This window comes from Pseudoclavibacter sp. VKM Ac-2867, assembly GCF_015351275.1.
In the GTDB taxonomy this organism is placed as follows: domain Bacteria; phylum Actinomycetota; class Actinomycetes; order Actinomycetales; family Microbacteriaceae; genus Pseudoclavibacter.
This window is the reverse complement of record NZ_JADKSL010000025.1, coordinates 1-44,261: the sequence shown is the minus strand read 5'-3', so window position 1 is coordinate 44,261 and position 44,261 is coordinate 1. Positions and strand designations below refer to the sequence as shown.

Sequence of the window (44,261 nt, the reverse complement as noted above, 5' to 3'; positions counted from 1 at the left end):
CCGGCGAGCAGTGCTCGCCGGGGCCGCTTCATGCGCCGGCCGGCCTCAAGCCGCCGTGCCGCGCCGAGCTCCTCGCGGGCGCGGCGCCAATCTCGGCGAGTGCGGGCAGAGTTGTGGCGAAGCGCGGTTGGGGCAAGCGGCAACGGCACCTGGCCACAACCCTGCGCCCGTCCGCGGGCCCGCGCCCGCGCCCGCGGCTCTCGCGAGCGACGCGACCGCAAAGTTGTGGCCAGGTGAGGTCGGGAAGCGGAGCGACAGCATCCCGCCACAACTCCGTCGGGCAATCGAGGGGGCACGCGAGGCGAGCGGCCCAGCAGACGGTCGGGAGCTGAGTTGTGGTTGCTGCGAGCGAGGTTTCACGACCACAACACCGCTTTGGGCGAGCGGATGATGGATCGGGAAGCCGCGGCGACCCGAACAGACTCGGATCAAGGCCGAGGGCTCGTCGGACGAGGAGCGAGATCGACCAGTTCAGACCGGAGATTGGAAAACTCCCGTCGAGCGCCTGCTGGAACTGATCTCGTTCACCACGGCGTTGCGACGACCGATTGGATCAGCCCATGGCTCGGCGGAGCCGCTTCAAGTGCATCTGCCCGCTGTCGCGAGCATGCTGGGTTGACCTCTCGGCCAACCGCGATCTAGGAGATCAGCGGGTCGATGCCAACCGCGACGAAGACGAGCGTCAGGTAGGTGATCGAGAGGTGGAAGACCTTCATGGGCTTCCCGCCCTTGCCGGTGATCGTGCGGTAGTAGAGCACGTGAGCCTCATAGAGGAACCAGCCACCCGAAAGCAGCGCAACCGAGGTGTAGAGCCACCCCATGCCCGCGACCGGCACAAGCAGGAGCGAGCAGATGACAGTCGCCCACGCGTAGAGGACGGTCTGCAGTGAGACCGAGAGCTCGCCCTCCGTGACGGACAGCATCGGCACGCTCGCCTTGGCGTAGTCGTCCCGGTACTTCACCGAGAGCGGCCAGTAGTGAGCCGGAGTCCACAGGAAGATGATCGCGAACAGCACGAACGGCGCCCAGCTGAGCGAGTTGGTGACACCGGCCCAGCCGATGAGGACGGGCATGCAACCGGCCACGCCACCCCAGATGATGTTCTGCTCCGTGCGGCGCTTGAGCACGATCGTGTAGAAGACGACGTAGAGCAGGATCGCGCCGAGCGAGAGTGCCGCAGTCAGCGGGTTCGCGACGAGCCACAGCACGACGATCGACAGGATGCCGAGGGCGAACGAGAAGACGAGAGCCTCTCGGTCCGAGAGCTCGCCCGTGACGAGCGGACGCTTCGCGGTGCGCTTCATCAGGCGGTCGATGTCGCGGTCGATGTAGCAGTTGAAGGCGCTCGCGCTGCCTGCAGACATCGCTCCGCCGAGGACCACACCGAGGACAAGCCACAGGTTCGGGACGCCACCGTGCGCCAGGAACATCGTCGGGACCGTCGTGATGAGGAGCAGCTCGATGATTCGAGGTTTCGTCAGCGCCACGTAGGCCCGTACCTTGCGCCCGAAAGGCTTCCGCTCCGGGGGTGCCACGGCCACTAGTTCATCGACAGACAAAGCCACCAATTCCTCTTCGCTCGAAATCTGCTGGCAATTCTATCTGCTCTTGCCCAGAAGCCGTCCCGTTTCCTGGGTGCGGCCAGCCTCACACCCGGCTGAAAGCGCTGTGAGGCTCGTCGCACGGAGAAACATGTCCGGGAACTGAACGACGTTCCTCCCGCGCGGACCCGTCGTGGCGATAAGCTGTGAGGCGGCCCTTTCCCAACGACGACGGGACGCAGTGTGACGAATTTTGAGTGGTCCGAGCTCGATCGACGTGCAGTCGACACAGCAAGGATCTTGGCGGCAGACGCAGTTGAGAAGGCGAAGGGTGGACACCCCGGCACGGCGATGAGCCTTGCTCCCCTCGCGACGCTGCTCTACCAGCACGTGATGCGGGTCGACCCGAAGGACCCGCACTGGATCGGTCGAGACCGCTTCATCCTGTCCGCAGGGCACTCCTCGCTGACGCAGTACTGCCAGCTCTACCTGGGCGGCTTCGGTCTCGAACTCGACGACCTCAAGCAGCTTCGCCAGTTCGGCTCGAAGACGCCGGGGCACCCCGAGTTCGGGCACACCGACCACGTCGAGATGACGACCGGCCCACTCGGCCAGGGACTCGCGTCCGCCGTCGGGTTCGCCTACGCGCAGCGCTTCGAGCGCGGCCTGTTCGACCCCGAGACCGCGGTCGGCGAGAGCCCGTTCGATCACCGCGTCTACGTCATCGCCAGCGACGGCGACCTGCAGGAAGGTGTCACCAGCGAGGCATCCTCGCTTGCCGGACACCAGGAGCTCGGCAACCTCATCGTGTTCTACGACGCGAACCAGATCTCCATCGAGGACGACACCGACATCGCCTTCACCGAGGATGTCGCGAAGCGCTACGAGGCCTACGGCTGGCACGTGCAGACGGTCGACTGGACCGCCGGAGAGCAGTACCACGAGGACCTCGCGGCCCTCCACGACGCGACGATCGCAGCGCAGGCCGAGACGGGCCGCCCCTCGATCATCGTGCTCCGGACCATCATCGGCTGGCCGAGCCCGACCAAGCAGAACACGGGCGGCATCCACGGCTCCGCGCTCGGGGAGACCGAGCTCGAGGCAGTCAAGAGCCTCGTCGGGTTCGACCCCAAGCAGAGCTTCGAGGTCGCCGACGACGTGCTTGCCTACACCCGCGGACTCGCCGACCGCGTCGCGCCCGTTCGCGCGGAGTGGCAGCAGAGCTTCGACGCCTGGAAGAGCGCCAACCCGGAGCGCGCGGAGCTCCTCGAGCGCCTCGAGGCCGATGAGCTGCCAGAGGGCATCGCGGACGCGCTCCCCGACTTTGCGGGCGTCGCCAAGGTCTCGACCCGCAAGGCCTCCGGTGAGGCGATCAACGCGCTTGCGGCACACCTGCCGGAGCTGTGGGGTGGCTCCGCCGACCTCGCCGGCTCGAACAACACGACCATCAGCAAGGCCGCGTCGTTCATTCCGGAGAAGTTCTCGACATCCAGCTGGACGGGCAACCCGTATGGCCGAGTGCTGCACTTCGGCATCCGCGAGCACGCCATGGGCGCGATCCTCAACGGGATCACCCTCCACGGCAAGACGCGCGCCTTCGGCGGCACCTTCCTCATGTTCAGCGACTACATGCGCCCCTCGGTGCGTCTCGCCGCGCTCATGAACATCCCGTCGATCTTCGTCTGGACGCATGACTCGATCGCCCTCGGCGGCGACGGGCCGACGCACCAGCCTGTCGAGTCGCTGACAGCGCTCCGCGCGATCCCGAACCTCGCGGTCGTTCGCCCAGCAGACGGCCCGGAGACGGCTGCCGCCTGGCTCGAGGTCGTGAGCCGTCGAGGCGGCCCGACCGGACTCATCCTCTCGCGTCAGGACCTCCCCGTCATCGCACGCGGTTCCGGCGACGCCAACGAGCAGGAGTTCGGCTCGGCTGCTGGCACGAAGCGCGGCGCCTACGTGCTCGCGGAAGCCGCCGGCGGAGCGCCTGAGGTCATCGTGCTCGCAACCGGTTCCGAGGTGCAGTACGCACTCGAGGCGCGCGAGACCCTGCAGGCGCAGGGACACCCGACGCGAGTCGTGTCCGTCCCGAGCTTCGAGTGGTTCGCTGAGCAGGACGACGCCTACCGGGAGCACGTGCTGCCGTCGGCCGTCGAGGCTCGCGTGAGCATCGAAGCCGGCCTCGCACTCCCGTGGCTCCAGTTCGTCGGACCCAAGGGCCGCAGCGTCTCCATCGAGACGTTCGGCGCATCCGCTGACCAGCCTGAGCTCTACAAGGCCTACGGCATCACGTCGGACGCCGTCGTCGACGCAGCGCTCGAGTCGCTCGCGCGCTAGCCGTCCGCGGGCGGCACACCGCTCGCCCATGCAGCGGTACCCAGCACTTCTTCACCAGCAACGCGAAGGAACATCAGCAATGACTTCAACACCAACAGCAGCACTCGCCGAAGCCGGCGTCAGCATCTGGCTCGACGACCTCTCCCGCTCCAGCCTCGAGTCGGGCGCCCTCGAGCGCCTCATCGCCGAGCGGGGCATCGTCGGCGTGACCACCAACCCGACGATCTTCGCCGGGGCGCTCAGCAAGGGCGAGGCATACGACGCACAGGTCGCCGAGCTCCAGGCCCGTGGGGCCAGCGTCGACGAGGCGATCTTCGACATCACGACCGACGACGTGCGCTCGGCCTGCGACCTGTTCCTGCCGATCTACGAGGCGAGCAACGGACTCGACGGGCGCGTCTCGATCGAGGTCTCCCCCGAGCTCGCTCGCGACACCGACGCGACCATCGAAGAGGCCAAGCGACTCTGGGCCACGGTCGACCGCAAGAACGCCATGATCAAGATCCCGGCCACTGTCGAGGGCCTGCCCGCGATCACCGAGGTCATCGCCTCCGGCATCAGCGTCAACGTCACTCTCATCTTCAGCCTGAGCCGGTACCGCGAGGTCGTCAACGCGTACCTCTCCGGTCTCGAGCAGGCGCGTGAACGTGGACACGAGCTGTCGACGATCCGCTCCGTCGCCTCCTTCTTCGTGTCGCGTGTCGACGCCGAGATCGACAAGCGTCTCGTGGCGATCGGCACCGACGACGCGATCGCGCTCAAGAGCCTCGCGGCTCTCGCGAACGCACGCCTCGCCTACGCCGCCTTCGAGGAGGAATTCTCGAGCGAGCGCGCGAAGCTCCTGCTCGAGGAAGGTGCGCACAAGCAGCGTCCGCTCTGGGCCTCTACCGGTGTGAAGGACCCGGCGCTGCCCGACACCCTCTACGTCACGGAGCTCGTCGCGGCCGACACCGTCAACACCATGCCGGAGAAGACCCTCGAGGCTGTCGCCGACCACGGCGTCATCACCGGTGACACCGTCGCCGGTACCGCGCACGCCGCGAACACGACGCTGGACGCCCTCGAGTCGATCGGCGTCAGCTACGTCGAGGTGACCGAGCAGCTCGAGACCGAGGGTGTCGACAAGTTCATCGTCTCCTGGCAGGAGCTCAAGGCCACCGTCGACTCGCAGCTCCAGGCTGCAGCGGCGAAGGCGTAGGTCCGGGCCATGGGCATCAAGGTCAGCACCTCGGGCGCGGCCTCCGCTGCCGCCTCCGAGAAGGTCGGCGCCCTCGTGAGCGATCGCTTCGCCTCTCGCCTGTTCGCGCAGGACGCGACCCTGTGGGGAGCTGCTGCCGAGGCCGAATCCGCGATTCGACTCGGCTGGACTCGCGCGCACGAGGTCTCGCGCGACCTCGTGGACGGCATCCTGGCTCTCAAGGCCGAGTTCGCGGAGGCCGGCGTGACGCGGTTCGTGCTCTGCGGAATGGGCGGATCGTCGCTCGCTCCCGAGGTCATCACGCGCACCGCCGGCGTCGAGCTCGTGGTCCTCGATTCGACCGACCCGGCTCAGGTCCGGGCCGCCGTTGAGGAGAGCCTCGAGAAGACGGCCATCATCGTCTCCTCGAAATCAGGCTCGACGGTCGAGACCGACTCGCAGCGCCGGACGTTCGCCCACGCCTTCGAGGCGGCGGGCATCAACCCGGCCAGCCGCATCGTGATCGTCACCGACCCGGGCTCGCCCATGGAAGCCGCCTCGCTCGAGGCCGGCTACCGGGTGTTCCTGGCCGACCCTCACGTCGGCGGCCGCTTCTCGGCGCTCACCGCGTTCGGCCTGGTCCCCTCCGGGCTCGCGGGAGTCGACATCGCCGGTCTCCTGGACGACGCGGGCGTCGCAGCGACCGTCGTCTCGGTCGACGACGAGAGCAACCCCGCGCTCGTCCTCGGCGCGGCGATCGCCGCCAAGCGATTCCTCGGCGTCCTCGACGACGGCACGTCGATCGTCGGCTTCGGCGACTGGGTCGAGCAGCTCATCGCCGAGTCGACCGGGAAAGACGATCTCGGGATCCTCCCCGTGGTCCTCACCTCCAGTGCGCCAGAAGTTGCCACGCGCCCCGCTGACCTGCAGCTGGTTCGGGTTGTCGACGACGCGGAGGCGACCCCGGCGGACGGCGACGACATCGCCGTCTCCGGCACCCTCGGCGGTCAGTTCGTCCTGTGGGAGACGGCAGTCGCCGTCGCGGGAGCCGTCATCGGGATCAACCCGTACGACCAGCCCGATGTCGAATCGGCCAAGGTCGCAGCACGCGGTCTGCTCGAGGCGACACCGGAGCCGACTCCGGCGGCCTTCGCGGTCGACGGCATCGAGGTGCGCGGCACCCAGTCAGTCGTCGAGGGGCAGAGCACGCTGAGCGGCGCTATCGACGCCCTCGTGGAGCTCATCCCGTCGGACGGCTACCTGTCAGTGCAGGCCTATGTCGACCGGAACCAGTTCGGTGCACTCGAGGCGCTCCGCGACGAGCTCGCGCAGCGTTCAGGCCGCCCCGTGACGTTCGGCTGGGGCCCTCGCTTCCTCCACTCCACCGGCCAGTTCCACAAGGGCGGCCCGAAGGTCGGGGCCTTCCTCCAGATCACCTCGGCTGAGCCGCAGGACCTGGAGATCCCAGAGCGCCCCTTCACCTTCGGGACGCTCATCTCCGCGCAGGCCGCAGGCGACGCCTCGGTGCTCGAGTCGCATTCGCAGCCAGTCCTGCGGATCGACCTCGGCCAAGGCGGACACGGGCTCGACGCGCTCCTCGGAGCCATCTCGCGCTGATCGATCATCGGGGCGGGGATGCGAGACCCCTCGCATCCCCGCCCCGTCTCCGGGTCTCCCCGGAGAACAGAACACTCGTGCCTACACAAAAAAGGAGGCGACGCTGTGACGCCAGTCGACATCAGCGCTGACAACAACCCCCTCAGGTCCATCGATGACGGGCGACTCCGCCGCATCGCAGGACCCTCGAGCCTCGTCATCTTCGGAGTAACGGGCGACCTGTCCCGCAAGAAGCTCCTGCCAGCGGTCTACGACCTGGCCAACCGCGGACTCCTCTCCCCCTCGTTCGGTCTCGTCGGCTTCGCACGCCGGCCCTGGTCGGACGACGAGTTCCGTGCGTTCGTCAAGGAGAACGTCGAGCAGCACGCGAGGACCCCGTTCAACGAGGAGGTCTGGACGCAGCTCGCGAAGGGCATGCGCTTCGTCTCGGGCGAGTTCGACAACGACGAGTCCTTCGACTCGCTGAAGTCGGTGCTCGACGAGCTCGACGAGGACCAGGGCACGCGAGGCAACCACGCGTTCTACCTGTCGATCCCGCCGCGATCCTTCCCCGAGGTCACGACCCAGCTGCGACGCTCGGGACTCGCGGATGAGCGAGAGGACTCCTGGCGCCGAGTCATCATCGAGAAGCCGTTCGGCCACGATCTCGCGTCGGCCCGTGAGCTGAACAGCATCGTCGAGTCCGTCTTCTCGAGCGATGCCATCTTCCGCATCGACCACTACCTCGGCAAGGAGACGGTACAGAACATCCTCGCGCTGCGCTTCGCGAACTCGATGTTCGAGCCGCTCTGGAACGCCAACACGGTCGATCACGTGCAGATCACCATGGCGGAGGACATCGGCGTGTCCGGTCGCGCCGGCTACTACGACGGAGTGGGCGCCGCACGCGACGTCATCCAGAACCACCTCCTGCAGCTGCTCGCGCTCACCGCGATGGAGGAGCCGCTCTCCTTCAACGCCAAGGACCTCCGCCAGGAGAAGGAGAAGGCGCTCGCAGCAGTCCGACTCCCCCGCGACCTGTCGCTCGCCTCCGCCCGAGGCCAGTACGGCTCCGGATGGCAGGGCGGCGAGTTCGTGCGAGGCTTCCTCGAGGAAGACGGCATGAACCCGCAGTCGACCACGGAGACCTACGCCGCGCTCCGGGTGGAACTCGACTCCCGCCGCTGGGCTGGGGTGCCGTTCTACCTGCGGACGGGCAAGCGCCTGGGCCGCCGCGTGACGGAGATCGCCGTCACCTTCAAGCAGGGACCGCTGTACCTGTTCGAGGAGGCGCAGCGAACTTCGCTCGGGCCGAATGCCCTCGTGATCCGCGTGCAGCCTGACGAAGGTGTCACCATCCGCTTCGGCTCGAAGATCCCAGGGTCCGGCATGCACGTCCGCGACGTGACCATGGACTTCGGGTACGGCCACGCGTTCACCGAATCAAGCCCGGAAGCCTACGAGCGACTCATCCTCGACGTGCTGCTCGGCGACCCGCCCCTCTTCCCACGCCACGAGGAGGTCGAGCTCTCCTGGAAGATCCTCGACCCCGTCGAGGAGTACTGGGCGACGCAGGGACAACCCGAACTCTACAAACCCGGCAGCTGGGGTCCGGCCTCGGCCACAGCCCTCCTCGCCCGCGATGGCCGCACCTGGAGGCGCCCGTGATCATCGAACTCGGCAACACCACGACCTCAGCCGTCTCGAAGCGGCTCGTGTCGATGCGAGAAGAAGGCGGAGCGGTCGCGCTCGGGCGCGTGCTCACGCTCGTCATCTCGACCGGCGAACGGCGAGGCGAGGCTGCGATCGCCGCAGCCAACTCCGCCTCAGGCGAGCACCCAATGCGCGTCATCGTGATCCACGTCGTCGACCGCAACGCGAAGACCTCCAACATGGACGCGGAGATCCGAGTCGGCGGAGACGCCGGGGCCAGTGAAGTCATCGTGCTGCACGTCTCCGGACCCGCAGCGGACGACCCCGAGACCTTGGTGCAGGCGCTGCTCCTGCCGGACGCCCCGGTGGTCGCCTGGTGGCCCGACTCCGCGCTCGGCGCCCCGAGCGCCTCGTCGCTCGGTCGCATCGCCCAGCTGCGCATCGTCGACTCCGGCAGCGCCAGCAACGGCGGTGAGACCGTCACGAAGCTCGCAGAGGGCTTCTGCGACGGTGACAGCGACCTCGCGTGGACTCGGCTCACCAGCTGGCGCGCGCAGATCGCCGCGGTGCTCGACCAGCCCCCGTACGAGCCCATCCAGGAAGTCGAGGTCATCGGGCGCCCCTCGCACACGTCGACCCTCCTGATGGCGGCCTGGCTGCAGCTGGCACTGCAGGTTCCGGTCCGGCTCGCTCAGGCGACCGAGCGAGAGCTCGGCCGAGCTCAGCTCCGCGCGATCAAGCTCACCCGCCCGAGCGGCGTGGTCACGTTCGAGCGCGTCAGCGACTCCGCGGTTGTGCTCACGCAGCCGGGTCAGCCGGAGCAGAAGATCCCGATGCCCGTGAGGGACCTGCCGGATGTCCTCGCAGAGGAGCTCCGTTCGCTCGGTCCCGACCGCGTCTTCGGCGAGGTGCTTGCCGAGGCCGCCGAGACGGAAGCCCGGGAACTCGCGGTCGCTGAGACCGCTTCCACGACGGACGAGTCGGCGGAGAACGACGGAGCGCAGGCATGACACAGGCTGCTCGAAGCAGGCACGTGGAGCCCTCCGTCTCGGCGGTTGCCGAGCACACAGCGCAGCGCTTCGCGCGGCTGCTGGGTTCCACGACGGCGGAGCTCCACATCGCCGTGAGTGGCGGCTCCGTGGCCACGAAAGTGCTCCCCGCCTTCGTCGCCGCGGTGGAGAGCGCAGGCCTCGACTGGTCGCGCGTGCACGTCTGGTTCGCCGACGAGCGATTCGTTCCGACGGGACACGACGAGCGGAACGTCGTCGCGGTCGCCGAGGCTCTCAAGGGCGCGGCCGGCTTCGAGCAGGCACGCCTGCACGCGACGCTCGCGAGCGACAGCGGAGAGTCCCTCGAGGATGCCGCTGCAGCCTACGAGGCTGAGCTGCGTGCACTCGTCCCGCCGGCCGACGGGGTTCCCGGCGGCATCCCGTCGCTCGACCTCGTGCTGCTCGGCGCTGGCGGAGACGGACACACCGCGTCGCTCTTCCCCGGCACGGAGGGGCTCGAGGAGACCTCGGCGCTTGTCGACAGCATCCGTGACTCGCCGAAGCCGCCTGCGGAGCGAGTGACGCTGACCCTCCCGGCCATCCGCGAGTCCGCCCGTGTCTGGGCAGTGGTCACCGGTGCCGAGAAGGCCGACGCCGTTCGCCTCGCCGCCACCGAGGGAGTTACCGCGAAGGAATCACCACTCGGCGCCGCGACCGGTCGCCTCGAGACGCTGCTGCTGCTTGACGCCGCCGCCGCCGAAGCGCTCGGCTAGGAGCCAGCTCGGCACGAACAACGGCCCCGGTCGAGAGGAGACTCTCGGACGGGGCCGTTGTTCGTTGCTCAGTCTTGTGAAGCTGAGGTGTTCAGGACTTCGAAGTCGTCTTGCCGCGACGCTCGCGCAGCTTCGACAGCGCCTCCTCAAGGAGCCGTTCCGCTTCCTCCGCCGTACGTCGTTCCTTGACGTATGCGAGGTGCGTCTTGTACGGCGCGACCTTGACGGCGGCTGGCGGGTTCTCCCGGTCACGTCCGGCGGGAAGGCCGGAGATCGGGCAGTCGATGAGATCAGGGATGTCGTCCTCCGCGATTTCCGCGGAGTAATGCCTGACGGTCTCGTTGCCGTGCGCGTCCCAGTACGAGATGGACACGCGGGCAGCGTGCACCCCGTGATCTGTCTCCCCCATGGGACCGGCACCGACACGCGATCCCCTGATCGCAGATCCCCCCTGGGCCACTAGCTCACCACAACCGTTTGAATGCGGGTGATGATGCCCATAGCGACGATAGCGAGCAGCCAGATGACCGCGAGGGTCACCGTGATGCGATTCAGGTTCTTCTCCGCGACGCCGGAGGCACCCAGATTGGAGCCCATGCCGCCACCGAACATGTCGGAGAGTCCGCCGCCTCGTCCGCGGTGCAACAGAATGAACAGGATCAGCAGGACGCTGGTGATGGCCAGCACGACCTGCAGGATGACGAGGAGAATATCCACGGAATCCCTCTCAGATGAACGGACTCGGACGTGGCCTGAGTGAACAGGCCACGTCCGAGTATAGATGGTTCGCGTTTGCGACTAGGAACCGACGTGCTGACGGAACCGCGCGATGGCGCTGAACTCGTCGACCTTGAGGCTCGCGCCGCCGATGAGTGCGCCGTCGACGTCAGGTTCGCGCATGAAGCCGGCGATGTTGTCTGACTTGACCGAGCCGCCGTAGAGGATGCGCGTAGCTGCCGCCACGGACTCGCCCAGGAGCTCTTCGAGCGCGACGCGAAGTGCGTTCGCGACGGTCTGTGCCTGCTCGGGCGTTGCCGCCTGGCCGGAGCCGATCGCCCAGACCGGCTCGTAGGCGACGACGAGGTCAGGTGTTCCCTCGACGCCCTCCAAGGCTGCCTTGAGCTGAGCCACTGGGACGGCACTCGCGCCGAACTTCTCGAGGTCCTCAGACGTCTCGCCAACGCACAGCACTGGCACGAGTCCGTGCTTGATCGCCGCCTTGACCTTGCTGCCGACGACCTCATCGGTCTCCGCGTGCAGTGTGCGTCGCTCGGAGTGCCCGATGATGACGTACTTGCAGGCGAGAGCGCTCAGGAAAGCTCCCGAGATCTCGCCCGTGTAGGCACCGGAGTCGTGCGCCGAGACATCCTGGGCGCCGTAGCTGAGCGACAGCTTGTCGGCGTCCACGAGCGTCTGGACGCTTCGGAGGTCGGTGTAAGGCGGGAAGACAGCGACCTCGACGTCGTCGAAGTCGTGCTTCGCGTCCTTGAGCGCCCAAGCGAGCTTCTGCGTGAAGGCGATGGCCTGGAGGTGGTCCAGGTTCATCTTCCAGTTGCCCGCCATGAGCGGGGTGCGAGTCGTTACCATCCGAGAACCTGCAATCCGGGCAGCTGCTTGCCTTCGAGGAACTCGAGGCTCGCACCGCCACCAGTAGAGATGTGGCCAAAATCGTCATCAGCGAAGCCGAGCGTGCGCACGGCTGCCGCAGAGTCACCGCCGCCCACGACCGAGAGGCCGTCGACCTTGGTGAGTGCCTCAGCGACGGTGCGAGTGCCTTCCGCGAATGCGGGGAACTCGAACACGCCCATGGGGCCGTTCCAGAACACGGTGCTCGACTCGCGGATAGCCGCGGCGAAGGCCTTGGCCGTCTCCGGGCCGATGTCGAGCCCGATTCCGTCCGCTCCGAACGCGCTGCCTTCGATGCCGTCGGCTGGGACGACCTCGTGCTCGGCGTCTGCCGAGAACGAGGCGGCGACGACGATGTCCGTCGGGAGAACGATCGAGACGCCACGCTCCTGCGCGTCCGCCAAGTACTGGCGGACGGTGTCGAGCTGGTCCACCTCGAGCAGGGAGGCGCCGACCTTGTGCCCCTGAGCTGCGAGGAACGTGAAGAGCATTCCCCCGCCGATGAGGATCGAGTCGACCCTCGGCAGAAGGTGCTCGATGACGCCGAGCTTGTCGGAGACCTTCGAGCCGCCGAGCACAACCGCGTAGGGGCGCTCGACCGCGGAAGTGAGTCGCTCGAGGACCTCGAGCTCGTTCGCCACAAGAAGGCCTGCGGCGCTCGGCACGATCTGTGGGATGTCGTAGACGGAAGCCTGCTTGCGGTGCACGACCCCGAACCCATCGGAGACGAACGCGTCCGCGAAGTTCGCGAGCTGCTCTGCGAAGGCGCGGCGCTCAGCGTCGTCCTTGCTCGTCTCCCCCGGGTTGAAGCGCAGGTTCTCGAGCACGACGAGCTGGCCGTTCTCGAGCGCGGCAACACGGCGTTCTGCGTCCTCACCGACGGTGTCGGCTGCAAGCGGGGCATCGATCTCGAGCAGCTCGCCGAGCCTGGCAGCTGCCGGCGCGAGCGAGTACTGCGGTTCTGGTGCCCCCTTGGGCCGACCAAGGTGCGAGATCACGATGACCTGCGCACCCTGGTCGAGGAGGAGGCGGAGCGTACCGAGGGAGGCGCGAATCCGACCATCGTCGGTGATCACGCCCTCCTTGAGCGGCACGTTCAGGTCGCAGCGAACGATGACCTTCTTTCCCGTGAGGGAGCCGAGGGTCTCGATTGTGCGAAGCGCCATGTTGGCGTTCCTTCCTCTTTTGCCGAAGTGGTTAGAGCTTGCTTGCGACGTACTCGGTCAGGTCGACGAGACGGACCGTGTAGCCCCACTCGTTGTCGTACCAGGACGACAGCTTCACCTGGTTGCCGATGACCTTCGTGAGCGGTGCGTCGAAGATCGAGGAGTGGTTCTCCCCGACGATGTCGCGCGACACGATGTCTTCCTCGTTGTACATGAGGAGGCCCTTGAACTCGCCTTCAGCGGCTTCCTTGTAGGCGGCGTTGACCTCTTCGACGGTCACAGGCGTCTTGGAGACGACGGTGAGGTCGGTGATCGAGCCGGTCTCGGTGGGGACGCGCAGAGCGAAGCCGTCGAGCTTGCCCGCCAGCTCGGGGATGACGAGGCCGATGGCCTTCGCTGCACCCGTCGAGGTGGGGATGATGCTGAGCGCTGCTGCGCGCGCACGGCGGAGGTCCTTGTGGGGGCCGTCCTGCAGGTTCTGGTCGGACGTGTAGGCGTGAACCGTGGTCATGAGACCCGACTCGATGCCGAACTTGTCGTTGAAGACCTTCACGAGCGGCGCGAGGCAGTTCGTGGTGCAGGATGCGTTCGAGATGACGTCGTCATTCTCGGGGTCGTACTCGGTGTGGTTGACGCCGAAGACGAAGGTCGGGGCCGGTCCGGAGGCCGGAGCCGAGAGGATGACCTTCTTGGCGCCTGCGCTGATGTGCGCACGAGCCTTGTCGGGGTCAGTGAAGTGACCCGTGCTCTCGATGACGATCTCGACACCGAGCTCGGCCCACGGCAGGTTCGCGGGGTCGCGCTCTGCAGTTGCCGTGATCTTCTTGCCGTCGACGTAGATGGCGTCTTCGTCGAACGAGATGTCGTTCTTCAGCTTGCCACCCGTGGAGTCGTACTTGAGGAGGTGTGCAAGCGTCTTGTTGTCGGTGAGGTCGTTGATTGCAACGAGCTCGAGGTTGTTGTCATCCTGCAGCAGTGCGCGTGCGTAGCTGCGTCCGATGCGTCCGAAACCGTTGATGGCGATTTTCGTCACGTGATGCTCCTTTTTCCTGTTGTTTCTCCGATTTGACAGGACTGTGTGGCCTTTGAGGGCCGGGTGCACCATCGCACCGAGTTCGGGGGAACGGTCTGCTCGGCGAGCCCGTTCAACATCGTCAGCCTAGTCCCATGGGCGTGCGCCCAGGTGACCAAATGGGGTGAGCTGTTCGGCGTGGGGATCAGAGCTCGTCGAGGACGGGCAGATTGGACTCCGTGCCCGGGATGCCACGGTCAGAGGCCTGCTTGTCGGCGAGGGCCAGCAGGCGGCGGATGCGGCCTGCGACCGCGTCCTTCGTCATGGGCGGGTCCGCGTAGCGGCCGAGCTCGTCGAGTGAGGCTTCCCGGTGCGCGAGGCGCAGCTGCCCGGCGTACTTGAGGTGGTCAGGCGCGCCCTCACCGAGAATCTCCAGCGCACGCTCGACTCGGGTGCAGGCCGTGACAGCGGCCTGGGCGGACCGACGCAGGTTCGCATCGTCGAAGTTGACGAGACGGTTGGCGGTGGCGCGGGTCTCACGACGCTGGCGGAGGCTCTCCCAGCTCTCCACCGTCGCGTGGGCACCGATGACGCTGAGCATCGCGCTGATGGCGTCGCCGTCTCGGATGACAACACGGTGCACGCCGCGCACCTCGCGGGCCTTGGAGGAAACCCCGAGACGTCCGGCCGCTCCGACGAGGGCCATCGCCGTCTCCGAGTTCGGCGTGATGATGTCGAGCGACGCGGACCGGCCCGGGTCGGTCAGGGATCCGGCGGCGAGGAACGCACCACGCCAGACGGCGGTGAGGTCGTCCTGGCTGCCCGTGGTGAGACGGTTCGGGAGACCGCGGACGGTTCGCCGGCGTGCATCCATGAGGCCAGTCTGGCGGGCCAGCGTCTCACCGTTCTCGAGCACGCGGAGGAGGTAGCTCTCCCCTGGCCGGGCTCCCGAGCCGGCGACGATGGAGATCTTCGCCCGGACGCCGTACAGCTCGAGCAGCTCGCGGCCCAGACGACGCGCGAGCATCTCCGAGTCGAGCTGAGCCTCGACCGCGATGCGTCCGGAGATCAATTGCAGACCGCCCGCGAACCGCAGGAGCGACGCGACCTCGGCAGCACGAGCTTGGGTTGTGGCCGCGCGAGTGCGCAGAAGCTCGTGCTTGACATCGGCGGTGAGCGTCACCGGGGTACCTCCAGGGATCAGAGTGAGTGGGCGCGACGAATCGTCGTCGCGAGTGCGAGATGGAACGAGCGTCACTCGCGACCGAGGTCGCGGTGCCGGACGCTGATGATCGTGTCATCGCGTTCGCGGAGCAGGCTCGCGATGCGCTCGGTCATGGCGACCGAGCGGTGCTTGCCGCCGGTGCATCCGACGGCGAGCGTCACGTGCCGCTTGTTCTCCCGCTCGTAGCCCCGCAGGACGGGGTCAAGCATCTCAATGTAGTGGGTCAGGAACTCGTCCGCACCTTCTTGGTCGAAGACGTAGTCGGAAACCCGCTTGTCGCGACCATTGAACGCGCGCAGTTCCGGCTCCCAGAACGGGTTCGGCAGGAAGCGCATGTCGACGACAAGATCTGCGTCGGTCGGGATGCCGTACTTGAAGCCGAAGCTCTGGACGGTCACGGCGACCTTGTTCTGGTCGGCTTCGCCGAATCGCTTCACGATGCGAGTCACGAGCTGGTGGCCGTTGAGTTCCGAGGTGTCGATGACGATGTCGCTCGCCTCGCGGATCTCCTGCAGGCGGCTGCGCTCTCGAGCGATGCCGTCGAGGATCGTCCCGTTGCCCTGCAGTGGGTGCGGACGCCGCACTGCCTCGAACCGCCGGACGAGGGTGCCGTCGGTCGCATCGAGGAAGAGCACATCGACCTCGTGCGTCTCGCGAAGGCCGCCGACGAGAGCCGTGAACTCCTCGAGCAGGTGACCACCGCGCACATCGACCGAGACGGCGAGCTTCGGGAGGGAGTCCCGAGCCTTGCCGGCGACCTCGATGAGGGGCCGGATCATCTGCGGGGGAAGGTTGTCCACCACGAACCAGTCGAGGTCTTCGAACGCCTTGCAAGCTGTCGATCGCCCTGCACCGGACATGCCCGTGACGATCATGATGTGCTGGCGTCCTTCGCCGTCGATCTCCGCCGAACTCATGCGCAGGTCACCTCCCATGGACTAAAACACCAGCCTACATAGCCCGAGCGTGCGTCTCTCACGCTTCTGTCGATTGATCGAGTGCGAACCGCTCCGAAATCGCACTGGCCGTCGCCTCGCCGATGCCCTGCACGGTGGTGAGCTCCTCGACGGTCGCCGCGCGCAGCCGCTTGACGGAGCCGAACTTCTTGAGAAGTGCGGCGACCCGCGTCGGCCCGAGGCCGGGGATGTCGGCGAGCACCGTCCCGATGTCAGCTTTGCGCTTCGAGCGCTGGTGGCGGATCGCGAACCTGTGCGCCTCGTCGCGGAGTCGCTGCACCAGGAACAGCGCCTCCGAGCCGCGCGGGAGGATGACCGGAAAGTCGTCGTCCGGCAGCCACAGCTCCTCGAGGCGCTTGGCGATGCCGACGACGGCTATGCCGCGAACCCCCGACTCCTCGAGGGCCCGCTGAGCGGCGTTGACCTGAGGGACGCCGCCGTCGATGAGCAGGAGCTGAGGCCGGTAGGCGAACTTGGCCCGCGTGGACTCTTGGGCGGCCGCCTTGACGGGGCCAGCGGAGAGGGCGGCGTCTTCGACGATCTCGGCGGGACTGGCGTCGCCGCGGAGGTACGCGAGTCGGCGAGTGAGCACCTGGTGAATGGAATCGGTGTCGTCCGTCGACGAGGCGATGTTGAAGCGACGGTAGTGCGACTTGCGTGCCAGTCCGTCCTCGAAGACCACCATGGAGCCGACGATGCCGGTGCCCTGGAGGTGGGAGATGTCGTAGCACTCGATTCGCAGGGGTGCCTCTCCGAGACCGAGCGCGTTCTGCAACTCGGTCAGCGCGTCGGACCTCGCGACGTAGTCGCTGCTGCGCTTGAGCTTGTACTGGGCGAGGGCTCCCATCGCGTTGATCGTCGCGGTCTTCAGCAGTTCCGATTTCGGGCCGCGCACCGCAGTGCGCAGCTTGACCTTGGCCTGCCGTGTGGCCTCGAGCCATTCTGAGAGCGCGTCGGCGTCGTCTGGCAGAGCCGGCACGATGATCTCGCCCGGCGGGAAGAGCCCATCCTTGCCGTACACGCGCTGCATCGTCTGATCGATGATCGTGCCGATATCGGTGTCGAGTTCCTTGTCGAGCACCCAGTTGCGGACTCCGCGAATGCGTCCGCCCCGGACGGTGAACTGCTGCACGGAGGCGCTCAGCTCGTCCTCGGCGATGCCGAACAGGTCGAGGTCGACGTTGTCCGGCAGCACGACGGCGCTCTTCTCGAGCACGTTCTCGAGCGCACCGATACGGTCACGGAGCTTCGCCGCGTCCTCGAACCTCATCTCGGTGGCCGCGAGCTTCATCTCGTCCTGCAGAGTCGTCAGGAGGCTGCGGTCGTAGCTCTCCATGAAGCGCACGAACTCATTGACGATGACACGGTGCTCGTCGATCGTGACGCGTCCGCTGCATGGTCCCCCGCAGCGGCCGATCTGCCCGGGGAAGCACGGTCGGCCGCTCTGCATGGCTCGCTTGTAGTTCGAGTCGTTGCAGGTACGGATCGGGAAGGCCTTGACCATGAGGTCGATGGTCTCGTTGACCGCCCACACCTTGGGATACGGGCCGAAGTAGCGCGCCCCGCGGATGCGCGGATTGCGAGTTACGAGCACACGGGGCGCTTCGTCGCCGAGCGTCACCGCCATGAACGGGTAGCTCTTGTCGTCCTTGAACTTCACGTTGAAGGGCGGCGAGAACTCCTGGATCCAGGTGTACTCGAGCTGCAGAGCCTCGGTCTCCGTGCGGACGACGGTCCACTCGACGCGGGTCGCCGTCGTCACCATGTGCCGCGTTCGCTCGTGCAGGCGCTCGAGCGGCGCGAAGTAGTTGCTGAGCCTTGCGCGGAGGTTCTTCGCCTTGCCGACGTAGAGCACGCGGTCGTCGTCCCCGAGGAACCTGTAGACCCCGGGGCTGGTGGGGATGTCGCCCGTCGCGGGGCGATATGGCAGGACGTTCGCCATCAGCGCGCAGCTGCCTCCCGCTCGAAGATCTCCTTCAGGTACTGGCCCGTGTGGCTGTCTGAGATGCCGGCGATCTTCTCCGGCGTGCCGACGCCGACGACGGTTCCTCCACCGGAGCCGCCTTCGGGGCCCATGTCGATGAGCCAGTCCGCTGACTTGATGACGTCCAGGTTGTGCTCGATGACGATGACGGTGTTGCCCTTGTCGACGAGGCCGCCGAGCACCTTGAGCAGCTTGCGGACGTCTTCGAAGTGGAGGCCCGTGGTCGGCTCGTCGAGGACGTAGACGCTGCGCCCGTTTGAACGTCGCTGCAGCTCGGTCGCGAGCTTCACTCGCTGCGCCTCACCACCGGAGAGCGTCGTGGCGGACTGCCCGAGCCGCACGTAGCCGAGGCCGACCTCCACGAGGGTCGAGAGGTAGCGGTGGATGGCCGTGATGGGCTCGAAGAAGTCAGCTGCCTCCGAGATGGGCATCTGCAGGACCTCCGCGATGTTCTTGCCCTTGTAGTGCACGCTGAGCGTCTCCCGGTTGTAGCGGGATCCGCCGCACACCTCGCAGAGGACGTACACGTCGGGGAGGAAGTTCATCTCGATCTTCAGCGTGCCGTCGCCAGAGCAGGCCTCGCACCTGCCGCCCTTGACGTTGAAGCTGAAGCGCCCGGGAAGGTAGCCGCGCGCCTTGGCCTCGCTCGTCTCGGCGAAGAGGGTGCGGATGCGGTCGAAGACGCCCGTGTAGGTCGCGGGGTTCGAGCGAGGGGTGCGGCCGATCGGGTTTTGGTCGACGTGGATGACCTTGTCGAGCTGGTCGACCCCGGTGATGCGCGTGTGCTTGCCCGCGACGGCCCGCGCGCCGTTGAGCTTGGCGGCGAGGACGCGGTAGAGGATGTCGTTCACGAGGGACGACTTGCCGGAGCCGCTGACACCCGTCACAGCTGTGAGGATGCCGAGCGGGAAGCTCACCTGGACGTTCTTGAGGTTGTTGGCCCTGGCGCCCACGACCGTCAGCTCGCGCTTCTTGTCGTACTTGCGACGCTTCTTGGGCGTGGTGATGCCCATGCGTCCCGAGAGGTAGTCGCCGGTGATCGATCTGGTGTTCTTCTCGAGGTCGGCGACGGATCCGCTGTGGACGACCTCTCCCCCGTGCTCGCCTGCGCCTGGGCCGATGTCGACGATCCAGTCCGAGGTGCGGATGGTGTCTTCGTCGTGCTCGACCACGATGAGCGTGTTGCCGAGGTCGCGCAGCTTCACGAGCGTCTCGATGAGTCTGCGGTTGTCTCGCTGATGGAGCCCGATCGAGGGCTCGTCCAGCACGTAGAGCACTCCGGTGAGCCCGGATCCGATCTGCGTCGCGAGTCGGATGCGCTGCGCCTCGCCGCCGGACAGCGTGCCGGCCGCGCGTGCGAGGTCGAGGTAGCTGAGGCCGACCTCGATCAGGAAGTCGAGTCGAGCTCGGATCTCGCGCAGCACCTGCGCGGCGATCTTCGCCTCGCGGTCGGTGAGCTCGACGGTGTTCATGAAGTCGAGGCAGTCGGCGAGGCTGAGCGTCGTCGCGTCGGCGATCGAGCGACCGTGCACCTTGACGGCGAGCACTTCCGGGCGCAGACGCGCGCCGTTGCAGGCCGAGCAGGGGATCTCACGCAGGTACTGGGCCCAGCGTGCCCGCGTCGCGTCGGTCTCTGCCTCGGCGTACTGGCGCTCGATGTAGGGCATGACGCCCTCGAAGCCGGAGCTGTAGGTCATCTGGCGGCCGAAGCGGTTGCGGTACTTGACCCTGACCTCGTACTCGCGGCCTTCGAGGATCGCCTCGCGCACTTCTTCAGGGAGCTTCTTCCACGGCGTCGTGAGCTTGAACTCGATCTGCTCGGAAAGGCCGAGCAGCAGCCGCTCGTAGTACTGGTAGAGGCTCTTGCCCTGCGAGCTCCACGGCAGGATGACGCCGTCGGCGATCGAGGCGAGCGGGTCGCCGATCAGGAGCTCACGGTCGACGGACATGCGCGTGCCGAGACCGTCGCAGGTCTGGCAGGCGCCGAACGGGGCGTTGAATGAGAACGTCCTCGGCTCGATCTCCGTGAGCGCGATCGGGTGGTTGTTGGGGCAGGAGAGTTGCTCGGAGAAGGTGGTCCAGGCGTCGTCTCCCTCCGCATCCACGAAGTTGATCTGCACAAGACCATCGGCGAGGCGCAGGGCGGTCTCGAGCGAGTCGGTGAGTCGACCGAGCACGTCCTCGGCCGCGACCAGACGGTCGACGATGACCGAGATGTCATGCTTGAACGACTTCTTGAGCTTCGGCGGTTCGGTGAGCTGGACGCGCTCGCCGTCGACCATCGCACGCGCGTAGCCCTGTCCGGACAGCGACTGGAAGAGGTCGACGAACTCACCCTTCTTCTGCTGCACGACGGGCGCGAGCACCTGGTACCGCGTGCCCTCCTCGAGCTCCATGAGGTGGTCGGCGATCTGCTGGACCGTCTGTCGCTGGATGACCTCGCCGCAGACGGGGCAGTGCGGGACTCCGATGCGTGCCCAGAGCAGTCGCAGGTAATCGTAGATCTCGGTGATCGTGCCGACGGTGGACCGTGGATTGCGGTTGGTCGACTTCTGGTCGATCGAGACCGCAGGGCTCAGGCCCTCGATGAAGTCGACGTCCGGCCGGTCGACCTGACCGAGGAACTGGCGCGCGTACGCGGAGAGGGACTCGACGTAGCGTCGCTGCCCCTCGGCGAAGATCGTGTCGAAGGCGAGCGAGGATTTGCCCGAACCGGAGAGGCCCGTGAACACGACAAGGCTGTTGCGCGGGATCTCGAGGTCGACGTTCTTGAGGTTGTGCACGCGTGCGCCTTGAACGCGAAGCTGTGAAGTGGGAGGAAGGACGGCCATAGCTCTTTCGGGTTCTCTCGTCGTGTGGATGCTCTGTGCGCCCGTCGTCGGCGGGCGGCCGTGCTCAGCCCTTGGTGACGTGACCGGCACGTTCCATGGTTCGCAGGTCCTGCTTCAGCGCCGAGAGCTCGTCGCGGAGACGCGCGGCGAGCTCGAACTTGAGCTCGGAGGCCGCGTCGAGCATCTGCGCGTTGAGGTCCGAGATGAGGTTCTCGAGCTCTCGGGCGCCGGAGGCGGCGAGGCCCTCGCGCTTGAGTTTAGGTGTCGTCTGGCGCTTGTTGTCGCCCTTGCCGCGGGAGGCGAGGAGCTTCTCGGTGTCCTGGCCCTCGCGCATGAGGGATTCGGTGATGTCGGCGATCTTCTTGCGAAGCGGCGTCGGATCGATGCCGTGCTCCGCGTTGTAGGCAAGCTGCCGGTCTCTGCGCCTGTCGGTCTCCTCTATCGCCTTCGCCATGCTGTCCGTGATGCGGTCGGCGTACATGTGCACTTCGCCCGTCACATTTCGGGCGGCGCGGCCGATGGTCTGGATGAGGGACGTGCTGGAGCGCAGGAACCCTTCCTTGTCCGCATCGAGGATCGCGACAAGCGACACCTCTGGCAGGTCGAGTCCTTCACGCAGCAGGTTGATGCCGACGAGGACGTCGTAGAGCCCAGCGCGAAGCTCCGAGAGCAGCTCGACTCGTCGCAGCGTGTCGACGTCTGCGTGCAGGTAGCGCACGCGAACGCCGTTCTCGCCGAGGAAGTCGGTGAGCTCCTCTGCCATCTTCTTGGTCAGGGTCGTGACGAGGACACGCTCGTCGCGGTCTGCGCGGAGGCGGATCTCCTCGAGGAGGTCGTCGATCTGCCCCTTCGAGGGCTTCACGACGATCTGTGGGTCGACGAGACCCGTCGGGCGGATGATCTGCTCCACGAAGCCGTCTGCTTGAGCGAGCTCGTACTTGCCGGGAGTCGCCGAGAGGTAGACGGTCTGGCCGACCCGGTCGCTGAACTCGTCCCAGCGCAGGGGGCGGTTGTCGAGAGCGCTCGGCAGGCGGAAGCCGTGGTCGACGAGGGTGCGCTTGCGCGAGGCGTCGCCCTCGTACATCGCGCCGATCTGCGGCACCGTGACGTGGGACTCGTCGATCACTGTGATGAAGTCATCGGGGAAGTAGTCGATGAGGCAGTGGGGAGCCTCACCCGGCGCCCTGCCATCCATGTGGCGCGAGTAGTTCTCGATGCCGGAGCAGAAGCCGATCTGCTCCATCATCTCGAGGTCGAATGAGGTGCGCATGCGGAGCCGCTGCGCCTCGAGGAGCTTCTGCTCGCGTTCGAAGACGCCGAGGCGGTCATCCAGCTCGTCGCGGATCTGGCCCATCGCCCGCTGCATAGCGTCGGCTCCCGCGACGTAGTGCGAACCCGGGAAGACGCTCACGGAGTCCATGGACCTGACGACGTCACCAGTGAGGGGGTTCAGCGCAGTCAGGGCCTCGATCTCGTCGCCGAACATCTCGATTCGGATCGCGAGCTCCTCGTAGACGGGGATGATCTCGATCGTGTCTCCGCGGACGCGGAAGGTGCCGCGCTGGAACGCGACATCGTTGCGCTGGTACTGCATCGTCACGAAGCGGCGGATCAGCTCCTGTCGCGGGATGCGGTCGCCGACATGCAGGGCGAGCATGGAGTTGAAGTACTCCTCTGGCTTGCCGAGTCCGTAGATGCAGGAGACCGTCGAGACGACGATGACGTCGCGCCGGCTCAGCAGCGAGTTGGTTGTCGAGTGGCGCAGGCGCTCGACTTCCTCGTTGACGGAGCTGTCCTTCTCGATGAAGGTGTCGGTCTGGGGGACGTACGCCTCTGGCTGGTAGTAGTCGTAGTACGAGACGAAGTACTCGACGGCGTTGTTCGGCATGAGCTCGCGGAACTCGGTGGCGAGCTGCGCGGCGAGCGTCTTGTTGTGGGCGAGGACGAGCGCTGGGCGCTGCAGTTTCTCGATGAGCCAGGCTGTCGTGGCCGATTTTCCGGTTCCCGTGGCGCCGAGGAGCACGACGTCGGGCTCACCCGCGTTGATGCGGCTGGCAAGCTCTGCGATGGCCTTCGGCTGGTCGCCACTGGGGGTGTACTCGCTGACGACTTCGAAGGGACGGACGCTGCGTGTTGCTTGCATAGAACAAGTGTACGTGGCGGCTGCGACATTTCGGGGCCTCCGTGATGCGCTCTGCGCGATCACGGAGGCCCCGAAGCGAGGTGCAGCCGACGCGGACTAGTCCTCGCTCGAGAGCACGCCCTGCGTGTTCTCGAGGTGTGCCCGGATGAACCACTGGAACTTCTCGAGCTCGGAGACCTGGCCGATGACGAGGTCCTGTGTCACGAGGTCGAGGTCGTCCAGCCGCTTGATCGCCTCGCGATGATCGGTGATGACGCCGACGTACACGTGGTCGAGTGCCTCGAGGTGCTGGCGCGTACCGGCCCGGAAGACCTGGTAGTCGCCCCAGGTGCGGGCTTCGACGAGTGCTCCGGGGAGCCCATTCGGCGGGACGCCCAGAGCTGCCATGCGCTCTGCGAGTTCGTCGGCGTAGCCGCGGACCAGCTCGATCTGGGGGTCGAGCATCTCGTGGACGCCGATGAAGTCGCGCCCGATGACGTTCCAATGCGCGTGCTTGAGCGTCAGGTGCAGGTCGTTCAGTGCGTGGAGGCGGAGCTGGAGCAGCTCGCCGATCTCGTGTCCCTTGTCGAGCGAGAGTCCGGGAACCGTGTACTCGCCGTTCTCGGTGTGCTGGCTTGAGGCTGTCGTGGTCATGTCAGTCCTCTCTTGGGAGCGCGTCGCGCGTCTCCCGATCAGTGAGTCCCGTTCGTTGCGGGATGACCAACACTGTCAGCCCGGTCTGAACGTTTGGTCGGAAGACGTGCGGGGCGTCGAAGCGACGGACGTAGACTGCCCCGATGCGCCGCGAAGAGTCCGAGGGCACCCAGCTGCACGAGCGGGCTTCCGCGGCGGCGCCGAGCTACGGGGTTCTCGCCGCACGGACTCCCATCGATCACGAGATCGAGATCCGTCGGTCCAGGTTCATCTGCCGTCTCGAGCGCGTCGAGAGCGAAGAGCAGGCCAGGCAGGTCATCGCCGACCGACGCTCCGCGCATCGTCTTGCTCGCCACCACTGCAGCGCCTTTGTGCTCGGCGACCGCAGAGGCATCCAGCGATCCAACGACGACGGTGAGCCCTCGGGAACAGCAGGCGTTCCCATGCTCGAAGCTCTAGTGCTCCACGAGAGAGTGCGCGGCGAGGTCGATTCAGCAGACCTGAGCGACGTCGTGGCTGTCGTCACGCGGTACTTCGGGGGTGTGCTGCTAGGGGCTGGCGGGCTCGTGCGCGCCTACTCGGAGTCCGTGTCGTCCACTCTCCAGCTGGCTCTGCTCGCGAAGCGGGAGTCGAGGGCGATCTTCGGGCTCGAGGCGCCGCACGCCACCGCTGGCCGGTGGGAGAACGAGCTCCGAACTCGCGGGGTCCTCGTCACGGGGACGGAGTATGCGGGGTCGACGGCGCTGTTGAGCCTCGCGGTTCCCGACTCGGCGGATGCGAGACGCGGCCTGGCCTCCGAGGTCGCTTCGATCACCGCTGGTGAGGGCACGCTCGTCCCGCTCGGTACCGAATGGGTCGACCTGAGCTGAGGGGAACCGACAACAGGGCATCAGGGGCCGCGTCCCGCCCTGTCTCGTCAGCGCATCAGACCCCGTAGGTCTGCGTCTCTGGTGCGCGTAACGCGATGGCGGCGAGGCGTCTCCACTCCCCGTCGACCTGCTCCAGCGTCTGGTCGAGCGGTGCACTCGTGTCGATGAGGACATCGGCGATCCTCCGTCGTTCCTCGTCGCTCGCCTGCGAGGCGATACGCGCCCTGGCTTCGGCAAGAGACATGCCCCTGCTCTCGACCAGCCGTTCCTCTCGAACAGCCGCAGGGGCATCCGCGACCCAGATCTCCTCGTAGTCGTAGTTGCTCGTCGACTCCACGAGCAGGGGGATGACGTGGACGACCAGGGCGGCCGGGTCATCGCGGAGCACCTCTTCGAGCCGCTCGCCGGTGAGGCGACGGACCTCCGGGTGCACGATGTCGTTGAGGGCGCCACGGGCCTCGTCATCGCCGAAGACGAGCGCGCCGAGGGCAGGGCGGTCGAGTGCACCATCGTCGAGGATGACGCCATGTCCGAAGCGAGCTGCGATCTGCCGGAGCGCCGGCGAGCCGATCGCCACGGCTTCCCTCGCGAACACGTCCGCATCGAGGATCACGCCGCCGAGCTCTTCGAGGCGCTTGGCGATGGTCGTCTTTCCCGAGCCGATGCCTCCGGTCAGAGCGATGGTGACCATGATGTGCCGTCCTCTCATCTGCGGATGCCCGCTGCGGGCATTGCCGTGAAGCCCACGCTACTGCGCCGAGGCAGCGATCGCAGCGCGTTCTCCCCAAGCCGCGCTCAGCCGATCCGCATGCCAGACTGAGAGCCAGGAGGCACTCACATCATGCTTGAAATTCTGACCGGTCTCGGGCTCGCGACGGCCAGCGGGCTGAACGCGTTCATCCCGCTCCTGGGCATCGGGCTCCTCGCCCGCTTCACCGACCTCATCGCGCTGCCGGCGGGCTGGGCATGGCTCAGCAATGACTGGGTGCTCATCATCGTGGGCGTGCTCCTGGTGCTGGAGCTCGTCGCCGACAAGGTCCCGGCACTCGACCACGTCAACGACTGGATCCAGACGGTCATCCGCCCCACCTCCGGCGGGATCGTCTTCGGTGCAGGCACGGCAAGCTCGACCGCGGCCATCCAGGACCCGGCGTCGTTCTTCACGAGCAACGCGTGGGTTCCCGTGGTCATCGGAATTGGCGTGGCGCTGCTGACGCACCTCACGAAGAGCAGCACGAGAGCAGCCGCGAACGTCGTCACGGCGGGAGCCGCCGCACCGGTGCTCAGCGTCGGCGAGGACGCCCTCAGTGTCGGGCTGCTGTTCTCCGCGATCCTCGTTCCTCTGTTCGTCGTGGTCATGCTCGCCCTGATCGGCGTGCTGGCCTGGGTCCTCTTCCGCAGCTTCAAGCGAGTCCGGGATGCGCGCGCCGCGCGAACCACGTCAGCCGCTCCCCCAGTTCCCCCGGGTCCTGGCCTGTCTGCCTGACCTTCGCACAGACGTATCGCCCGGCTGGAGAATCAGCCGGGCGATACCTCTGTGCGCAGCACGACGCAGCCGCAGCCGACGTCGCGGCGCCGCCGCAACGGCCGAAGGCCGGCCCCAGATATGGGACCGGCCTTCGGTGCAGTGAGGCTGCTGGGAACTAGTTCCCTGCGAGCTTCTCGCGGAGGGCTGCAAGCGACTCGTCGTCGGCAAGCGTTCCTGCGCCAGCTGCTTCGCTCGTGAACGAGTTCGAGGAGCTCGACGGCGCGACTGCGCTGACGTTCTGCTCGATCTCGGCTGCCGAGGCGACCTGCTTCTTGTGTGCTTCCCAGCGAGTCTGGGCGAGAGCGTACTCCTGCTCCCAGGCTTCGCGCTGCGTGTCGAAGCCTTCCTTCCACTCGTTGGTCTCGGGGTCGAAGCCCTCGGGGTACGTGTAGTTCCCCTCGGCGTCGTACTCGGAGACCATGCCGTAGAGCGCGGCATCGAACTCGGTGCCCTCGGGGTCGACGCCATCGTTCGCCTGCTTGAGCGAGAGCGAGATGCGGCGACGGTCAAGGTCGATGTCGATGATCTTGACGAACAGCTCCTGGCCGACCGACACGACCTGCTCGGCGAGCTCGACGTGTCCGCTGGAGAGCTCCGAGATGTGCACAAGGCCCTCGATGCCGTCTGCGACGCGGACGAACGCGCCGAACGGAACGAGCTTCGTGACCTTGCCCGGTGCGATCTGACCGATGGCGTGCGTGCGAGCAAGCACCTGCCACGGGTCTTCCTGCGTTGCCTTCAGCGACAGCGAGACACGCTCGCGGTCGAGGTCGACCTCGAGGATCTCGACGGTGACCTCCTGGCCAACCTCGACGACCTCGGAAGCGTGCTCGATGTGCTTCCAGCTGAGCTCGGAGACGTGCACGAGGCCGTCAACGCCACCCAGGTCGACGAACGCACCGAAGTTGACGATCGAGGAGACCACACCCTTGCGGACCTGGCCCTTCTGGAGGTTGTTGAGGAAGTTCGAGCGGGTCTCGGACTGCGTCTGCTCGAGGAGAGCGCGACGCGACAGGACGACGTTGTTGCGGTTCTTGTCGAGCTCGAGGACCTTGGCCTCGAGTTCCTGACCGAGGTACGGCGTGAGGTCGCGCACACGGCGGAGCTCGATGAGCGAGGCCGGGAGGAAGCCGCGGAGGCCGATGTCGACGATGAGACCGCCCTTGACGACCTCGATGACGGTGCCGGTGACGACGCCGTCTTCTTCCTTGATCTTCTCCACGTCGCCCCAAGCGCGCTCGTACTGAGCACGCTTCTTGGACAGGATCAGACGGCCTTCCTTGTCCTCCTTCTGGAGAACGAGTGCCTCAACGGTGTCGCCGACCTGAACGACCTCGGTGGGGTCGACGTCGTGCTTGATCGAAAGCTCGCGCGAGGGGATGACACCCTCGGTCTTGTAACCGACGTCGAGGAGGACCTCGTCGCGGTCGATGCGAACGACGGTGCCCTCGATGAGGTCCCCGTCGTTGAAGAACTTCAGCGTCTCTTCGACCGCGGCAAGAAAGTCCTCAGCAGATCCGATGTCGTTGATGGCGACCTGCTTGGTTGCCTTTTCGGTCGTGGTGGTGGTCATGTAGGTAATGCTCCAGGTGGGCTATAAGTCGGCCCGGATGCGCTGCTCGGGGCGTGAAGCCAAGGGCAACGGGGTTCATCCGGGAATACGGATACGTGCACACAGAAAAGTGCTCTGTCAGCCTAGTCGGCAAAGTCAAGCCGAGGCAAGTGTCGCGCGCGGCGAGTTCCCCCGAGTTTCGCGGCGAGTCGCCGCGTGCGCGCCCCGGGGAGTTCGGATCAGGACTCAGCCAGCGAAGCAGCGTCGCTGCCGTCCTCGTTCATGAGCTGGGACCGGATGAGGAATCTCTTGCCCTCCGGTGCCTCGAGCGAGAATCCCGAGCCCCGTCCCGGGACGATATCGATCGTCAGGCGCGTATGCCGCCAGTACGTGAACTGCTCTCGCGACATCCAGAACTCGACGGTGCCCGCATCCGGGATCTCGGTCGTGCCGAGGAGCACGTCGGCATCGCCTGTGAGGAAGTCGCCCGCCGGGTAGCACATCGGCGATGAGCCATCGCAGCAGCCACCTGACTGGTGGAACATGAGCGGCCCGTGACGGCGCCCGAGCGATGAGATCATGTCGACCGCATCCTGGGTGAATGCGACCCTCGAGAAGGTCTCGCCGGGCACAGCCGGCTCGGCGACGAGCCCGACTCCCCTGGCTTCAGGCCTCGGCTCGGTCTGCACTTCCTTGTGCATGTCAGTTCCCTCCTTCAGAGTGCGGCGTCCGGAGCGTGCCCGGACCTCGCTGGTTCCGTGACCGTACGTCCTGAGACTGTGGTCAAGGTGTGTTCGCGAGAGTCCGAGCCGCTCAGGGCCGGCTTTTACGCGACCACGCGGATTCCGAGAGTGTCCGTTGGCACGCTCTTCGTCTCCTTGGCGGTGAGCGCCGAGATTGCGGCGATGAGGCAGATGACGCCGGTGAACGCCGAGATCACGACCCAGCCACCCTCTTGCACGCCGCCGAGGGCCGCAACGATCGAGGGGGCGAAGCCAGCCATCAGGAAGCCGAGCTGGGTGCCGATAGCCATGCCTGAGAAGCGGACGCGGGCGCTGAACATCTCGCCGTAGAAGGAAGGCCAGACGGCGTTTGCCGCTGCGTAGCCGAACGAGAACACGAGGATGGCGAGCCCGAAGGTGAGCAGGGTGTTTCCCGATGACATGGAGAGCATGTAGAACGGCATGACCACGGCAGACGAGATCGCCCCGTAGACGAAGACGGGCTTGCGTCCGATCCGGTCGGCGAGGATCGCGAAGAGCGGTTGCGTGCCCAGTGCCACGATGTTGGCGACCACCACGAGCCAGAGTGTCAGGTTCTCTGCCAAGCCGACTTCCTTGCCGTAGGCGAGCGCGAGGTTGCCGAACACGGTCGAGACGGCGGCGATGAACGCGCAGAAGATGACGCGCAGGACGTCACGCCAGTGGTCGCGCATCAGCGGGATGAGCGGGATCCGCGCGATCTCCCCCTGTGCCTTCGCGTCTTGGAACGTGGGCGTCTCGTGGAGGGTGCGACGAATGAAGAACGCGACGATGACGACGACGGCGCTCAGCCAGAACGGGACGCGCCAGCCCCAGCTGTACTTGATCTCGTCGGGGAGGCTCAGGACCGGGATGAAAACAAGAGCGGCGAGGATCTGCCCACCCTGGGTTCCGGTGAGCGTCCATGAGGTGAAGAACGAGCGGCGGTTGTCGGGAGCGTGCTCGAGCGAGAGTGAGGCGGCGCCGGCCTGCTCGCCTGCGGCGGAGAGTCCCTGCATGAGGCGGCAGAGGACCAGCAGGGCTGGCGCGAACCAGCCGATCTGGTCGAAGGTCGGCAGGCAGCCGATGATGAACGTCGACACCCCCATGAGCACGAGCGTGAACATGAGGACGCGCTGGCGTCCTATCCGGTCACCGAAGTGGCCGAGCACCACGGCGCCAACCGGGCGCGCGATGTAGGCGAAGCCGAACGTGGCGAGCGACATCACGAGTGCGGCGTTGTCGTCGTCCGGGAAGAAGATGATCGGGAAGATCAGCGCTGCCGCGGATCCGAAGATGAAGAAGTCGTAGTACTCGACGGCGCTGCCCATGAAGCTGGCTGCGGCAGCTTTCACGGGGGTCCGCTTGACGGTCGTGGTTTCGGTCATTTCTGAGACCTCCATGTCTCGGATCGTGCCTCTTCGTCGTTGACGAGGCTCTGGAAGTGCTGGTGCATCCGCGTGGCGTCGGCGTCCCTGCCGGTCACGAGGCGGAAGGTGTCGACCGCCTGGCCGACGGCCATCGCGCCGCCGTCGAGCGTGCGGCACCCGAGTGCTCGCGCCGCGAGGATCAGCTGCGTCTCGAGCGGGCGGTAGACGATGTCCGCCACCCAGAGCTCGGGTCGGAGCAGCTCGGCGGGGAATGGGATGCCTGGGTGGTCATGCATCCCCACAGGCGTGCAGTGCACGACTCCGTCTGCCGTCGCGAGCAGCTCGGGCAGCGCGCCTATGCTCGCGCTGCGGATGCGGGGTCCGTCTGCTGCGCTCGAGTGCCGTCCGTCGAGATCCTGCGCGAGCTGCTCGGCGCGCTGCGTGTCGAGGTCGACGATCGTGAGCAGGCGTGTCCCGACTCGGATGAGTGCATCGGCGACTGCCGAGCCCGCTCCGCCCGCGCCCAGGAGGACAACCGACTTGGTGTGCACTCCCCCGAGGCCGCCGCGGAAGGCGCCCTCGAAGCCTGTCGTGTCGGTGTTGTAGCCCACGCGTCCGCTCGGGGTGAGGAGGACGGTGTTGACCGCTCCCAGTGCCCGCGCGAGCGGGTCGATCCGGTCGAGCAGCGGGATGACACTCTGCTTGCACGGATGCGTGATGTTGAGCGCGTCGAAGCCGAGGCGCTCGGCCCAGTCGAGGATCTCGGGGAGTCGCTCGGGCTCGAGGCCGAGGGTCGTCAGGTCGAGCGGGCGGAAGAGCAGGTTCAGTCCCTGCGCGTGTGCCTCCGCCATGTGCATGGGCGGCGTCAGTGACGGGGTCACTCCCGTTCCGACGAGTCCCATGAGGGTGGCGCGATGGTTGATCAAGGTACTCCTTTGTCCCAGACCGTCTAATGTACTAAACGGTGAGTACATAGTTCCCGCTGTCCTGTGGGCCTGTCAAGCGCGCGGCCGAGTGCCTGGTGACTTAATTAACCATTTGGTACATTGCGGTATGCGTACTTCCATAGCCACCGTCTGTCTGGCCGGAACTCTCGTCGAGAAGCTGCACGCCTGCGCCGAAGCAGGCTTCGACGGCATCGAGATCATGGATGCAGACCTCACCGCCGCCTACGAGTCGCCCGAGGAGATCCGCGCGCTCTGCGACCGCCTCGGCCTGACCATCGACCTGTTCCAGCCACTGCGCGACTTCGAGGGCGTCGACGATGAGACCCTCGCCCAGAACCTCCGGCGCGCGAAGGCCAAATTCGAGGTCATGCGACGCCTCGGAGCTTCCATGATCCTGCTCTGCAGCAACGTCGGCACTGCGACCATCTCGGACCGCACCACCACCGCCGCCCAGCTCGGGATGCTCGCTGATCTCGCCGCCGAATACAGCATCGACATCGCCTACGAAGCGCTTGCCTGGGGCCGCTATGTCGCCGACTACCGAGACGCCTGGGAACTCGTGCGCCTCGCGGATCGACCGAACCTCGGCGTCTGCCTGGACAGCTTCCACGTGCTGTCGCGAGGGCACGATCCGGCCGCGATCGAGCGCATCGATGCAGAGAAGCTCTTCTTCCTCCAGCTCGCCGATGCACCGGACATGGACCTCGACGTCCTGTCCTGGAGCCGCCACCACCGGCTCTTCCCTGGCGAGGGCGACTTCGATCTCACCCGGTTCCTCTCGCACATGCTCCGCGCCGGGTACCGCGGCCCTCTCTCCCTCGAAGTCTTCAACGACACGTTCCGTCAGACGGATGCCAAGCGCACCGCCGCTCATGCGCTCAGGTCGCTCCGATGGCTGTTCGACCGCTCGGCGGCGCTCAACGGCTGGGACGACCAGCAGCTGGCCCCACCCCAGCCTCCACGAGCCATCGACTTCGTCGAGATCGCCGGTGAGGATCTCGCCGCGGTCGAGGCGACCCTCCAGCAGCTGGGCTTCGCCTTCGGAGGCAGACACCGCACCAAGCCCGTGCGACTCTGGCAGGCGGGTGCCGCGCGCATCATCCTCAACGAGCAGCGGCGGACGAAGGACGCGCGGCTCTCGGGGCTCGGCGTCGAGGTCGTGGACGCTGGCGCGGCAGCCGGCCGCGCCCACGCCATCGGCGCGCCCGCCGTCTTCCGACGCAGCTCCGCGGGCGAATACGAGCTGCGCAGCGTCGAGGCGCCCGACGGGACCGAGGTCGCCTGGAACTCACGGTCGGCGGGCGACTCCTGGCTGCCCGAATTCGTGGGCGGCGCCGAAGGCGACAGCGCGGCCTCGTCCCTGGACGGGGTCGTCGACCATCTCAACATCGCCTACCCGTGGCAGGAGTTCGACGAGGCAGTGCTCTTCTTCCGAAGCGTCCTCGCGCTCGACGCAGAGCCCGTCGCGGAGCTTCCGGGCCCACGGGGTCTCGTGCGCAGTCAGGTCATGCGCACACCTGACGGGGCGGTTCGCCTTGCGATGAACCTGGCGCCCCCGACTGCGCCCCTCCAGCCCCGACACATCGCCATCCGTGTCGACGACGCCGTCGCCGCTGCCAAGGCCGCACGGGGGCGTGGCCTGCCCTTCCTGCCCATACCCAGCAACTACTACGACGACCTCCAGGCCCGCTTCGGGCTCGAGCACGTCGCGCTCGACGAGCTACGAGAACTCGACCTCCTCTACGACCGCGACGAGCAGGGGGCGTTCATCCACTTCTACACCCCCACCATCGACGGTCTCTTCTTCGAGATCGTCGAGCGCCGCGGGGCCTACGACGGATACGGCGCAGCCAGTACCCCGGTCCGGTTTGCGGCTCAGCTGCACCACACGGGAAGATACACAGATGACCGAGAACAGGGTGAAGCAGCGAGACGCTGAGCGAACCCGGGCCGAGCTGCTCGCTGAAGCGACATCGGCGTTCGCGGAGACGGGGTACTCGGGCACGAGCGTCGACGAGATCGCGAAGCGCAGCAGCACGACCAAGCGGATGATCTACTACTACTTCGGCAGCAAGGAGCAGCTCTACCTTGCGGTGCTCGAGGAGGCCTACCGTGGCATCCGCGTGGCCGAGCAGAAGCTGCAGGTCGATGGGCTCGCCCCCTTGGAAGCGGTGCGGAAGCTCGCAGAGATCACCTACGACCACCACCGAGAGCACGCGGACTTCATCCGCCTCGTCGCAATCGAGAACATCCACCGGGGTCGGTTCATCCGGCAGCTCGACTCGCTGCGAGAGCTCGGCACCCCCGCGCTCACACTTCTGGACGGTCTGCTGGAACGGGGGCGGCAGGCGGAGGTGTTCCGGGCCGATGTCGACGCGCTCGACGTGCATCTCCTCATCAGCTCGTACTGCGTCTTCCTGCTCGCGAACCAGTACACGTTCGGGTACCTCTTCGATGTGCAGCTGCAGGACCCGTCTCGTCAGGACCACCAGCGGGGCCTGATCGGCGACGTCATCGTCGCATGGCTGACCCGCGAGGAGTGATCCCCGCGGGTCAGCGCTGTGCGAGTGCAGTCTGAGTCAGGCGCGCGGAAGCCGCGCGCGTCGAATCAGAAGAAGCCCAGCTTGTCCTCGCTGTAGCTCACGAGCAGGTTCTTCGTCTGCTGGTAGTGATCGAGCATCATGAGGTGGTTCTCGCGGCCGATGCCGGAGGACTTGTACCCGCCGAACGCGGAGTGCGCCGGGTAGGCGTGGTATTGGTTCACCCAGACTCGTCCGGCCTGGATGTCGCGGCCGGCGCGGTAGGCGGTGTTCCCCATGCGCGACCAGACGCCGGCGCCGAGCCCGTAGAGGGTGTCGTTCGCGATCGAGATCGCATCGTCGTAGTCGGAGAACTTGGTGACGGCCACCACCGGGCCGAAGATCTCCTCCTGGAAGATGCGCATGCTGTTCTGGCCCTCGAAGATCGTGGGCTGTACGTAGTAGCCGCCGGCCAGATCTCCCTCGAGTTCCGCCCGAGCGCCGCCGATGCGCACCTTCGCGCCCTCCTGGCGGCCGATCTCGAGATAGCTGAGGATCTTCTCGAGTTGGTCGTTCGACGCCTGAGCCCCGACCTGGGTGTCGGTGTCGAGCGGGTTGCCCTGGACGATCTTGCGGGTGCGTTCCGTCACATCCTCGAGGAAGCGGTCGTAGATGGAGTCCTGGATGAGGGCACGCGAGGGGCAGGTGCAGACCTCACCCTGGTTGAGGGCGAACAGCGTGAAGCCCTCTTGCGCCTTGTCGTAGTAGGCATCGTCGCGGAGCGCGATGTCCTCGAAGAAGATGTTCGGGCTCTTGCCGCCCAGCTCGAGCGTGACGGGGATGATGTTCTGCGAGGCGTACTGCATGATGAGACGCCCAGTTGTGGTCTCCCCCGTGAACGCGATCTTGCGGATGCGAGAGTTCGACGCGAGCGGCTTGCCCGCCTCCGCGCCGAAGCCGTTGACGATGTTGACGACTCCTGGGGGCAGGAGATCTCCGATGAGCTCGAAGAGCACGAGGATCGAGGTCGGCGTCTGCTCAGCGGGCTTGAGGACGATCGCGTTGCCGGCGGCGAGCGCGGGGGCCAGCTTCCAGACGGCCATCAGGATCGGGAAGTTCCACGGGATGATCTGGCCGACGACGCCGAGCGGCTCGTGGAAATGGTAGGACGTGGTGTTCTCGTCGAGCTGGCTCAGCGTGCCCTCCTGGGCCCGGATGGCGCCAGCGAAGTACCGGAAATGGTCGATGGCGAGCGGAATGTCGGCCGCCAGGCACTCGCGGATCGGCTTCCCGTTGTCCCAGGTCTCGGTGACGGCGATGTACTCGAGGTTCTCCTCGATGCGGTCGGCGATCTTGTTCAGGATGATGGCACGTTCCGCAGGGCTGGTCTTGCCCCATCCAGGGGCCGCCGCGTGGGCCGCATCCAGCGCAGCCTCGATGTCCTCGGCGGTTCCCCTTGCCACCTCGGTGAACGGCTGACCCGTCACCGGTGTGATGTTCTCGAAGTACTCGCCCTTGACCGGCGGCACCCACTCTCCGCCGATGTAGTGCTCGTAGCGGGGCTTGAACGAGACGAGGGACCCGTCTGTACCCGGCTTCGCGTAAACAGTCATGAGGACTCCTTTGTCCGAGGGAACTCTTCCCTGGAAGCGTAGGAGCCTCGACGTTGCAATCGGGTTGCACTCGAGGCGGCAGTGATGCGGCGCGGGGCCCTCAGGACTCGAGGGCCTCGACCTTGGCCACGAGCCTCGAACGGGCCGGTGCGTGGGGAGGGAGAACTCTGAGCGCCGTGCGGAAGGCCTGTGCGTCCTGCGCGACTTCTGGCAGCTCGAGGTACCTGAGGAGCGTCGCAGGCTCCGCGGAGCTGAGGACCTGATCTCGGAGGGTCGCCGAGATCTCCGCGCGCAGCTCGCGAATGCCGGGCGCCTCCGACGCGGGCAGCAGCTCTCCGCGATAGGACTCGACGGCCGCAGCCACGTCACCTGCTTCGAGAAGGTCGAGCACATCGACGGCATCGCTCGCGATGCCCTGCGCCACCCGGTAGGGGCGCGGCACGAGGTCGAGACCGCGCTCCGCGAGCATCGGCCGCAACCGCGCGATCTCGGCCCTGAGCGTGACCTCCTTGGCGCTCTCGCCGTAGACCCGGAGCGCGAGCTCGCCCGAAGTGAGCCCAGAAGGCCGAGCGGCGAGGAGCGTCAGGATCTCCGCGTGCCGACCGCTCAGCTCGAACGGTGCACCATCGACGGTGGTGAGTCGGGCACGGTGGACACCGAGCGTACTGATCCGGCCCGTCGCGACGGTGTCCGCCTTCGCCGGGGCTCCGGGGTGAACACCCAGCTGCGACGAGTGGTGCGAGAGCAGCACGGCGAGTCGCATCTCCGCCTCGGCGGCGGCGACCGCGGCGCGCATCAGGGCAAGCGAGTGTGGGCCGACGGCTCGTTCGTCACCCGTGAGGTCGATAGCACCGACCGCGATGCCGGAAAACGGGTCGTGGATGGGCACGGCGGTGCAGCTGAGCAGCTGGACGGCAGGCGCGAAGTGCTCCGCCCCTGCGATCTGGACGCCTCGACCCGAGGCGAGCGCGGTCCCTGGGGCGCTCGTTCCGACGGCGGCCTCCGACCAATCGGCGCCCTCGACGAAGTCCATGCGCTCGGCTCGACGGAGCGTGGCACTGTCGCCACGCACCCAGAGCAGCCGTCCCTGCTCGTTCGTGATCGCGACGATCAGACCAGTGTCCCGAGCTGGCTCCACGAGAAGACGATCGAGCACGGGGAGGACACGTTGCAGGGGGCTGCGCTCTCTCGCCGCCGCAAGCGGCTCGAACTGGTCGAGATCGCGGGCTCGCGCGTTCGCTGGACTCCCGAGCAGCTGCAGCGATCTCAGCCAGGAGTCGCGGACGACGCTGCGGAGTCCGGCGACCGCTGAGCGGAGCTCAGCGGAGGCGCCGAGGCTGCCATGCGCGTCGATCAGGGTGTGCGCGGATGCTGCAGCAGCCTGGTCAAGGCCAGCTATCTCGCCACTCTGCGGATGCACCTCGCAGCCTCCTCGGATTCGCGGCAGCGAGTGCGTCGGTGCACCCGCTGCCGCGAGCCTAGGCGACTCCGCCTGAGTTCTCCCGTGGCAAGCAGCGGCCGGCCGACGGGGAGCCGATCAGTCGGTGCTCAGCACCTCGCGAAGCGTGTCGAGGCCGAGTCCACCGAGGTCGAGGGCACGCGAATGCCACGCCTTGAGGTCGAAGTCGTCACCGGCACGCGCCTCGGCATCTGCACGAAGGTCCTCCCAGATCCGCTGCCCGATCTTGTACGACGGTGCCTGGCCCGGCCAGCCGAAGTACCGGTTCACCTCGAACTTCACGAAGCCGTCAGGCATGTTCACGTGCTGACGCATGAAGTCGAGCGCGTACTCGTAGTCCCAGACCTTGTCGCCCTCCGGCACGGTCTTGCCGAGGTGCACGCCGATGTCGAGGACCACGCGAGCGGCGCGCATCCGCTGCCCGTCGAGCATGCCCAGGCGGTCTGCCGGCTCGTCGAGGTACCCGAGCTGCTCCATGAGGCGCTCGGCGTAGAGCGCCCAGCCCTCGCCGTGCCCGGAGGTCCAGTTGTTGCGACGCCAGGTGTTGAGCTGGTCGCGGTTGAGGGTTGCGCGGGCGATCTGCAGGTGGTGGCCAGGGACGCCCTCGTGGTAGACCGTCGTGAGCTCGCGCCACGTGTCGAACTCCGTCACGCCGGGGGTGACCGACCACCACATGCGACCCGGACGCGTGAAGTCCTCGGATGGGCCCGTGTAGTAGATGCCGCCCTCTTCAGTCGGGGCGATCATGCACTCGAGTCGACGCATCGGCTCGGGGATATCGAAGTGGCTTTCCGCGAGCTCAGCGACCGCGCGGTCGCTCGTCTCCTGCATCCACGCCTGCAGGGCGGGCGTGCCGTGCAGCTTGCGGGCGGGGTCGAGCTCGAGGTGGGCGATGGCCTCTGCGACCGTCGCGCCAGGGAGGATCTCGTTGGCGATCGCCTCCTGCTCGGCCTTCATGCGCGCGAGCTCGGCGAGACCCCACTCGTAGGTCTCGTCGAGGTCGACTGCGGCGCCGAGGAAGCCCCGGGAAGCGAGCGCGTAGTGCTCGCGCCCGACGGCGTCCGTGTTGGTCGCAGCGGGGAGGAGCTCCTCGTGGAGGAACGTCGTGAACGAGCCGTACGCCGCGGAAGCGAGTTGCGCACCGTGACGAAGCTGCTCGCGGAGTGCGTCCGAGACCTCACCTGTCGCCGGGTTCGATGCCGCGAGCTGCTCGAAGAAGTTGCCGCTGGCCGCGTACTCGCCGGTCTGCATCGCAACTTCGCGGACCTGGCGCTTCGCCGGCACGACGCCGGCGGCGATGCCCGCGCTGAGGCGCTCCGTGTAGCCCTCGATCGCGGCGGGAAGGTTCTCGAAGCGCCGCGCGATGTCCTCGAAGTCGCTCACGGTCTCGCGCGGCATGAGGTCGAACACCATGCGGATGTCCTGCGCCGGAGACGCGATGTTCGAGAGCTCGCGCAGATGCAGTTTGGCGTCGATCATCTCGACCTCGAGGCCGAGGCTTCGGCGGAGCTCGAGCGCGGTGACCCGGTCGACCTCGTCGGCTTCGGTCAGCGTGTCGAGCTTGCTGAGCACATCGACGATCGCCGCGCGCTTGCGGGGCGCCGCTGCCGAGGAGTAGTCGCCGTACTCGGCCTTGTCGCCGTCTGCGCCGAGTTCCACGCGACGCTCGGGCGAGAGCTCGATCTCTGTGGCGACCCAGGCCTCCGCGAGCCGGTCGATGTCGGTCTGCGGTCGTGTCTGACTGGTGTTCTGGTGGTGCTGAGCGGAAGTCGTCATCCCCCAAGCCTAAGCTCGCCCCTCGGAAGAATCACCGAGAGGCGAGCCCCGTGTTCCTGCTACGGGGAGGCGCGGATTGGGGCGGACGGTGGCGGCTAGTGGCCGGCCTCGTCCCAGTTCGGTCCCCGGCCGATCTGCACCTCGAGCGGCACGGTGAGGTCGGCGGCGCCTGCCATCTCCTCGCGCACGATCGACTCCAACGTCTCCCCCTCACCGGCGGCAACCTCGAACACGAGCTCGTCGTGCACCTGGAGGAGCATCCGCGATGAGAGCTTCTCGGCGCTGATGCGCTCCTCGATGGAGTTCATCGCCCGCTTGATGATGTCTGCGGCCGACCCCTGGATGGGCGAGTTGAGCGCCTGACGCTCGGCGTTCTCGCGGGCGATGCGGTTCGTCGAGTGCAGGTCGGGGAACGGGCGCCTGCGGCCGAAGATCGTCTCGGTGTAGCCGTCCTCCTTCGCCTGCACGACGACGTTGCGGAGGTAATCGCGCACCTTGCCGAAGCGTTCGAAGTAGTCGATCATCAGCTTCTTGGCCTCGGCGACCTCGATCTGGAGCTGCTTCGAGAGGCCGAACGCCGACAGTCCGTAGGCGAGGCCGTACGACATCGCCTTGACCTTGGAGCGCATGGCCGGGGTGACGTCGGCCGGCTCCACGCCGAACACGCGAGAGCCGACGAAGCGGTGGAGGTCCTCCCCCGCGTTGAACGCCTCGATGAGCGCGGCATCGCCGGAGAGGTGCGCCATGATGCGCATCTCGATCTGCGAGTAGTCGGCGGTGAGGAGCGACTCGAACTCGGGCCCGTGCACAAACGCGCGACGGATGCGGCGCCCCTCATCGGACCGGATCGGGATGTTCTGCAGGTTGGGGTCGTTCGACGAGAGACGGCCGGTCGCCGAGCCGATCTGGTGGTAGCTCGTGTGGATGCGCGAGCTGTCGTCGACCGCCTTGAGCAGCGACTCCATGATCTGCCGCAGCTTGACCGAGTCGCGGTGCTTGCGCAGCGCGCCCAGGAACGGGTGCGGGCTGTTCCGCTCGAGGTCTGCGAGCGACTCTGCGTCGGTCGAGAAGCCGGTCTTCGTCTTGCGGGTCTTCGGCATCTCAAGCGTCTCGAACAGCACGACCTGCAGCTGCTTGGGCGATCCGAGGTTGATCTCGGTGCCGCCGATGGCGTCGAACGCCTCCTGCTCGTACGTTCGGATGCGCTCGGACAGGTCGTCGGCGAGGCCCTGGAGGAACTCCCGGTCGATGGCGACGCCCTGCAGCTCCATGCTGGATAGGGTCGCGAGCAACGGCGTCTCGATGCTCGTGAAGACGTCGAGGGTGCCCGGTTCGAGTATCTCGAGCGCTGCGGTCGTCGCGCGCTGCGTGTACCAGGCGTCGCTGGCGACCAGTGAGGACTCGTCTTCGAGCTGCAGCTGGTTCGGGTCGGATTCGGGCAGCTGCTCGTCGAGACGCATCTGCACGAGTTCAGCGAGACGCTTGGGCGCGTTCTGCGGGCGGTAGAGCCAGGCGGCGAGCTGGCCGTCCTTGACCTGGCCGCCGACGTCGAGCCCCGCGATTGTGAGCGCCTTCAGCTGCGGCTTGGCGTCGAACATCAGCTTGGGGGCGTCGCTTGCGAGCCACGCCTCGAAGGGGGCGTAGTCGAGGCGCTCCGGAATCCAGTGGAGCTCGGTCGCCTCGGCGGCGGTGGAGATGCCGACCGCGACGACGGTGCCGTCGGCGCCGTGGGAGACCGTGAGTCCGAGACCCTCCGGAGTCGCCTCGACCGCCTTCGCGAGCCACTGCTCGAGTTCCTCATCGAGGAGCTCGGGGCGGACGGGCGCCGCGACGACCTCCGCTGGAGTGATGTCGTCGCCCGCCTCATCTGCGAGCTTCAGGACGCGGTCTTGGAGCGTGCGGAACTGGAGCTTCGTGAAGATCTCGCGAACCGCATCCGCGTCGATTGCCCCGCGGGACAGCTGCTCGGGGGCGACGGGCAGCTCGACGTCGTCGACGAGGCGGTTGAGCTTGCGGTTGCGCACCGCGTTCTCCCGGTGCTCGCGGAAGGACTCGCCGACCTTGCCGCCGATCTCGTCCGCGTGGTCGAGGATGCCCTGAAGGGAGCCGTACTGGGCGAGCCACTTGGCCGCGGTCTTCTCGCCGACCTTCGGCACGCCGGGCAGGTTGTCGCTCTTCTCGCCGACGAGGGCCGCCACGTCTGGATACTGCTCCGGTCGGACGCTGTAGCGCTCCTCGACCTTGGCCGGGTCGTAGCGCGTGAGCTTGGTCACGCCCTGCGTGGACGGGTAGAGCAGCGTGACGTCGTCGGTGACGAGCTGGATCGAGTCGCGGTCGCCCGAGACGACGAGGACCTTGAAGCCCTGCTCACGCCCCTGCCTGGCGAGGGTCGCGAGGATGTCGTCGGCCTCGAAGTCCTCCTTCACGATCGTCGTGATGCCCATGGCGTGCAGCGCGTCGCGAAGCAGCGGGACCTGACCCTTGAACTCGACGGGAGTCGCTTCCCGACCCGCCTTGTACTCCGGGTACTCGCGGGTACGGAACGAGCTGCGGGAGATGTCGAACGCCACGGCGATGTGGCTCGGATTCTCGTTCTGCAGCAGGTTGAGGAGCATCGAGACGAAGCCGTGGATGGCATTCGTGTGCTGCCCCTCGGCGTTCACGAAGCTGTCGACCGGCAGGGCGAAGAACGCCCTGAAGGCAAGCGAGTGGCCGTCGATGACCATGAGGGTAGGCTGATTTTGCGCTGACACACGATCAGCCTACTTGCCGCCCCAGACACTGCGCCGATGCGCGCGTGTTGTGGGGCGTTCTTCGAGGAGGAAGCCTGATGACGCACTTGGAAACGCCGACGACGGTCAACGGGCTCAGCATCCCCGACCAGCACGAGGTGACCTACGGACGAGGCTTCGGGGCGCTCGCCGAGCGCATGGGCATCCTCTGCGTCGAGCTGAGCCCCGAGCGTGCCGTGGCTGTCATGCCGGTCGAGGGGAACACGCAGCCGATCGGCCTCCTGCACGGTGGCGCCTACTGCGTGCTCGGCGAGTCGCTCGGGTCGATGGCCGCGAACGTGCACGCCGGCCCGGGAAGGTTCGCGGTCGGCATCGACATCAACGCGACCCACACGGGCTCCGCCGTGAGCGGCTGGGTCACGGGCGAGTGCACGGCGGTGCATCTCGGCGGATCGATGACGGTGCACGAGATCGTCATCACCGACCAGGCGGGCAAGCGCTGCTCGACGGTCCGCATCACGAACCTCATCCGCACCGCCAAGTAGCGTCAGGCGGATGCGAAGAAGCCCTCACCGCGACAACGCGGTGAGGGCTTCTGCTGATCGGGGCTCGGCTACTTCTTCGCCGAGAGCTGCTGGATGACCGCCTGCGCGACCTCCTGCATCGTGAGGCGACGGTCCATGGATGCCTTCTGGATCCAGCGGAACGCCTCGGGCTCGCTGAGGCCCATCTTCTGCGTGAGGAGGCCCTTGGCGCGGTCGACCTGCTTGCGCGTCTCGAAGCGCTCGTTGAGGTCGGAGATCTCGGCTTCGAGCGCGATGAGTTGCGCGTGGCGAGCCAGCGCAATTTCGATTGCCGGGAGCAGATCGTTCTGCGTGAACGGCTTCACGACGTACGCGAGGGCGCCCGCCTCCGTCGCGCGCTCGACCAGTTCCTTCTGGCTGAACGCGGTGAGGAGCACAACCGGGGCGATGCTGTCTTTCGACAGCTGCTCGGCGGCAGAGATGCCGTCGAGCTGCGGCATCTTGACGTCCATGATGACGAGGTCGGGGCGAAGCTCCTTCGCGAGGGCGACCGCGGTCTCACCGTCGCCGGCCTCTCCGACAACGTCGAAGCCGTTGTCGCGAAGGATCTCCACGATGTCGAGCCGGATGAGCGACTCGTCTTCGGCGACGACAACACGTCGCGGGGCTTGAGAGGTTTCCTGTTCAGTCACGTAGTGAGCTTACGATACTGTGTCCGAGGTGAAGCGCCGGCTTGGCGGAATGGCAGACGCGGTGCACTCAAAATGCTCTGTCCGAGAGGGCGTGTGGGTTCGAATCCCACAGCCGGCACGGTTCTGAAGGCCCCTACTCTCCAGTGATTCACTGGTGAGTAGGGGCCTTCGTCATTCCCTCGATGCGCCCTCGGCCCACACTTTGCCCACAGTCGCAGAGATGTGAGCGAGATTCAGCGCAGAGCGCGGCCCCGAGGGTATGCACATCCGCACTAGTCTTTGCGGACCCCCCGCCCTCTGTCGACGGAGACACATGAAGAAGCTCTCTGCCCTCCTCTGCGCCTGCCTCGCCGCGCTGCTGTTCTCTGTGGTCTTGCTGCCAGCCCTTCCGGCGGCTGCGGACAACTACAACGAGTTCGATGTCGGGCCTGAACTGCTGTCCGCCGAGCTCGTCACGCCCACGACCGTCGGAGGCGGCGACGAGGTCCGCATCGAGTGGAGCGTGCTCAGCACACGGGGCGTTGCGTATAGCGCCGTTTCCCTGGCGACGGGGTTGGTGTTCTCACCGGAGACTGACAAGGTTCTGGGTCAATACGACACCGTCGTCACTGGACGCGACGGGGACGTTGTGTCCGGCACGACATCCTTCACGACTGGCGGCTCGACCTGGGCGCCTGGGGAATGGCGGGTAACTGATCTCGGGTTCTTCGACGAACAGGACGTCTACGGAGGCGCGTTCGAGGACAGCCCCATCATCCAAGCGCTGCCGAGGCTCCAGATCGACGTCGGTACGGACGGGGACCAGGAGTACCCGGAGCTCGTCGCCCTCGAGGTGGATGCGCCTGACGAGGTCCGCCAAAGCGATGTCATCTGGTTCAACTGGACTGCGCGCGAGGCCAGCCGTGTCACTGCGCTCTCGCTCACGATCGTCGGCCCAGACGGGCGCACCTACCAGGGTCAGGGATTCGACCGGCTTGCCGCGACTCGAGACGGCGATCTCGTCTCCGGATCTCTGCAGGTGACCGTGAACAACTTCACCTGGGCGCTCGGGGACTACCGCGTCGACAGCCTCGTCGTCGAGGACGAGCATGGGAATCGAAGCCCGCTCCTCACCGCGGCTGACAATGAAGCGCTCGCCGCTGCAGCGAAGTTCACAGTGGTTGATGCGGGCGGACCAGACGTGACTGCCCCGGAACTGCTTTCGGCTGGATTCGAGCAGTCGACGGTGCGAATGGGAGACGAGCCCGCTATCAACTGGGCTGTCCGCGACGAGAGCGACCTCGACGACGTCACGTTCTATCTCGAAGATGATCGGGGAACGATGTACAGGATGCGTGACTCGTCTCCTGCTGACCGATTGGGCGAGGTCATACGAGGGACTTCCGGTACTTGGTTGACGGTCACTCCATGGGAGGACGAAGTGCCGAAGTGGCACGACGGCGAGTACCAGGTGGTTGGAGCCGATCTCACGGACGAGTACGACAATGTCACGACCTTGACGTCCGAGCACCCAGTCATTGCCGGTTTGCCACCGATGGTGGTTCTCACAGAACATGCATCCATCCCGCCGCGAACACCCTCACCGACGGTGACCGCACCCCCGTCGCCGACCGCGACCGGGACGCCGACCGCGACTCCGTCGCCGACTTCGTCTCCGTCGTCGACGGAGACCGTGATCCCGACTGCGACCGCGGCGCCCTCACCAACGGAGAGTGCGACGCCGACGCCGACGCGAACGCCGTCGCCGACGGAGACCGGCACATCGACACCTGCGCCGACAGCCTCGTCCACGGCCGGACCTACCGATCCTTCGACTGGGCTGCCTGTCCCCACGCAGTCCGTCGCGCCTCCCACGCAGGCCCCAACACCGACTCCAACGTCCACGACATCGCTGGCGCCGTCGGCCACACCGCCGATGTCCTCCCCGGGCGCGACAGACGCGCCATCGCAGACGCCGCTGGGAACGCCGACTGTGATCACCGTCGAAGACGGCATTCCGCCTGAGCCCGGTGATCAGGGAACGCTGGCGTCGACTGGATCGGACACCCTCGGGCCGGGTCTTCTCGGAGCGACGGCGCTCCTCGGGCTGGGAGCCGTGCTGCTCCTCATGCGGAGGCGCAGTCACGGCGGGTGATCGAGTCGTTCGGGTCCGGTTCCCGGGCCGTGCCGGGCCGGTGATCGAGTCTCGGTGACGGCGCGTCGCTGAGACGAGCAGGCAACCGTATTTCGACGCGAGCACGAAGTTCGCAGTCTGTGCACTGAAGCAAGCCCCGGTTCGGCCAGTGAATCACTGGCCGAACC

At 66.7% G+C, this 44,261-nt stretch carries 34 protein-coding genes and 1 tRNA gene; 13 read left to right on the top strand and 22 right to left on the bottom strand.

What is annotated here, in order from left to right; genetic code table 11:
* Positions 1-638: 638 nt before the first annotated feature.
* A complete protein-coding gene (locus tag ITJ67_RS17830; RefSeq protein WP_236558549.1) occupies positions 639-1,541 on the bottom strand; it encodes a heme o synthase in 903 nt (300 codons plus the stop codon).
* Between the two features lie 243 nt (positions 1,542-1,784).
* On the opposite strand from ITJ67_RS17830, the gene tkt reads away from it, so the two are divergent.
* The 6 genes from tkt (at position 1,785) to pgl (ending at position 10,063) form a co-directional block, all read left to right on the top strand.
* On the top strand, positions 1,785-3,875 hold the full coding sequence (tkt, locus tag ITJ67_RS17825; protein WP_194678519.1) for a transketolase: 2,091 nt from the start codon (positions 1,785-1,787) through the stop codon (positions 3,873-3,875).
* A gap of 79 nt (positions 3,876-3,954) precedes the next feature.
* Positions 3,955-5,073, top strand: coding sequence for a transaldolase (gene tal / locus ITJ67_RS17820; RefSeq protein WP_160071743.1), 1,119 nt, complete (start codon positions 3,955-3,957; stop codon positions 5,071-5,073).
* A 9-nt stretch (positions 5,074-5,082) separates the two neighbouring features.
* Positions 5,083-6,669 (top strand): glucose-6-phosphate isomerase, encoded by a 1,587-nt coding sequence (locus tag ITJ67_RS17815; protein ID WP_194678518.1) that lies wholly within the window; start codon positions 5,083-5,085, stop codon positions 6,667-6,669.
* Positions 6,670-6,774: 105 nt separating this feature from the next.
* Positions 6,775-8,316: a glucose-6-phosphate dehydrogenase gene (gene zwf, locus ITJ67_RS17810; RefSeq protein WP_236558410.1), complete on the top strand. Its 1,542-nt coding sequence runs from the start codon at positions 6,775-6,777 to the stop codon at positions 8,314-8,316.
* A complete protein-coding gene (locus ITJ67_RS17805) occupies positions 8,313-9,311 on the top strand; it encodes a glucose-6-phosphate dehydrogenase assembly protein OpcA (protein ID WP_194678517.1) in 999 nt (332 codons plus the stop codon). Before zwf ends, ITJ67_RS17805 begins: the two co-directional genes overlap by 4 nt.
* On the top strand, positions 9,308-10,063 hold the full coding sequence (pgl, locus tag ITJ67_RS17800) for a 6-phosphogluconolactonase (protein WP_194678516.1): 756 nt from the start codon (positions 9,308-9,310) through the stop codon (positions 10,061-10,063). The genes ITJ67_RS17805 and pgl overlap by 4 nt, the downstream gene beginning before the upstream one ends.
* A gap of 91 nt (positions 10,064-10,154) precedes the next feature.
* Here pgl and ITJ67_RS17795 read toward each other — a convergent pair whose 3' ends face one another.
* From ITJ67_RS17795 to ITJ67_RS17745, 11 genes are all read right to left on the bottom strand, one after another.
* The gene (locus ITJ67_RS17795) at positions 10,155-10,523 is read right to left on the bottom strand and encodes an RNA polymerase-binding protein RbpA (protein WP_104241217.1); all 369 of its coding nucleotides are present in this window, start codon (positions 10,521-10,523) and stop codon (positions 10,155-10,157) included.
* On the bottom strand, positions 10,523-10,780 hold the full coding sequence (gene secG, locus ITJ67_RS17790; protein WP_104241218.1) for a preprotein translocase subunit SecG: 258 nt from the start codon (positions 10,778-10,780) through the stop codon (positions 10,523-10,525). Before secG ends, ITJ67_RS17795 begins: the two co-directional genes overlap by 1 nt.
* Positions 10,781-10,861: 81 nt before the next feature.
* A complete protein-coding gene (gene tpiA / locus ITJ67_RS17785) occupies positions 10,862-11,650 on the bottom strand; it encodes a triose-phosphate isomerase (protein WP_104331204.1) in 789 nt (262 codons plus the stop codon).
* Entirely contained in the window at positions 11,644-12,855 is a 1,212-nt protein-coding gene (locus ITJ67_RS17780) for a phosphoglycerate kinase (protein ID WP_194678515.1), read from the bottom strand. The genes tpiA and ITJ67_RS17780 overlap by 7 nt, the downstream gene beginning before the upstream one ends.
* A gap of 31 nt (positions 12,856-12,886) precedes the next feature.
* On the bottom strand, positions 12,887-13,888 hold the full coding sequence (gene gap, locus ITJ67_RS17775; protein WP_236558411.1) for a type I glyceraldehyde-3-phosphate dehydrogenase: 1,002 nt from the start codon (positions 13,886-13,888) through the stop codon (positions 12,887-12,889).
* A 184-nt stretch (positions 13,889-14,072) separates the two neighbouring features.
* Positions 14,073-15,050 carry a DNA-binding protein WhiA gene (gene whiA / locus ITJ67_RS17770; protein WP_194678514.1) on the bottom strand — a complete coding sequence of 326 codons (978 nt, stop codon included), beginning with the start codon at positions 15,048-15,050 and terminating at the stop codon, positions 14,073-14,075.
* 71 nt (positions 15,051-15,121) lie between these two features.
* Positions 15,122-16,009, bottom strand: a complete 888-nt coding sequence (rapZ, locus tag ITJ67_RS17765) for an RNase adapter RapZ (protein WP_068481863.1) — start codon at positions 16,007-16,009, stop codon at positions 15,122-15,124.
* 58 nt (positions 16,010-16,067) lie between these two features.
* Entirely contained in the window at positions 16,068-17,990 is a 1,923-nt protein-coding gene (uvrC, locus tag ITJ67_RS17760) for an excinuclease ABC subunit UvrC (protein WP_160071750.1), read from the bottom strand.
* On the bottom strand, positions 17,990-20,863 hold the full coding sequence (uvrA, locus tag ITJ67_RS17755) for an excinuclease ABC subunit UvrA (protein WP_104241223.1): 2,874 nt from the start codon (positions 20,861-20,863) through the stop codon (positions 17,990-17,992). The genes uvrC and uvrA overlap by 1 nt, the downstream gene beginning before the upstream one ends.
* Positions 20,864-20,927: 64 nt before the next feature.
* Positions 20,928-23,006, bottom strand: a complete 2,079-nt coding sequence (gene uvrB / locus ITJ67_RS17750) for an excinuclease ABC subunit UvrB (RefSeq protein WP_104241224.1) — start codon at positions 23,004-23,006, stop codon at positions 20,928-20,930.
* Between the two features lie 96 nt (positions 23,007-23,102).
* Entirely contained in the window at positions 23,103-23,639 is a 537-nt protein-coding gene (locus ITJ67_RS17745) for a Dps family protein (protein WP_160071751.1), read from the bottom strand.
* A 143-nt stretch (positions 23,640-23,782) separates the two neighbouring features.
* Here ITJ67_RS17745 and ITJ67_RS17740 point away from each other — a divergent pair, with 143 nt between their 5' ends.
* Entirely contained in the window at positions 23,783-24,508 is a 726-nt protein-coding gene (locus ITJ67_RS17740) for an IMPACT family protein (protein ID WP_194678513.1), read from the top strand.
* Between the two features lie 55 nt (positions 24,509-24,563).
* On the opposite strand, the gene coaE is transcribed toward ITJ67_RS17740, so the two are convergent.
* Positions 24,564-25,199, bottom strand: coding sequence for a dephospho-CoA kinase (gene coaE, locus ITJ67_RS17735; RefSeq protein WP_160071753.1), 636 nt, complete (start codon positions 25,197-25,199; stop codon positions 24,564-24,566).
* Positions 25,200-25,349: 150 nt separating this feature from the next.
* On the opposite strand from coaE, the gene ITJ67_RS17730 reads away from it, so the two are divergent.
* On the top strand, positions 25,350-25,994 hold the full coding sequence (locus ITJ67_RS17730) for a DUF4126 domain-containing protein (protein WP_160071754.1): 645 nt from the start codon (positions 25,350-25,352) through the stop codon (positions 25,992-25,994).
* A 157-nt stretch (positions 25,995-26,151) separates the two neighbouring features.
* On the opposite strand, the gene rpsA is transcribed toward ITJ67_RS17730, so the two are convergent.
* The 4 genes from rpsA to ITJ67_RS17710 form a co-directional block, all read right to left on the bottom strand.
* Positions 26,152-27,609, bottom strand: coding sequence for a 30S ribosomal protein S1 (gene rpsA, locus ITJ67_RS17725; RefSeq protein ID WP_104241229.1), 1,458 nt, complete (start codon positions 27,607-27,609; stop codon positions 26,152-26,154).
* Between the two features lie 218 nt (positions 27,610-27,827).
* Positions 27,828-28,289: a DUF779 domain-containing protein gene (locus tag ITJ67_RS17720; protein WP_160071755.1), complete on the bottom strand. Its 462-nt coding sequence runs from the start codon at positions 28,287-28,289 to the stop codon at positions 27,828-27,830.
* 125 nt (positions 28,290-28,414) lie between these two features.
* The gene (locus ITJ67_RS17715) at positions 28,415-29,716 is read right to left on the bottom strand and encodes an MFS transporter (RefSeq protein ID WP_160071756.1); all 1,302 of its coding nucleotides are present in this window, start codon (positions 29,714-29,716) and stop codon (positions 28,415-28,417) included.
* Complete coding sequence (locus ITJ67_RS17710; RefSeq protein ID WP_323741499.1) at positions 29,713-30,621, bottom strand: shikimate dehydrogenase; 909 nt, start codon at positions 30,619-30,621, stop codon at positions 29,713-29,715. The genes ITJ67_RS17715 and ITJ67_RS17710 overlap by 4 nt, the downstream gene beginning before the upstream one ends.
* A gap of 130 nt (positions 30,622-30,751) precedes the next feature.
* Between ITJ67_RS17710 and ITJ67_RS17705 the strand changes: the two genes are divergently transcribed.
* Positions 30,752-32,584 (top strand): sugar phosphate isomerase/epimerase and 4-hydroxyphenylpyruvate domain-containing protein, encoded by a 1,833-nt coding sequence (locus tag ITJ67_RS17705; RefSeq protein ID WP_194678511.1) that lies wholly within the window; start codon positions 30,752-30,754, stop codon positions 32,582-32,584.
* Positions 32,550-33,188, top strand: a complete 639-nt coding sequence (locus ITJ67_RS17700; protein WP_160071759.1) for a TetR/AcrR family transcriptional regulator — start codon at positions 32,550-32,552, stop codon at positions 33,186-33,188. The genes ITJ67_RS17705 and ITJ67_RS17700 overlap by 35 nt, the downstream gene beginning before the upstream one ends.
* A gap of 65 nt (positions 33,189-33,253) precedes the next feature.
* On the opposite strand, the gene ITJ67_RS17695 is transcribed toward ITJ67_RS17700, so the two are convergent.
* From ITJ67_RS17695 to polA, 4 genes are all read right to left on the bottom strand, one after another.
* The gene (locus ITJ67_RS17695; protein WP_160071760.1) at positions 33,254-34,777 is read right to left on the bottom strand and encodes an aldehyde dehydrogenase family protein; all 1,524 of its coding nucleotides are present in this window, start codon (positions 34,775-34,777) and stop codon (positions 33,254-33,256) included.
* 100 nt (positions 34,778-34,877) lie between these two features.
* Complete coding sequence (locus ITJ67_RS17690) at positions 34,878-36,197, bottom strand: helix-turn-helix domain-containing protein (protein ID WP_160071761.1); 1,320 nt, start codon at positions 36,195-36,197, stop codon at positions 34,878-34,880.
* A 117-nt stretch (positions 36,198-36,314) separates the two neighbouring features.
* Positions 36,315-38,012, bottom strand: coding sequence for a DUF885 domain-containing protein (locus ITJ67_RS17685; protein WP_160071762.1), 1,698 nt, complete (start codon positions 38,010-38,012; stop codon positions 36,315-36,317).
* A gap of 95 nt (positions 38,013-38,107) precedes the next feature.
* Positions 38,108-40,738, bottom strand: coding sequence for a DNA polymerase I (gene polA, locus ITJ67_RS17680; protein ID WP_194678510.1), 2,631 nt, complete (start codon positions 40,736-40,738; stop codon positions 38,108-38,110).
* Positions 40,739-40,842: 104 nt separating this feature from the next.
* Between polA and ITJ67_RS17675 the strand changes: the two genes are divergently transcribed.
* Positions 40,843-41,289: a PaaI family thioesterase gene (locus ITJ67_RS17675; RefSeq protein ID WP_160071764.1), complete on the top strand. Its 447-nt coding sequence runs from the start codon at positions 40,843-40,845 to the stop codon at positions 41,287-41,289.
* Between the two features lie 68 nt (positions 41,290-41,357).
* Here ITJ67_RS17675 and ITJ67_RS17670 read toward each other — a convergent pair whose 3' ends face one another.
* Positions 41,358-41,960 carry an ANTAR domain-containing response regulator gene (locus tag ITJ67_RS17670; protein WP_104241240.1) on the bottom strand — a complete coding sequence of 201 codons (603 nt, stop codon included), beginning with the start codon at positions 41,958-41,960 and terminating at the stop codon, positions 41,358-41,360.
* Between the two features lie 35 nt (positions 41,961-41,995).
* On the opposite strand from ITJ67_RS17670, the gene ITJ67_RS17665 reads away from it, so the two are divergent.
* Together ITJ67_RS17665 and ITJ67_RS20060 are read left to right on the top strand one after the other, a co-directional pair.
* A tRNA-Leu gene (locus ITJ67_RS17665) sits at positions 41,996-42,078 on the top strand.
* 195 nt (positions 42,079-42,273) lie between these two features.
* Complete coding sequence (locus ITJ67_RS20060; RefSeq protein WP_194678509.1) at positions 42,274-44,094, top strand: LPXTG cell wall anchor domain-containing protein; 1,821 nt, start codon at positions 42,274-42,276, stop codon at positions 44,092-44,094.
* Positions 44,095-44,261 lie beyond the last annotated feature (167 nt).

Bases quoted from the DNA above. Each gene is read 5' to 3' on its own strand.
- tal (WP_160071743.1), top strand. From the start codon at position 3,955: ATGACTTCAACACCAACAGCAGCACTCGCCGAAGCCGGCGTCAGCATC.
- ITJ67_RS17815 (WP_194678518.1), top strand. From the start codon at position 5,083: ATGGGCATCAAGGTCAGCACCTCGGGCGCGGCCTCCGCTGCCGCCTCC.
- pgl (WP_194678516.1), top strand. From the start codon at position 9,308: ATGACACAGGCTGCTCGAAGCAGGCACGTGGAGCCCTCCGTCTCGGCG.
- tpiA (WP_104331204.1), bottom strand. From the start codon at position 11,650: ATGGTAACGACTCGCACCCCGCTCATGGCGGGCAACTGGAAGATGAAC.
- ITJ67_RS17780 (WP_194678515.1), bottom strand. From the start codon at position 12,855: ATGGCGCTTCGCACAATCGAGACCCTCGGCTCCCTCACGGGAAAGAAG.
- rapZ (WP_068481863.1), bottom strand. From the start codon at position 16,009: ATGAGTTCGGCGGAGATCGACGGCGAAGGACGCCAGCACATCATGATC.
- uvrC (WP_160071750.1), bottom strand. From the start codon at position 17,990: ATGGCGAACGTCCTGCCATATCGCCCCGCGACGGGCGACATCCCCACC.
- uvrA (WP_104241223.1), bottom strand. From the start codon at position 20,863: ATGGCCGTCCTTCCTCCCACTTCACAGCTTCGCGTTCAAGGCGCACGC.
- uvrB (WP_104241224.1), bottom strand. From the start codon at position 23,006: ATGCAAGCAACACGCAGCGTCCGTCCCTTCGAAGTCGTCAGCGAGTAC.
- ITJ67_RS17745 (WP_160071751.1), bottom strand. From the start codon at position 23,639: ATGACCACGACAGCCTCAAGCCAGCACACCGAGAACGGCGAGTACACG.
- ITJ67_RS17740 (WP_194678513.1), top strand. From the start codon at position 23,783: ATGCGCCGCGAAGAGTCCGAGGGCACCCAGCTGCACGAGCGGGCTTCC.
- coaE (WP_160071753.1), bottom strand. From the start codon at position 25,199: ATGGTCACCATCGCTCTGACCGGAGGCATCGGCTCGGGAAAGACGACC.
- ITJ67_RS17730 (WP_160071754.1), top strand. From the start codon at position 25,350: ATGCTTGAAATTCTGACCGGTCTCGGGCTCGCGACGGCCAGCGGGCTG.
- rpsA (WP_104241229.1), bottom strand. From the start codon at position 27,609: ATGACCACCACCACGACCGAAAAGGCAACCAAGCAGGTCGCCATCAAC.
- ITJ67_RS17720 (WP_160071755.1), bottom strand. From the start codon at position 28,289: ATGCACAAGGAAGTGCAGACCGAGCCGAGGCCTGAAGCCAGGGGAGTC.
- ITJ67_RS17715 (WP_160071756.1), bottom strand. From the start codon at position 29,716: ATGACCGAAACCACGACCGTCAAGCGGACCCCCGTGAAAGCTGCCGCA.
- ITJ67_RS17705 (WP_194678511.1), top strand. From the start codon at position 30,752: ATGCGTACTTCCATAGCCACCGTCTGTCTGGCCGGAACTCTCGTCGAG.
- ITJ67_RS17700 (WP_160071759.1), top strand. From the start codon at position 32,550: ATGACCGAGAACAGGGTGAAGCAGCGAGACGCTGAGCGAACCCGGGCC.
- ITJ67_RS17695 (WP_160071760.1), bottom strand. From the start codon at position 34,777: ATGACTGTTTACGCGAAGCCGGGTACAGACGGGTCCCTCGTCTCGTTC.
- ITJ67_RS17685 (WP_160071762.1), bottom strand. From the start codon at position 38,012: ATGACGACTTCCGCTCAGCACCACCAGAACACCAGTCAGACACGACCG.
- polA (WP_194678510.1), bottom strand. From the start codon at position 40,738: ATGGTCATCGACGGCCACTCGCTTGCCTTCAGGGCGTTCTTCGCCCTG.
- ITJ67_RS17675 (WP_160071764.1), top strand. From the start codon at position 40,843: ATGACGCACTTGGAAACGCCGACGACGGTCAACGGGCTCAGCATCCCC.
- ITJ67_RS20060 (WP_194678509.1), top strand. From the start codon at position 42,274: ATGAAGAAGCTCTCTGCCCTCCTCTGCGCCTGCCTCGCCGCGCTGCTG.